Origin of the sequence: Clostridium aquiflavi (genome assembly GCF_031344075.1) — a bacterium.
Taxonomy (GTDB): Bacteria; Bacillota; Clostridia; order Clostridiales; family Clostridiaceae; genus Clostridium; species Clostridium aquiflavi.
In genome coordinates this window covers 1-57,671 of record NZ_JAVJAN010000018.1, presented here as the reverse complement: position 1 = coordinate 57,671, position 57,671 = coordinate 1, and the positions used below count along the sequence as shown (strand labels likewise).

General features: G+C 26.2%; 62 protein-coding genes, 1 tRNA gene and 4 pseudogenes. 58 read left to right on the top strand and 9 right to left on the bottom strand.

Going from position 1 to position 57,671, the window contains the following annotated elements; all coding sequences use genetic code 11:
- Nucleotides 1-373 precede the first annotated feature (373 nt).
- Nucleotides 374-1,882: a DUF1846 domain-containing protein gene (locus RGC78_RS08180; protein WP_309556414.1), complete on the top strand. Its 1,509-nt coding sequence runs from the start codon at nt 374-376 to the stop codon at nt 1,880-1,882.
- 331 nt (nt 1,883-2,213) lie between these two features.
- Here RGC78_RS08180 and RGC78_RS08175 read toward each other — a convergent pair whose 3' ends face one another.
- Nucleotides 2,214-2,972, bottom strand: a complete 759-nt coding sequence (locus RGC78_RS08175; protein WP_309556413.1) for a hypothetical protein — start codon at nt 2,970-2,972, stop codon at nt 2,214-2,216.
- A gap of 432 nt (nt 2,973-3,404) precedes the next feature.
- On the opposite strand from RGC78_RS08175, the gene RGC78_RS08170 reads away from it, so the two are divergent.
- On the top strand, nt 3,405-3,599 hold the full coding sequence (locus tag RGC78_RS08170; RefSeq protein WP_252213637.1) for a hypothetical protein: 195 nt from the start codon (nt 3,405-3,407) through the stop codon (nt 3,597-3,599).
- 105 nt (nt 3,600-3,704) lie between these two features.
- Here the strand turns inward: RGC78_RS08170 and RGC78_RS08165 are convergent.
- Nucleotides 3,705-3,791, bottom strand: a tRNA-Leu gene (locus RGC78_RS08165).
- A 247-nt stretch (nt 3,792-4,038) separates the two neighbouring features.
- Here RGC78_RS08165 and RGC78_RS08160 point away from each other — a divergent pair.
- The 19 genes and pseudogenes from RGC78_RS08160 to RGC78_RS08070 all read left to right on the top strand — a co-directional run bounded on the left by RGC78_RS08160 (nt 4,039) and on the right by RGC78_RS08070 (nt 17,251).
- Entirely contained in the window at nt 4,039-4,731 is a 693-nt protein-coding gene (locus tag RGC78_RS08160; protein WP_017826199.1) for an iron-sulfur cluster assembly scaffold protein, read from the top strand.
- Between the two features lie 25 nt (nt 4,732-4,756).
- A complete protein-coding gene (locus tag RGC78_RS08155) occupies nt 4,757-5,758 on the top strand; it encodes a GGGtGRT protein (RefSeq protein ID WP_252213635.1) in 1,002 nt (333 codons plus the stop codon).
- 76 nt (nt 5,759-5,834) lie between these two features.
- Complete coding sequence (locus RGC78_RS08150) at nt 5,835-5,993, top strand: hypothetical protein (protein WP_309556410.1); 159 nt, start codon at nt 5,835-5,837, stop codon at nt 5,991-5,993.
- A complete protein-coding gene (locus RGC78_RS08145) occupies nt 5,971-6,222 on the top strand; it encodes a hypothetical protein (RefSeq protein WP_252213631.1) in 252 nt (83 codons plus the stop codon). The genes RGC78_RS08150 and RGC78_RS08145 overlap by 23 nt, the downstream gene beginning before the upstream one ends.
- Nucleotides 6,223-6,549: 327 nt before the next feature.
- The gene (locus RGC78_RS08140) at nt 6,550-6,771 is read left to right on the top strand and encodes a hypothetical protein (protein ID WP_252226851.1); all 222 of its coding nucleotides are present in this window, start codon (nt 6,550-6,552) and stop codon (nt 6,769-6,771) included.
- A 314-nt stretch (nt 6,772-7,085) separates the two neighbouring features.
- Entirely contained in the window at nt 7,086-7,397 is a 312-nt protein-coding gene (locus RGC78_RS08135; protein WP_309556429.1) for a DnaD domain protein, read from the top strand.
- Nucleotides 7,398-7,451: 54 nt separating this feature from the next.
- A complete protein-coding gene (locus RGC78_RS08130; RefSeq protein WP_309556408.1) occupies nt 7,452-8,246 on the top strand; it encodes a dimethylarginine dimethylaminohydrolase family protein in 795 nt (264 codons plus the stop codon).
- A gap of 347 nt (nt 8,247-8,593) precedes the next feature.
- On the top strand, nt 8,594-9,412 hold the full coding sequence (locus RGC78_RS08125; protein WP_252213625.1) for an MBL fold metallo-hydrolase: 819 nt from the start codon (nt 8,594-8,596) through the stop codon (nt 9,410-9,412).
- Nucleotides 9,413-9,608: 196 nt separating this feature from the next.
- Nucleotides 9,609-10,406, top strand: coding sequence for a DUF4097 family beta strand repeat-containing protein (locus RGC78_RS08120; RefSeq protein ID WP_309556407.1), 798 nt, complete (start codon nt 9,609-9,611; stop codon nt 10,404-10,406).
- 275 nt (nt 10,407-10,681) lie between these two features.
- On the top strand, nt 10,682-11,161 hold the full coding sequence (locus RGC78_RS08115) for a hypothetical protein (protein WP_309556406.1): 480 nt from the start codon (nt 10,682-10,684) through the stop codon (nt 11,159-11,161).
- Between the two features lie 232 nt (nt 11,162-11,393).
- Nucleotides 11,394-11,500 (top strand): annotated as a pseudogene (locus RGC78_RS08110) (manganese catalase family protein); the annotation flags it as partial.
- Between the two features lie 122 nt (nt 11,501-11,622).
- Nucleotides 11,623-11,808 (top strand): hypothetical protein, encoded by a 186-nt coding sequence (locus tag RGC78_RS08105; RefSeq protein WP_012424239.1) that lies wholly within the window; start codon nt 11,623-11,625, stop codon nt 11,806-11,808.
- 12 nt (nt 11,809-11,820) lie between these two features.
- Nucleotides 11,821-12,069, top strand: coding sequence for a spore coat protein (locus RGC78_RS08100; RefSeq protein ID WP_252213619.1), 249 nt, complete (start codon nt 11,821-11,823; stop codon nt 12,067-12,069).
- Between the two features lie 677 nt (nt 12,070-12,746).
- A complete protein-coding gene (locus tag RGC78_RS08095) occupies nt 12,747-13,493 on the top strand; it encodes an alpha/beta fold hydrolase (RefSeq protein ID WP_252213617.1) in 747 nt (248 codons plus the stop codon).
- 465 nt (nt 13,494-13,958) lie between these two features.
- The gene (locus tag RGC78_RS08090) at nt 13,959-14,261 is read left to right on the top strand and encodes a hypothetical protein (protein ID WP_252213615.1); all 303 of its coding nucleotides are present in this window, start codon (nt 13,959-13,961) and stop codon (nt 14,259-14,261) included.
- Between the two features lie 132 nt (nt 14,262-14,393).
- Entirely contained in the window at nt 14,394-14,804 is a 411-nt protein-coding gene (locus tag RGC78_RS08085; protein WP_309556404.1) for a peptide deformylase, read from the top strand.
- A 67-nt stretch (nt 14,805-14,871) separates the two neighbouring features.
- On the top strand, nt 14,872-15,507 hold the full coding sequence (locus RGC78_RS08080) for a hypothetical protein (RefSeq protein ID WP_309556403.1): 636 nt from the start codon (nt 14,872-14,874) through the stop codon (nt 15,505-15,507).
- Between the two features lie 241 nt (nt 15,508-15,748).
- Nucleotides 15,749-16,642, top strand: coding sequence for a DUF1266 domain-containing protein (locus tag RGC78_RS08075; protein WP_309556402.1), 894 nt, complete (start codon nt 15,749-15,751; stop codon nt 16,640-16,642).
- A 240-nt stretch (nt 16,643-16,882) separates the two neighbouring features.
- Complete coding sequence (locus RGC78_RS08070) at nt 16,883-17,251, top strand: hypothetical protein (protein WP_309556400.1); 369 nt, start codon at nt 16,883-16,885, stop codon at nt 17,249-17,251.
- Nucleotides 17,252-17,519: 268 nt separating this feature from the next.
- On the opposite strand, the gene RGC78_RS08065 is transcribed toward RGC78_RS08070, so the two are convergent.
- Both RGC78_RS08065 and RGC78_RS08060 read right to left on the bottom strand, forming a co-directional pair.
- Nucleotides 17,520-18,194 (bottom strand): hypothetical protein, encoded by a 675-nt coding sequence (locus RGC78_RS08065; RefSeq protein ID WP_309556399.1) that lies wholly within the window; start codon nt 18,192-18,194, stop codon nt 17,520-17,522.
- A gap of 236 nt (nt 18,195-18,430) precedes the next feature.
- Nucleotides 18,431-19,657, bottom strand: a complete 1,227-nt coding sequence (locus RGC78_RS08060) for a glycoside hydrolase family protein (RefSeq protein WP_309556398.1) — start codon at nt 19,655-19,657, stop codon at nt 18,431-18,433.
- Between the two features lie 157 nt (nt 19,658-19,814).
- Between RGC78_RS08060 and RGC78_RS08055 the strand changes: the two genes are divergently transcribed.
- Together RGC78_RS08055 and RGC78_RS08050 are read left to right on the top strand one after the other, a co-directional pair.
- Nucleotides 19,815-20,333: a DUF6652 family protein gene (locus tag RGC78_RS08055; protein ID WP_309556397.1), complete on the top strand. Its 519-nt coding sequence runs from the start codon at nt 19,815-19,817 to the stop codon at nt 20,331-20,333.
- A gap of 103 nt (nt 20,334-20,436) precedes the next feature.
- Entirely contained in the window at nt 20,437-20,559 is a 123-nt protein-coding gene (locus tag RGC78_RS08050; protein WP_309556428.1) for a helix-turn-helix domain-containing protein, read from the top strand.
- A gap of 261 nt (nt 20,560-20,820) precedes the next feature.
- On the opposite strand, the gene RGC78_RS08045 is transcribed toward RGC78_RS08050, so the two are convergent.
- A complete protein-coding gene (locus RGC78_RS08045; RefSeq protein WP_309556396.1) occupies nt 20,821-21,624 on the bottom strand; it encodes a CAP domain-containing protein in 804 nt (267 codons plus the stop codon).
- Nucleotides 21,625-21,824: 200 nt separating this feature from the next.
- Here RGC78_RS08045 and RGC78_RS08040 point away from each other — a divergent pair, with 200 nt between their 5' ends.
- The 15 genes and pseudogenes from RGC78_RS08040 (at nt 21,825) to RGC78_RS07970 (ending at nt 34,131) form a co-directional block, all read left to right on the top strand.
- On the top strand, nt 21,825-22,685 hold the full coding sequence (locus tag RGC78_RS08040; protein WP_309556395.1) for a DUF4272 domain-containing protein: 861 nt from the start codon (nt 21,825-21,827) through the stop codon (nt 22,683-22,685).
- Between the two features lie 104 nt (nt 22,686-22,789).
- Nucleotides 22,790-22,912: pseudogene (locus RGC78_RS08035) on the top strand (T6SS immunity protein Tdi1 domain-containing protein); the annotation flags it as partial.
- A gap of 34 nt (nt 22,913-22,946) precedes the next feature.
- Entirely contained in the window at nt 22,947-23,195 is a 249-nt protein-coding gene (locus tag RGC78_RS08030) for a hypothetical protein (protein WP_252213589.1), read from the top strand.
- A gap of 130 nt (nt 23,196-23,325) precedes the next feature.
- A complete protein-coding gene (locus RGC78_RS08025) occupies nt 23,326-23,850 on the top strand; it encodes a hypothetical protein (RefSeq protein ID WP_309556394.1) in 525 nt (174 codons plus the stop codon).
- Nucleotides 23,851-23,908: 58 nt separating this feature from the next.
- Entirely contained in the window at nt 23,909-24,262 is a 354-nt protein-coding gene (locus RGC78_RS08020) for a DUF6547 family protein (protein ID WP_252226875.1), read from the top strand.
- Between the two features lie 103 nt (nt 24,263-24,365).
- A complete protein-coding gene (locus RGC78_RS08015) occupies nt 24,366-24,878 on the top strand; it encodes an adenylate kinase (protein WP_252226877.1) in 513 nt (170 codons plus the stop codon).
- A gap of 208 nt (nt 24,879-25,086) precedes the next feature.
- Nucleotides 25,087-26,646 (top strand): AAA family ATPase, encoded by a 1,560-nt coding sequence (locus RGC78_RS08010; RefSeq protein WP_434062232.1) that lies wholly within the window; start codon nt 25,087-25,089, stop codon nt 26,644-26,646.
- A gap of 442 nt (nt 26,647-27,088) precedes the next feature.
- Nucleotides 27,089-27,787 carry a class I SAM-dependent methyltransferase gene (locus RGC78_RS08005; RefSeq protein ID WP_434062231.1) on the top strand — a complete coding sequence of 233 codons (699 nt, stop codon included), beginning with the start codon at nt 27,089-27,091 and terminating at the stop codon, nt 27,785-27,787.
- A 26-nt stretch (nt 27,788-27,813) separates the two neighbouring features.
- Nucleotides 27,814-27,981 (top strand): annotated as a pseudogene (locus RGC78_RS08000) (GrpB family protein); the annotation flags it as partial.
- A 38-nt stretch (nt 27,982-28,019) separates the two neighbouring features.
- Nucleotides 28,020-28,250 (top strand): type VII toxin-antitoxin system HepT family RNase toxin, encoded by a 231-nt coding sequence (gene hepT / locus RGC78_RS07995; protein ID WP_252213580.1) that lies wholly within the window; start codon nt 28,020-28,022, stop codon nt 28,248-28,250.
- A gap of 315 nt (nt 28,251-28,565) precedes the next feature.
- A complete protein-coding gene (locus RGC78_RS07990; RefSeq protein WP_252213578.1) occupies nt 28,566-29,090 on the top strand; it encodes an RNA polymerase sigma factor in 525 nt (174 codons plus the stop codon).
- A gap of 11 nt (nt 29,091-29,101) precedes the next feature.
- Nucleotides 29,102-29,527, top strand: coding sequence for a PadR family transcriptional regulator (locus RGC78_RS07985; RefSeq protein WP_252213576.1), 426 nt, complete (start codon nt 29,102-29,104; stop codon nt 29,525-29,527).
- Nucleotides 29,528-29,626: 99 nt separating this feature from the next.
- A complete protein-coding gene (locus RGC78_RS07980) occupies nt 29,627-30,922 on the top strand; it encodes an FtsW/RodA/SpoVE family cell cycle protein (protein WP_252213574.1) in 1,296 nt (431 codons plus the stop codon).
- Between the two features lie 254 nt (nt 30,923-31,176).
- The gene (locus tag RGC78_RS07975) at nt 31,177-31,806 is read left to right on the top strand and encodes a PilZ domain-containing protein (RefSeq protein ID WP_252230768.1); all 630 of its coding nucleotides are present in this window, start codon (nt 31,177-31,179) and stop codon (nt 31,804-31,806) included.
- Nucleotides 31,807-32,082: 276 nt separating this feature from the next.
- On the top strand, nt 32,083-34,131 hold the full coding sequence (locus tag RGC78_RS07970; protein WP_252226881.1) for an N-acetylmuramoyl-L-alanine amidase: 2,049 nt from the start codon (nt 32,083-32,085) through the stop codon (nt 34,129-34,131).
- A 50-nt stretch (nt 34,132-34,181) separates the two neighbouring features.
- Here RGC78_RS07970 and RGC78_RS07965 read toward each other — a convergent pair whose 3' ends face one another.
- A complete protein-coding gene (locus RGC78_RS07965; RefSeq protein WP_252213568.1) occupies nt 34,182-35,420 on the bottom strand; it encodes a S41 family peptidase in 1,239 nt (412 codons plus the stop codon).
- A gap of 267 nt (nt 35,421-35,687) precedes the next feature.
- Between RGC78_RS07965 and RGC78_RS07960 the strand changes: the two are divergent.
- Together RGC78_RS07960 and RGC78_RS07955 are read left to right on the top strand one after the other, a co-directional pair.
- Nucleotides 35,688-35,870: pseudogene (locus tag RGC78_RS07960) on the top strand (DNA alkylation repair protein); the annotation flags it as partial.
- A gap of 14 nt (nt 35,871-35,884) precedes the next feature.
- On the top strand, nt 35,885-36,769 hold the full coding sequence (locus RGC78_RS07955; protein ID WP_252213566.1) for a potassium channel family protein: 885 nt from the start codon (nt 35,885-35,887) through the stop codon (nt 36,767-36,769).
- 147 nt (nt 36,770-36,916) lie between these two features.
- On the opposite strand, the gene RGC78_RS07950 is transcribed toward RGC78_RS07955, so the two are convergent.
- From RGC78_RS07950 to RGC78_RS07940, 3 genes are all read right to left on the bottom strand, one after another.
- On the bottom strand, nt 36,917-37,822 hold the full coding sequence (locus RGC78_RS07950) for a carbohydrate ABC transporter permease (protein ID WP_252213564.1): 906 nt from the start codon (nt 37,820-37,822) through the stop codon (nt 36,917-36,919).
- Nucleotides 37,822-38,688 carry a carbohydrate ABC transporter permease gene (locus tag RGC78_RS07945; protein ID WP_252213562.1) on the bottom strand — a complete coding sequence of 289 codons (867 nt, stop codon included), beginning with the start codon at nt 38,686-38,688 and terminating at the stop codon, nt 37,822-37,824. The genes RGC78_RS07950 and RGC78_RS07945 overlap by 1 nt, the downstream gene beginning before the upstream one ends.
- A gap of 229 nt (nt 38,689-38,917) precedes the next feature.
- Nucleotides 38,918-40,210, bottom strand: coding sequence for an ABC transporter substrate-binding protein (locus RGC78_RS07940; protein WP_252213560.1), 1,293 nt, complete (start codon nt 40,208-40,210; stop codon nt 38,918-38,920).
- Nucleotides 40,211-40,687: 477 nt separating this feature from the next.
- On the opposite strand from RGC78_RS07940, the gene RGC78_RS07935 reads away from it, so the two are divergent.
- The 18 genes from RGC78_RS07935 to RGC78_RS07850 all read left to right on the top strand — a co-directional run bounded on the left by RGC78_RS07935 (nt 40,688) and on the right by RGC78_RS07850 (nt 57,537).
- The gene (locus tag RGC78_RS07935; protein WP_309556392.1) at nt 40,688-42,457 is read left to right on the top strand and encodes a methyl-accepting chemotaxis protein; all 1,770 of its coding nucleotides are present in this window, start codon (nt 40,688-40,690) and stop codon (nt 42,455-42,457) included.
- A gap of 155 nt (nt 42,458-42,612) precedes the next feature.
- Nucleotides 42,613-44,169 (top strand): GxxExxY protein, encoded by a 1,557-nt coding sequence (locus RGC78_RS07930; RefSeq protein ID WP_252213556.1) that lies wholly within the window; start codon nt 42,613-42,615, stop codon nt 44,167-44,169.
- 87 nt (nt 44,170-44,256) lie between these two features.
- Nucleotides 44,257-45,132 carry a LysR family transcriptional regulator gene (locus RGC78_RS07925; RefSeq protein ID WP_252213554.1) on the top strand — a complete coding sequence of 292 codons (876 nt, stop codon included), beginning with the start codon at nt 44,257-44,259 and terminating at the stop codon, nt 45,130-45,132.
- A 125-nt stretch (nt 45,133-45,257) separates the two neighbouring features.
- Nucleotides 45,258-46,268: a YeiH family protein gene (locus tag RGC78_RS07920; RefSeq protein WP_309556389.1), complete on the top strand. Its 1,011-nt coding sequence runs from the start codon at nt 45,258-45,260 to the stop codon at nt 46,266-46,268.
- 382 nt (nt 46,269-46,650) lie between these two features.
- Nucleotides 46,651-47,859 carry an NADP-dependent isocitrate dehydrogenase gene (locus tag RGC78_RS07915; RefSeq protein WP_309556388.1) on the top strand — a complete coding sequence of 403 codons (1,209 nt, stop codon included), beginning with the start codon at nt 46,651-46,653 and terminating at the stop codon, nt 47,857-47,859.
- Between the two features lie 393 nt (nt 47,860-48,252).
- Complete coding sequence (locus tag RGC78_RS07910) at nt 48,253-48,705, top strand: hypothetical protein (protein ID WP_309556386.1); 453 nt, start codon at nt 48,253-48,255, stop codon at nt 48,703-48,705.
- A 16-nt stretch (nt 48,706-48,721) separates the two neighbouring features.
- A complete protein-coding gene (locus tag RGC78_RS07905; protein ID WP_309556385.1) occupies nt 48,722-50,131 on the top strand; it encodes a contractile injection system protein, VgrG/Pvc8 family in 1,410 nt (469 codons plus the stop codon).
- Between the two features lie 28 nt (nt 50,132-50,159).
- A complete protein-coding gene (locus RGC78_RS07900) occupies nt 50,160-50,771 on the top strand; it encodes a hypothetical protein (RefSeq protein ID WP_309556384.1) in 612 nt (203 codons plus the stop codon).
- A gap of 14 nt (nt 50,772-50,785) precedes the next feature.
- Entirely contained in the window at nt 50,786-51,316 is a 531-nt protein-coding gene (locus tag RGC78_RS07895) for an imm11 family protein (RefSeq protein ID WP_309556383.1), read from the top strand.
- A 17-nt stretch (nt 51,317-51,333) separates the two neighbouring features.
- Entirely contained in the window at nt 51,334-51,720 is a 387-nt protein-coding gene (locus tag RGC78_RS07890) for a DUF4280 domain-containing protein (protein ID WP_252226898.1), read from the top strand.
- Nucleotides 51,721-51,745: 25 nt separating this feature from the next.
- Complete coding sequence (locus tag RGC78_RS07885) at nt 51,746-53,434, top strand: late control protein D (RefSeq protein ID WP_309556382.1); 1,689 nt, start codon at nt 51,746-51,748, stop codon at nt 53,432-53,434.
- 28 nt (nt 53,435-53,462) lie between these two features.
- Entirely contained in the window at nt 53,463-54,239 is a 777-nt protein-coding gene (locus RGC78_RS07880; protein WP_309556380.1) for a hypothetical protein, read from the top strand.
- 15 nt (nt 54,240-54,254) lie between these two features.
- The gene (locus tag RGC78_RS07875) at nt 54,255-54,848 is read left to right on the top strand and encodes a pentapeptide repeat-containing protein (protein WP_252232156.1); all 594 of its coding nucleotides are present in this window, start codon (nt 54,255-54,257) and stop codon (nt 54,846-54,848) included.
- 307 nt (nt 54,849-55,155) lie between these two features.
- Nucleotides 55,156-55,377, top strand: a complete 222-nt coding sequence (locus RGC78_RS07870; RefSeq protein ID WP_309556379.1) for a hypothetical protein — start codon at nt 55,156-55,158, stop codon at nt 55,375-55,377.
- A gap of 20 nt (nt 55,378-55,397) precedes the next feature.
- Complete coding sequence (locus RGC78_RS07865) at nt 55,398-55,814, top strand: hypothetical protein (protein ID WP_252232152.1); 417 nt, start codon at nt 55,398-55,400, stop codon at nt 55,812-55,814.
- 44 nt (nt 55,815-55,858) lie between these two features.
- Nucleotides 55,859-56,530 (top strand): hypothetical protein, encoded by a 672-nt coding sequence (locus tag RGC78_RS07860; protein ID WP_309556377.1) that lies wholly within the window; start codon nt 55,859-55,861, stop codon nt 56,528-56,530.
- Nucleotides 56,531-56,785: 255 nt separating this feature from the next.
- Entirely contained in the window at nt 56,786-57,313 is a 528-nt protein-coding gene (dcd, locus tag RGC78_RS07855) for a dCTP deaminase (protein WP_309556376.1), read from the top strand.
- Between the two features lie 86 nt (nt 57,314-57,399).
- A complete protein-coding gene (locus RGC78_RS07850; protein ID WP_252216782.1) occupies nt 57,400-57,537 on the top strand; it encodes a clostri-philic family protein in 138 nt (45 codons plus the stop codon).
- Nucleotides 57,538-57,671: the final 134 nt, after the last annotated feature.

The following is a 57,671-nucleotide window of genomic DNA, read 5'->3' as shown; positions in this document are numbered from 1 at the left end:
ATTTATACATATCAACATAATCAATGTACTTATATTTATTAAACCAATTATATGTTGTTTTTAATATTAAATATATTTTTTGTTTTTATAAATTATGTGAACAATTACAGGGAAATATAAAATTATGAATATAAAAAATTTAAAAGCTGTATATAAAAAATAATTTATCAAGAATTAAATTAAAAGATTTATTACTTTTGTTTGATGTAGTATGACTTTAGCGTTGATGGGAATTTATGGTGATATGATACAAGCAAGATTAAGCTAATTTAAAATTTCATAAAGTGGAAAAAATTAAATTTACAATGACCTTATTTTATGAAATAATGTAATAATGAATTTTTAGTAAGCAAGAAGTGAGTGAGGTAACATAATGAAAATAGGATTTGATCATGAAAAATATTTAGAGGAACAATCAAAGTATATCTTAGAGAGAGTTGATAGCTATGATAAGCTATATTTAGAATTTGGTGGCAAACTTTTTAATGATAGACATGCAATGAGAGTTCTTCCAGGATTTGATGAAAATGCAAAGATTAAATTACTGCACAAGTTAAAAGAAAAAGTTGAAGTAGTAATATGTGTTTATGCAGGAGATATAGAAAGAAACAAAATAAGAGGCGATTTTGGTATTACATATGATATGGATGTCTTAAGACTTATTGATGACTTAAGAACTTATGAATTAGAAGTTAATAGTGTAGTTATTACAAGATATAATGGTCAACCAGCGACTACAGTATTTATAAATAAGCTTGAAAGAAGAGGCATCAAAGTTTATAAGCATAAATCAACAAAAGGATATCCAACAGATGTTGATACAATAGTTAGTGAAGAAGGTTACGGACAAAATCCATATATTGAAACTACAAAACCAATAGTAGTTGTAACAGCACCAGGTCCTGGTAGTGGAAAACTTGCTACTTGTCTTAGTCAATTATACCATGAATCAAAAAGGGGAAATGCTGCGGGATATTCTAAGTTTGAAACATTCCCAGTATGGAATGTTCCATTAAAACACCCATTAAACATTGCATATGAAGCTGCAACAGTTGATTTAAAGGACGTTAATATGCTTGATTCATTCCATATGGATGCATACAATAAGGTTACTGTAAATTACAACAGAGATATTGAAAGCTTTCCAGTATTAAAGAGAATAATAGAAAAGATTACAGGTAAAGAATCTATTTATAAATCACCAACTGATATGGGCGTTAATAGAGTTGGATTTGGAATAGTTGATGATGATGCAGTTAAAGAAGCATCAAAGCAAGAAATAATAAGAAGATATTTTAAAACTGGTTGTGATTATAAAAAAGGATATGCAGATAAAGAAACTTTCGACAGATCTAAATTAATAATGGAAGAAGTAGACTTAAAAGAAACTGATAGAAAAGTTGTTCTTCCAGCTAGAGAAAAATCTGCGAAATTAAAGATGGCTACAGATGAAAATGAAATTTGTCCAGTAGTAGCATTAGAATTAAATGATGGAACAATTTTAACAGGAAAGAGCTCAGATTTAATGGATGGGGCTGCAGCTGTAACAATTAATGCTATAAAATATTTAGCTAATATTTCAGATGATATATACTTAATTTCACCTGTTATATTAGAACCAATAATGAACTTAAAGTCTAAGACTTTTAATGAAAAGAATATATCATTAAATTGTGAAGAAGTTCTTACAGCGTTAAGTATTTCAGCAGCAACAAATCCAACAGCACAAGTTGCTATGGAAAAATTACCTTTATTAAGAGGTTGTCAAGCTCACGCTACAACTATATTATTAAGAGCAGATGATACAACTTTAGGAAAATTAGGAATAGATGTTACATGTGATCCTAATTATCCATCAGAAAGTCTTTATTATAATAACTAAATTGTTTATTTAAAACAGAGCTTTAGTTAAAAATTAAAATATCAAAAGACTGTAATGAGATTTGTATAGAAATAAATCTTATTACAGTCTTTTATTTTTATATTAATTATATGTGAAAATGCAAAAGAAATGGCAAGAGTTAAAAAGTAGAATGAAGAGCGTGATTTAGTTTGTAAGAAAGAGATTCCGTATTATATTTTTCTCCAATTCATTAAAAATAGTAGTAATTGTATTAAATTCTAAAAATCTAAAATTCTTAAGAAGAAAAGAAGTTTAGATTTTTAGAATAAATAAATTTTAGAATTTAAGAATTTGCTTATGTGATGCGTGTTTAATCACCACATTCTTCTTTATATAGACTTTCTAAATAGTAATGATCTGTTAGTTTTTTTGTTAAGTTATCCCATGAATAAATTCTTCTTTGAAGCTCTATTCCAAACTCACGTTTCATTTTAATTTTAGATTCATTTAAATGAGGTTCATTTTCAAATTCCTCAAAACTTTTTAATTTTTGTGTTTCATAATCTGTAAGAAAGGAAATAATGTATCTTCCATGTTCTTGTGATTGCTCTTCTAAGTCAAATTTTATGGTATTAATAAGGCCACATATTACAAAGTGTTCTTCATAAAGTCCTTTGGCTCCATATGATCGTAACTGTTTATAAAATTCATCTTTTAACTCTATTAAATACGGAGTATTGTTAATAACACCTTCTTTTGGAGCGTATTTTTTCATTAACCTAAATCCTCGTGCAATTCCTCCAATGCTTCTTATAGCAGTATTGGTTAAGTCAATAGCATCTGAAATATATTCACCAGTATTAATTTCAGCTATAAATTCATCAAATGCTTTAATGAAATTCTCTATAAGTATCCCTTCCATTAATGAATCATCTTGTCTTGCATCTTCTCTTAATGTTTCTCTAGTTATAAAGAAATCACATAGTTCTTCTAACTCACAATCAGACATATTATCATCATTTATGTTTAAAATAAGCTCATTAACTTTTCTTGTTAAAGTTGGCTTTAGATCTTCAATATTGGTACTATCTAATTTATTTAATAAATCTTTTATTTCTTTATAAAACATATTTTCCTCCTAAAAATTTTTACTCATAGATTTATGTGTGTAAGGTATATAATAGGAAATTACTCGGTTTTGAAGTTATTTATATATTAATTGATTTTATATAAAATGTATCTTTTTATTTATATAAAGTTCATTAATATGACTTTAGTGTATTTTTTTTATTTGCTTTGAAATGTATCTCTATAATAAATTGATTATAACATATTTTGTAAATGTAAAGGTGCTTAGAATTTCTAAGGGGGTAAAATAGAACTTTAGATGTTGTTTTGGGGAGAGGAATATGTTGCTTAGCGAGGAATGAGATTAGCAACATAGCCCGCATTTCCATAGGAAATACGTTCCTCAGAAATTCTCGTAGTTATAGGTAACTTGTTTGAATATTTAAATGATAAATATGATGATGATAAAAAGCTTAATGAGGAGGTATTAAAGATGACTAAAACTTTATATGATCCTGAAGTTGAAAAAAGGGGAATAGAAAAAGGAATAGAAAAAGGTGAAGAAATAAAAGCAAAGAAATCAGCAGAAAATCTTTTAAAGCTTGGAGTAAGTGAAGAAATAGTGGCACAAGGAGTAGGACTTACAATAGAAGAAGTAAGAGAAATAAAAAAATTACTTGTTCATTAATAGTAACTTTTAGAAATATTCAATAAATAAAAATTAGTAAACAAAGAAAAATGGCTGTACTACAAGGTATTTAAACCAAGTAATACAGCCATTCTTATAAATAAATGGTGCCGCTAGCCGGATTCGAACCGGCACGATATCACTACCAGAGGATTTTGAGTCCACCACGTCTGCCAATTCCATCATAGCGGCATATTCATATTGTTGAACAAGTGATATTTTACCATAGTATAAAATATAATTCAAGTTAAATCTTTTAAGTTTTTTTTATCAAAATTTTTAAATAAAGGTTGTTACATAATAAATCATTTGCTAGAATAGGAATAGGGCATTGATATCCCGGTGGGATGTTTTTAAGCCCAGTACTATATTAAAAAAGATAAATTTTAAGTTTTTATTATAGTACTTATCTATTAATTAGGGAGAGGAGCAAATTTATATGATGTATTCAAAAGAAGTTGAAGAAATGTGTGTAGTTGCTAAGGGTCCTAATCACGGACCAGCACCAATTCCTGCAGAAGGAAAATGGGTACAATCTAAAGAAGTAACTGATATATCAGGATTAACTCATGGAATAGGTTGGTGTGCACCACAACAAGGAGCTTGTAAATTAACTCTAAATGTTAAGGACGGTATAATCGAAGAAGCTTTAGTAGAAACAATAGGATGTTCAGGAATGACTCATTCAGCTGCAATGGCTTCAGAAATATTACCAGGAAAGACTATATTAGAAGCATTAAACACAGATTTAGTTTGTGACGCTATAAACACAGCTATGAGAGAATTATTCTTACAAATAGTTTATGGAAGAACTCAAACTGCGTTCTCAGAAGGTGGATTACCAGTAGGAGCAGGTCTTGAAGATTTAGGAAAAGGTCTAAGATCTCAAGTTGGTACTATGTACGGAACTCTTGCTAAAGGACCTAGATACTTAGAAATGGCTGAAGGATACGTTACTGACGTAGCTTTAGATGAAGACAAAGAAATTATCGGATATAAATTCGTTAATTTAGGAAAAATGATGGAAAACATAGGCAAGGGTATGGATGCTAATAAAGCATTAGAAGAAGCTAGAGGTCAATACGGAAGAGTTGCTGACGCTGCTGAATTAATGGACCCAAGACATAAATAATTATTTGTAAAGGAGGATTTTTATTATGGCAATATTTGAAAGTTATGAAAGAAGAATTAATCAAATCACTCCAGTACTAGAAAAGTACGGAATGAAAACTCTAGAAGATGCGCAAGCAGTTTGTGAATCAATAGGAATTGATCCATGTACAATAGCTAAAGAAACTCAACCAATAGCGTTTGAAAATGCTGGATGGGCTTATACTTTAGGTGCTGCTATAGCTATAAAGAAAGGTTGCAAAAAAGCTGCTGAAGCTGCTGAAGCAATCGGAGAAGGATTACAAGCATTCTGTATCCCTGGATCAGTTGCTGATGATAGAAAAGTTGGTTTAGGACACGGAAACTTAGGAGCTATGCTTTTAAGAGAAGAAACTAAATGCTTCGCATTCTTAGCAGGACACGAAAGTTTCGCTGCTGCTGAAGGTGCTATCAAAATAGCTGAAAAAGCTAACAGAGTAAGAAAAGAACCATTAAGAGTTATATTAAACGGTCTTGGAAAAGATGCTGCATTCATAATCTCAAGAATTAATGGATTCACTTATGTTCAAACTAAATTTGACTACTATACTGGAGAAGTTAAAGTAGTTAAAGAAAAAGCATACTCAAACGGAGAAAGAGCTAAAGTAAGATGTTACGGTTCTGACGATGTTAGAGAAGGTGTTGCTATCATGCATATGGAAGGCGTTGACGTATCAATCACTGGTAACTCAACTAACCCAACAAGATTCCAACATCCAGTTGCAGGAACATACAAAAAAGAATGTATGGAACAAGGTAAGAAATACTTCTCAGTAGCATCAGGTGGTGGTACTGGAAGAACTCTTCACCCAGATAACATGGGGGCAGGTCCAGCTTCTTACGGTATGACTGATACTATGGGAAGAATGCATTCAGATGCACAATTCGCAGGATCATCATCAGTTCCAGCTCACGTTGAAATGATGGGTCTTATCGGAATGGGTAACAACCCAATGGTAGGATGTACTGTTGCAGTAGCTGTTGCTGTTGAAGAAGGAATGAACAAATAGTCTTTTGACTAATTGTTAAAGCTGAGTAATTAGCTTATATGAATACTCACATTTATAGATTTTAGGATCTGTGAATGTGGGTATTTTTTGTATAAATTTATGTTTGGTAACAATTAGTGTTATGATAAAGAATTTAGAGTTTAATAATGAGGTATTTGATAAAATAGATTTAAAGAAGTCTAAAGATAAACTAGATTTTAGGAGATATGAATATGATGAACAAATATTCATATAAAGGACAAGATATAACTTTAGATATTATAATGAAGATTGAAAAAATTATTAGCATTATATGTGAAAAAACAGGGGAAACATTTGAAAAAGTCCTTAAAAAATTTTATGAATCTAACACATATAAAGCACTTGAAAACACAGAATCTGTTTTATGGGCTGAAAGTTCTCAATACATTGTTGATGAATTATTTAGAGAATGGGAGAAAAAATATAATATTAGCTCACATTGAAATGATGGGTCTTATCGGAATGGGTAACAACTTAGATGGTAGGATGCACTGTTGCAGTAGCTGTTGCTGTTGAAGAAGAAATGAACAAATAGTCTTTTGTTGTTACAACAAAATATTAATTTGTCAACGGATTGTCAACGGATTTATATATGCATTAATAACTCATGTTGATATAGATGAAAAGAGTAACTTTTTAGTTGCTCTTTTTATAGAATGGTACCTATAGAGTGGACACTTAGAAAAAAGTATCTCCTCTATAGGTATTTTTTGTGTTCTTTACATGGAATGTTAATAATATCAATATCAATTATATTGGTATTATTGATATTGATAGCATTAAAACATAATTCTAAAAATTGTGAATTTAATCTTGAACTTAACATAAAGGGTTTTAAATTATTTTGGAATACGGGAGTTTATGTTGATGAATTTAATACATCTTTAGATGTTGTATTAGGTGGAGATTTAGCACTTATTATGGATTGGATAAGGCTTGGTATTTTATTACTAATAAGCATTTTATCTGGTATAAATATATTTAAGAAATAGTTGATAAATAAAAGTTAATTCTAGGGAGGCATTTGAAAATCCAAGAAGATAATCATTTATTGAAAGAATAAAGATAGTCTAGAAATAAGATTATTTTTTGCTTATATAATAAACGTTTTGAAGAAGATAAAACTTTAGATGAATTACGTGAAGTGGGAAATAAAGATAATAATTCATGTAGAATTGAAAATAATTATAAAAATAATAATGAGTCACATGTAATAGAAAATGGGGGAAATACTATTAGCAATGTGGTAAGTAATATAGACAGTCTTTAAGTTAATGCAGGAGAGTTACTTAAGTATTATGAAAGTATCACAGGAGTAAGTGGTGGACTTAACTTATGTTTTCTTAAGCTAGCTATTTCTAGTCATGGATATGATAATGTTAAGATGGCAATTAATAAGGCATTAGAGTTTACTAAGGAAAATATGAATTACATTAATGGCATACTAAAAAATTGGAGAAAAAAATGGTATCCAAGTAAATATGACAAGTTTAAAGGCAAGGATAAAAGAAGAGTTCATGATAAATTAAAAAGAAAAGGCACTAATTTGAAATTTGATAATTTTGAACCTAGGGAGTATGACTATGATGATTTGGAAAAGAAGCTATTAGGGTGGTAATGTAATTAATACCTGATGTTTTGGGTGTTAAGTATATAGAAGGAGAAATAAAATATGAATATAAACTTGAAAAATAGATATAACAAGCTACAAGAAGTAATATTGTGTTATCCAGTAAATTATAAGGTAGAAAAAAAGGAAATAAATAAAGAAATAATGTTTAAGCAGTACAATAACTTCATAAATATACTATCACAAGAGGGTATTGTAACTTATTTTTTAGATCCTAAGTATGGAATATCTCAAGTTTATACAAGGGATATAGCATTTGCTATAGATGAGATTTTATTTATAGGAAAAATGAAGGCTAAAAGTAGGACTGAAGAATATAAAGCCTTAGAAGAATTCTTTAAGGGGAATAATATAAAAGTAAAAAAGATAAATAATTTTATAGAAGGAGGAGATGTGGTGTTGCATGATAGCACAGTATTTGTAGGACAAAGCAATGCAACATCAATAGAAGGGATAAATGAACTTGAGAAAATTTTAAAGGAAGAAAATAAAGATTATAAGGTTGTACCTATAAGATTTAATAAGGAGGAAATGCTGCATTTGGATTGTGTATTTAATGTAATATCACAAGATAGTTGTGTAATTAGTGATTATATATATGATATGGATATTATAGAAAAGAGTTTCAAGAAGTGTTATTATATAGAAAAAGAAGAAGCAAAGAATTTAGCAGCAAACTTTATAACAATAGGAAATAATACTGTAATTTCATCTAGCAAAAAACTATGTGAAATCCTTGCTAAAGATGGAATAAATGTGATTTATATAGATTACTCAGAAATAATAAAGGGAGGTGGAGCATTGACTTGCACAACACTTCCAATATCATCTAAATAAAACATGACGTTTGGACTATGAGAAAAGAAATTCAGTTGGAATTATATAAAAAATATTATAGTATTTAATTATACGTGACACTATTATTATATAAATAATTTAATGAAAGTAAAGGAAAGAAAATAATGAAAATATATTTAAAAATGCATCCAAAGAATCGAATTAACTCTGTGCACATAAAATGATGGGCGTTGTACAGAGAGAAAGATTCATCAAAAATAATGATATTGTAAATAAAGGAATATTTATTTTTAAACTTTTTTAAGTGCAGTATTGTTATTTTAATATAAAACTTTGTACATCGTTTTAGCAAATAATATAATACGATTATCAAAGGAGAATTTTATATGTTAAGATTAGAAAAACCAATAATTACAATGGAAACAATAAAAGGAATGGAGGATATGTCTTATTTTACTCATTCACTTATATTTGACGATTTGCTTATTATTGCACAAAAAGAAACAAACTGTTTTGTTTTAAAAACTACTGAAGGATTAATTATTATAGATGCTATATGGCCATGTGAAGAGGCATTTGATGCAATTGTTTTTGCAATTAAAGATGTTGGTTGGAATCCAGAAGATATAAAAAAGTTGGTGTTAACTCATGGACATGTAGATCATACAGGCTGTGGAAAGTGGATTGTAAATGCATCTAATGCTAAAACATATCTATCAAAAATAGATGATATATTTTGGGAAGAAAAGCCAGCAAAAAAGAATAGACCTGAGACATGGAAGGACTATAAAATTGATGTTTATGTTAAGGATGGAGATAAAATTATTCTTGGAGATAAAATAATTTATGTTTATGATACTCCAGGACATACACCAGGTGGCCTTAGTTTTATATTTAATGTAACAGAAAATAATAAGACGTATCAAGCAGCTTTATGGGGAGGATCTAATCCACCTCAAAATATAGAAGGCATTGTGATTTACATGAAGTCATTAGATTACTTTATGGAACAAGCTGAAGATAAAAATGTAGAGATAGCACTTAGTAATCATACAGGACTAGATAATGGATTGGAACGTATTGCATATTCACAAAAAAGAATGAGTTATATGTCAAACATTTATTTAATCGGACAAAGTGGATTTCGTAAATACTGTCAGTTGTTTCGTAACTTATGCTATGAAAGATTGGAAATGATGAAATAGATTTTAGAAATAAAAGATAATTAACATATTTATTTTAAATATTACTGAAAAGAAAAATTTCAGTAATATTTTTTTATATTCTAAAACCCAAATATACAATTATTGAGCATTAAATTAAGTAAAAATTAATTATTATGGAAAAAATTATATAATATAATTAAGTAATAGGTAAATAAGTTTTTAAGGGGTAATAATAATGAAAAAAATATTGATTTTAGCTATTCTAGGAATAGTATTAATTTCATCTGTAGGATGTAATACTAAAACTCAAACTACCATATCTAATAAAGAAAGCGAAGTTTCAAATGAAAATAAACTTATAGATGAAAAAATAAAGCTTGATAATGCAACTGATATTAACGTAGAAATTTATGCAGCTCAGGTATCTATTAAGAGTTACGATGGGGAAGAAGTAAAGGTGACAGGTAAACTTTCTCAAAAAAGTGATGGTTTTGGCGTAAAAAGAACTGGTCATGAAATTCAAATAATTGAAAAAGAATATAAATCAAGTAGGTTGGATATGAATGGTGAAAAGAATATATCTAGATTAGATATTATGGTTCCTTCAAAATTTAAAGGGAATTTTAAATTCGATCAAGGAGCAGGAATATTAGATATAGAAGGAATAAAAGCTAAAAACATTGATATTAGCGGTGGCTCAGTAAAATCAAAATGTAAAGATATTAAATTTGATAAGTTAAATTTAGAGTCAGGAGCTAGTGAATTTGATTTAAATTTAAAAGAAAAATGTGGAGATATTAAAATCAATGGAGGCGTGGGAAAACTAAAACTTAAAATGGCAGAAGTAGGTGGAAATCTTGAATATGAAGGGGGCGTTGGTGATATTGATATTATAATACCTAAAAATTCTCCAGTTAATATAGTAACAGAAAAAGGGGATGGACATTATAATGTTAACGCTCAAACATCAGGTGAGGAAAAGTATACTTTTGATTTATCAGTTGGAATAGGTTCAATAAATGTGGGAAATTAGATTTTGATAATGAAAAAATGAAATATTATTAGTTATTTTCAAAAGTTATTAGATGATTTTGGAGATAATAATATAAAATCCATGTACAAAGTAAAATGGAACCTATAGAATAGACACTTTTAAAAGACTATTTTGGTAGATTCTTTTTTATTGTACATTTAATGTAGTTAAGTTTAAAAAAATTAATATTTGATATAATATAGACAAGATTAATGATAAATTGAAGTGAGTAATCAATAATTTAATAAACATTCAAAAATGGAGAAGGAGATTTTATGATAGACAAGTATATATTAATGTATAAAGATGTTCCTGCTGGGGATCTTATTTATGATACAAATACTAAAAAATTTAGTTTTGAAAAATATGATGAAATTATAAATAGACAGTATCTACCATTAGGCATGTATAGTTATAAAAACTGGAATATATCTTATAAACCTTCTCATGATGATATTGTATTTTGGCTTGAAGATAGGGTTGTTCCAAAAGAAAGAGCAAATATAGATGAGATATTAGAGGTTATGGGATTAATAGATTATGACTTTTGGGAATTATGTAGAAGAACTAGGGCAATGTGTATGGAGGACTACTTTTGGTTAAGCAAAGGTGAAAAATATGAAGATGTTCATATAAGGTATTTAGCTGAAAATAATAGAATAGAGGAAACTCCAATACCTTTTAAAGTAGAGGAATATCCTGCTGAGTATAAAGTTATAGGAAATAAAATAATTAAGAATAAAGATTATTTATAAAGTCTTTATAGGAAAATATACTCTATTTAAAGAGTATGAAAAAATTCTCATAGAATAAAGTTATTTATGGCCATCAGAATTTTTTAGAAACACTTAGGATTTAGTTATCTTAGGTGTTTTTTTACGTAATTCTTATTAAGTGTACAATTTGTAAATATTACGAACTTGTTAAGAAAAACTGATCTTTGAAAATTGAATAATATGGTATTGAATATTAGCAAGAAAAATATAAATTTTTGAACACAAAAAACAGTTGTTGTATGAAGTGAAAGTTGAAAGACCTAATCCTAAATATGCGAACAGTTAGGTGATGGAAATGGAGAGCTTAAAGCAGCTATGTAATATATTTCTCAAAGTTTAGAGTAAAAGATTCAGAAATAAAAAATTTATTAAAAAATGAATAAACATATTCTATATTGAAAATATTAAGTAGTGAAGTTATTAAATTGGAGGTGCAAATAATGGCAAATTTAAATCAGCTTGAACTACAAAATCTACGTCATTTAATTGGAGCTCATTGTACTATTGAGAAAAAGTTAGAATACTATTCACAACAATGTACTGATCCAACATTAAAAGAAATGTTAAAAAAAGATTCTGAAGATGCAAAAGCAAGTAAAGCAAAATTAATGGAATTTTTAAATTAGGAGGTGTAAAATATGCAAGAAAAAGAAATGATAAGTGATTATCTTGCTGGATTAAATGCAAGTTTAGCAGGATATGGTGGTATAATTTCTCAATGTGAAAATCAACAATTACGTGAAACAATTCAGCAAATGAGAAATCAAGATGAATATCGTCAATATAATCTTTTTACTAAAGCTAAAGAAAAAGGATATTATATACCAGCACAACCAGCAACTCCAGAAGAAATTGCAGTTGTTAAACAAGAAATGTCCCAAGGATAGTAACTTATATAGCTTTGTAAATTTAATTTTATAAAATTACAAAACTAAATTTATGTAAATACCGTATTATTCAAAATGAATGTGCGGTATTTTTTAGTTCGCAATTCTAATACAATATGAAGAATGGCAAATAGTAGATATGTTAAATAAGAGTATTAGATATATAAAGAGTTGTAATGATTTTTAATTGTTATGGCGCTTTATTTTTATATTATAATTGCTACGGGCATGTGGATTTGATGAAACAAAACATGAAGATTTTCCTTAAAAATTGAATAATGTGCCATATGAAAAAAGCAGATTGAAATATAGAATTATTCAGAAATGAAAGTGTCATATTTTTTATTGCTCAATTCTAAAATATTATAAACAATAGCAAGACATTATAAACTAAATTGTTTAACATTTAAACAATTTTAAATTTGTAAAATATGTTATAATTTTCTTGCAAGAGTTATTAATATAATAAGAATATGTAGGTATTAAACATGAAGAATTTTCCTGAATTTATGAAAAATGAAGAAAATCATATCAGTAGCAGTTAACTAATATAATTAAGGAGTGAAAAGTATGGGAATTTTTAATAGACTTTAATAGTCTATATGTAAGAGTAATTACTAATTCTCCCGTGTAGACTATGTAGAAAAATTATTATGTTTATTACGTGGAGGTAAAAAATGTCTTATTTTAAATACAAAAATTTTAATATTTATTACAAAGTATATGGTGAAGGAAAACCATTAGTTATCATACATGGGGATACAGCTTCCTCAAAAATGTTTATACCAGAATTAAAATTCTATTCTAAAAACTTTAAAGTAATTTTGTTAGATTTAGTAGGTCAGGGAAAATCTCAAAGAGTAAATGAATTACCATTAAACTATTGGCATTTTAATGCTATGTTAGTTATTGAATTGTGTAAACATATAGGTATTAGCAATGTTAATTTATTAGGTACAAGCGGTGGAGCTATTATTGCTTTAAGTGCTGTATTAGAAGAACCAGCTTTATTCAATAAAATAATTGTGGATAGTTTTATGGGAGAAAATTTATCTTATGAGTTTGCTAAAAAAATTTTATATGATAGAAAAATAGCAAAAAGTAAGTTAAGTTCAAAGTTATTTTGGTTTATTATGCATGGCTTTGATTGGAAAAATGTTATTGATCAAAATACAAATTTAATTATAAACTTTTCAAGAAATAAAGGTAATTTTTTTGATTGTAATCTTAGTAATATAAAAAATGATATTTTGATTACAGGAAGCTTGAAAGATGATTTAATACCTAATATTGAAAGTATATTAAAAAGCATTAATTTAAAAATAGAAAATTCTAAATTAATTATTTTTAAGAATGGAAATCATCCTGCTATGTTTAGCAATAAAAAAGAGTTTAGAAATTTAATATTAAATTTTTTAAACTAAATTATCATAGAATTCGTTAATAACTGGAGAATAGCCTGTTTACTTTTTAAGGAGAGAGAAATTATAATGATTTCATATGATACCAAAACATATTTTGAAATATTTGGAGTGTTATACTTTATTATTCAAGTTTTCACAATTTGTCTTATAACTATAAATAAAAAAAATAATAACAAGAAAATAGCCCAAATATTAAATACATCATCCATTATTATTGCAATATTTTTGCTTTTGAAGCTATAGACGGTTTTAATAGAAAGTTAAAATTAATATCAATGCATCAAAATATTCTCTTCTATAGCCTTTAATAATCAAGGATAATAAATAAGCATACTTAATATTGGAAAGGGATATTTATATACTTAAGTATTGATATTACTAGGCTAAATCTATTCTTATAAGTAAAAATACGGTATAATAAATAAAAATAGTAATATAAAAAATAATTAATAGTGGAGTGTAAAAATGGAAACTTTAGAGAAGAAACTTCAAGAGGAAGTTATAAAAAAATGTGAAATAGCAGAAAAAGAACATGATTGTAAAATGACAAAATTTCTAGAAACAATAGAGAGATTTGGAATAGTTAGAACTGCGCAAGAAATTTTAAGAAAAGGTAGAACATCTGATTGTTTTACTAAATTAGTAGAAGAAGGATGCATTAAATTAACAATGGAGGCGACTATTGTAGAACCTAAATATGCAAAATTATTTACTGATGAAGAAGTAAACAGTTGCTATGAACTGTTATGTGAAAATGGATATTATTAAAATTATTATTTATCATATACAACATGAAAAAGTGGACTGATAACTATGGCAAAAAATTAAATAACAATATGTTGAATAAATTTTAAATCAGATAATTTTAAAGCAGATAATGAAAGAAGAGGAAGATAAATTATGGTAAAACCAATTGTAAAAGATGTATTATTTTTAGGGGAGAAATCAGAAGAGGCAACAAAAAGAGATAAGGTTGTTATTGATGATTTAATAGATACTTTAAAAGTAAACATAGAACATTGTGTTGGCTTGGCTGGAAATATGATTGGAGTTAAAAAGCGTATATTAGTATTTGTAGCAGGAAAAGTTATTATACCTATGGTGAATCCAATTATATTAAAAAAAGAAAAGATTTATGAAACAGAAGAGAGCTGCTTATCTTTAACAGGATTTAGAAAAACAAAGAGATATGAGATAGTAGAAGTTCAGTATCTTGATAAAAATTTCAAGAAAAAGAAGCAGGTGTTTACTGGATTTGTAGCACAAATTATTCAACATGAAATAGATCATTTTGATGGAATTATAATTTAGTTGTAGACATGAAAATAGGACTTAGCATAATAAGGTAGTTAATTGCAAAATGAAAGTAGGTATGATTATGTTTCAAATTAAGATAGATGATAATAATAACTTATATTGTAATAATAGTATCGATTTAGGTTTTTTGGGGACTTACAATTCAGATATGATTAGTATTAAAGAAGAAGTATGTTTTTCTGAAATAGAAAAGACAGTGTCAAAGAGAGAAGAAGAAATGAAAATTTTAACAGAAAAATATAATACATTTATTTCTAATGTTAATGAAAATATTGATAAGATAAAAAATCAATTTATAATGTGGCTTTTTGAAGATTTAACGGATACTTATTTTGAATTTTGGGAATGTTCAAATGCTGAATTTCCTTCATTTATTATTAAAGATAAAATTCCAGAAATAATAAATGAAGAAACACTTTATGATAAAATTAGTGGCAAAAATTATGAAGAGGCTTGTAATGAAGTCTTTAATAAACCAGTAGATACTATATCTGGAATAGATGTGTTTAATAAATATTTACCAATGATTGATGTAGAAAAGCTTTTAAGTACTATTATGCCATCATTTATGGAATTATCAGAGTATGGTTTAGAATTTGAGATAAACAGTAATGAATGTGATGGTTATTTATTATTGGCTACAGTTGGCAGAATTGATAATGAATTTAATTTGGAAGTTTATGATAATAGGGGTTAAATATATTATTTTCATATAAACATAGTCATTTAAGTGGAAAATAACTATGTTTATAATAATAATTATTATTCATAGTTGGATGTGTACTTTTTCTCTTTGCCATTAAGTTCTATATGAATGTCCCAAACCTTAGTAGTGAGCTTATTACATTAGTTACATATTTTAACTTGGTTATTATATATAATTATGTATAATAAATATAGAAACATAAAAATATTAATATGGAAGGAGATTTTTTAATATGTATGGGGGGACATTAAAAAAGCATATAGGGACAACATTGCTCTCGATTATTATTGTGGTTATTTTATTTTATTTCAAGGAATTAATATCAGTTTATATGGGTGATAAAATAGGTAAGCTTTTAATAGGCGTTTTTTTAGCCGCTGTTATTGTAAATATTATTAAATGGTTAGCTGTTTTTGTCGTAAGATTTATTTGGAAAACAAGTGTTATTTCATTTGAAAAGGCTATTAATAAAACTATTCATTTTAAATGCACAGATGAAGCATCTCAATTTTTAGTTAAAATAGGAGCATTATTTTCAATTACTGAAGCTACTTTAGATAAACATAATAAAGGTGAAAAAAATAAAAAGGGATTTATTAATTGTTTAGAAGTACGAGATTATAAAAGTAAAGATGAGAAAGAAATGATTCTTGCTTCACTTGGTGCTAGTTGGAACATTGAGAATAAAAATCAGCTTTATGCAAATTTGGAACAATTAATGGATAAAAATAATTTCTCAGATATAAACTTTGATATAAACAAGAATAAGTGGTTTGAAAAAATATTGAAAAAACATAATTTACAATTTGAAAATATTAAAAACAAAAAAAGTTCAAAACATATAGCTGCTTTTAATATTCAAAGAGCTGTCTTATTATTAAGAGAATCATTAACATGTGATTTAATAAATTTAGAAGAATTTGAAGAATTCAAACCAAAAGTACATAATCTAATTAATGAAGAATTTGCTTCAATGGAAGATTTTATAATAGACTATTTAATTGGTGTATGCTATTTCTATGAAGAGAAGATAGTCTTTGGACCTGTAATGATAAATGAGAGAGTTAACGGGGTAAAAACTTTAATTGAAAATGACTATTTTAATAAAGATTTAAACATTCTATAAACATAAATAGGACTTTATTTTATTTATTTAAATACAATTATTTACTTGAATTTGAAGGTGTGGAAACAATAATTTAATATTATTTTCACACCTTTAATATAATCAGCATAAAATATTATTACTTAGTACACATATTTTTAATTTAATATATATGTTATAATATAGGAAAAATATTAATAATCAACTAATGAACAATATACATTAGAATCTAATCACGTTATAAAGAATATAGATGCTGAAATGTCATTAGATTCAGCCCTTATCAGTAAGTTCATAGTAAAAAAAGAAAACGACAAATACATAACACCTGAAATCATAGGAGCAAATGGTAGTATAAGTGTATTTACCAAGGAAGATGGAAGCGGTTGGACATTAAACAAAGGTGAAGAATTAATAATTAATTTTAATAAATATAAATCTAAAATAGTAAAAGACCAAAACATAATAATTGGATATGTACTAAATGGAAAAATGATAAAAGGAAAAACATTCAGCGATTTATCAGGAAGTTATAAATTAACAGCAGATGAATCAGGTGAATATTATATATATATGGTGAATTCTAGTTCCGAATATGTTGCTTTTAAGGAAGGTAGTATTGAAAAATAGTAAAATTTTTAATATGTAATAGTACAAAGCTTTTACTTAATATTTTAATAGAAAATATTAAGTAATTTAAAAAAAGAGATAAACTTAAAAATTTAAGATTATCCTTTAAAATATATAAATAGTATAAATCTTGTTTTATATTAGGAAAGAGTCCATATTAACATAAATATGGACTCTTAAATATTTTTTATAAATTAAGTTTTATCATAGCTTTTTTAGTTATTAACTATAATAGACATTGAATTATGTTTATTTAATTTGTTTTTCATTATGCTTTTCTAAGTTCAAAAAAAGTACCTCCACCATAAAGTATTAATGTGTCGTTATCTTTTATAAAAAAAGTACATGTTGGAAGATTTTTTAAATTATTTACCTCAATTTCTGTTACAGTATCGCTATTTATACTCAAAGTGCTTAAAGGTACAAGCCAAGTACTTAAAAATTCATCAGATGTAATAACTGATTTTTTGTAAGTAGGATTTTTAACTGTGTCATTTAGGTAGCTTGCATCATCTCCAAAGCAACTTGATTGCTCTTTTGAAAAACTTAGTTTTTTTCCTACTATTTTTTTTATATCTTCATCACTATAAGTTCCTACCTTACCAAATCCTACTACATTTTCTATAACCCATTGTCCATAAAATGATTCTTCATTTTGAACTTTTGTAGGGTTATTTTCAGAGTTTTTATTTATAGCAGTATTGTTATTACTATTATTTTTATTAGAATTTACTTTATTAGTAGTGCTTTCTTTTTTAGTATTATTATTTGTAATTTTTTCACTACTATTAGTATTGTTATTTGTAGTGTTATCTTCAGTATCAGTAGCTTCAGTAGAAATATCATTATTTGTTTGGATATGATTATTTTGTGATTTTTCAGTCCCACAACCAGTTAGGATTACTAGTAGTGCTACTAATATAAAAATTCTTAAAAACTTCAATTTTAAATCTCCTTCTAATCATTTTATTTGCATACATTACTTCATTTACATTTTAATTAATAACAATATTAGCATTATTTGTGTTTTTTGTAAATATATTATTTATAATTCATTTAATGAAAAAATATCGCTAATCACAAAAGTAATTAGCGATATCAAATATTCTGATTTTTTCACTATTATTTGATAGAGAGTAGTTTAATTTTAGTATAACAATAATTTATATAGTAAATATTTTAATGAGTTGAATCATATATTCCATAATTAAATATATTGCTTTCAGCAATTCTTCTTTTATTCAATCCGTCCATAACTGTTAATACACCGTTTACCATACCTTTGTTATACATACAAAAATATCTTTTAATTGTATCTGCATCTCTTCCACCAGAAACTATATAATTGTATAGTGAACTTTTAAAAAGAGTAGGGTAACCAATATTATATGCAAAAGATACAAGGGAATCAAATTGATTTTGAGTTAATGAAATTCCTTTCGAATCCAAATTTGCTTTGACAGGTTTAGCATACTTAGCGTTTATCAAATTATTTAATCTATCACTTGCCTGTTGTTCCGTAATTGTGTCTCCCCAATCAGCAATTTCATCTTTAATACAGCCATAACCTTGAGTAATTGTTCCTGTACCATCATCATATTTGTGAGCATGGAATTGTTCATATCCTTTAACAAAATTAATACAATTAGTAGAAACTAACCCATCTCCAGATACAGCAGAATTATTTGCAACACCATTTGAATCTATTGACCATCCATCAATTGTAGTATTGCAAGCCATTTTACCATCTGAATATAAGTAATACCATTTTTCATTTAATTTTATCCAACCAGTAGCCATTTCACCTGTATAATGAGTATTACCATCCTTTTCAGTCTTCTTTGTGTATAAGTAATACCATTTAGAATTAATCTCAGTCCAATCAGTAGCCATCTCCCCTTGAGGATGAGTAACCCCATATTTTTCAGTTTTATTAGGGTATAAAAAATACCATCTAGAATCAATTTCAATCCAACCAGTAGCCATTTCACCTTTAGGATAAGTGATACCATCTTTTTCAGTTCTCTTAGAATAGAAGTAGTACCATCTAGAATCAATTTCAGCCCAACCGGCAGCCATTTCACCTTTAGGATGAGTAATCCCATCCTTTTCAGTTCTCTTAGAATATAAGTAATACCATTTAGAATCAATTTCAATCCAACCAGTAGCCATTTCGCCTGTATAATGAGTATTACCATCTTTTTCAGTTTTTTTAGGATAGAAATAGTACCAGATTGAATCAATTTCAACCCAGTCAATATCCATTTTGCCATTACGTTCATTTAAATGAAACCATCTTCCATTTTCATCTTCTACCCAGCCTTTAACTAAAGTTCCAGCTTTGTAGCAAAACCATTCTCCATTTTTTTCTTTCCAATCTAACATTTGTACATCATTTCCTTTCATATTTGAATTGCTAATCATATACTAAAAGGAGTTTTTTCTTAATTTTGTAAACTTTAATTTTAAAATAATATGTAAATTAAATATCTTAAGTGTGAATTTTTGACTTTTATATATAAATTAACTATTATTTATATATAAATGAAAAAGGAGTTAATTAATGAAAAAACGTATTTTACCAATAATGTTGATAATATCGACTTATTTAGTGATATTGATCACTTTTAAGGGGAATTATAAAGGGGTTTTAGCAAATCTTAATTTAATTTTTTTAGTTCTTTCAATTATATTTTTTATATCTAATATGATTTATCCATTTATACTAGCAAAGCATGGAGAGAACAGTACTACATTATTATTTTGGGACATGCTTCTTAAATTATGTAATATACCAATTTATATTGTAGTTTTTATGTTCGGAAGTATTATGATGATTTGGCCATTGGGATTTGGAGTAGTTATAGCACTCTTTTTGGCTATTTTTGATTTTATTATGTTACTTCCATCTTCTATGTATGGTATTAACGGAATAGTTCAAGCCTATAGAGAAAAGAAAATCACCAAATTAACAGCTGTAGTAAACTGTATTTTACATTTTCTTTTTTGTTTGGATGTTATAAGTGCTATCGTTATGTTTTGCATAGTAAAATCTAAAAGTAAATTTAATAAAAAATTTTAAAAGAAATCTAGTGAAAAATATACATAGAAGAGTGCAAAAAGTTAAAAATGATATTTCAGTGGAGGTGGAATTTAGAACTTTACTATAAAGAGATAGAGAAAAAATTGAAGAAGGAATTATTTTAACCCAAAAAGTATTAAAGCTTTCAATGCAAGGATATTCAATATATGAAATAGCTAAAGAGTATAATATATCAGAAGATCAAGTAAAAAAGATATGGGAATAGTATTAGAATATTTAATAAGTGATAGAGTTACAGCACTTAGATATTGAAATCAAAGATAAATTTTAAAATAGAATTATATATCCCCCATGTATAAGAGTTAACCTTATACATGGGGGGCTTTATTGTACTACTAGAGAATCTTTAGAAATTTTTTAAAAACTAAAAGAAGAATGATTAATAAATAAAAATCAATATAATAGTGTATTAAACTGTGTTTGTATGGATTTAACAAAATACAGTAAATACATCTAGAATTATATATTAATTGTTATTTGGGTTTGGTACATAAATATATTCTTGTCCATTTTTGTCTATGTACATATGCATATTATGTTCATTTCCGATTCTATTTCCAACCTTAAACATCTGTGTTGCAAAGAACACATTAGATCCATTATAAACACCTTTTTCTACAGAAAAACCATATTCACTAAAATCTGAATTTAACATATTAGCATTATGTCCAGATGATTCCTTCCACCCATCAAATAATTTTTGTGCTAATTCTTTTGCGCTTCTTTTTGTGTATTTATTATTAAAACACTTGTATTCAATATTTTCCGCATTTATTTGAGAATTAAATAATTGACGAGAATCTTGTCCATTATAATAATGAGAAAAATATCCATAGTTAGACATATGTTTTGATTTTTCTTTAGCTGAATTTCTAAGTTGATTTGTTTCAATTAATACAAAAACACCATTGCTTTTTCTATGTTTATTTATTAAATTAAGCATTTGGCTATCTACATTATTACAAAATTCTTCATAGCTTATTTCAGAGTCATCTATCCATTCACCATCTGAATCTATATAGTATCCGTCAATTGTTGTATCATGTGCCATATAACCATTATTGTAAAAATAATACCATTTATCATCAATAGTATTCCATCCTTTTGCATATGATCTATCAGACTCAAACCACCATCCAATATTGTCATTTTTCCATTGGCCATAAACAGCCTCTTCTGCATTAACTTTTTGATTTGGTAAAAATAATATAATTCCTGTAAGTATAGCTACTGTTCCTAATTTAATTGCTTTTTTAAAATATGTATTCATAGTCCTCCTCCTGAAAATAGAGATTTTCTTTTAATTTATTATCAATATACATTAATGTAATAAATTAGTCAATTAACTCTTTTTATATATTTTACAAAAGGGGGGAATTTTTCTTGGAATTGAACGAAATTAAATATATACAGCTAAAAGCAAATTAATAAAAAAGACTTACTAAGTAGCAATTTGAGAGGACGATAATAATGAGATTGTTTTCAAAAACATTACCTGAACTTAAAGGAATTCTATTATTATGTGATGAAGAAGATGGGTTGTACTGTGAAAGCGATAGAGGTATTGAGCTTATTTTATCTGAAAGTGGAAAAAGTACTCTATTTAATTATTTACCTAAACAAGAATTCACTATTACACCAAAAGATGGACAAATAACAGAAGAACAAATTAATCGTAGATTAAAAAGTCGTAAAATTATAGAAGATAAATTTATTTATGTTCCTGCATGGTATCCAGTAATTGAAACAGCAGAAAAATCTAAATGTAGATCGAAAGAAGAGATTGCAAAAAGAGCTATTGCACTTATGATTGTTTCATTATATTCAGAATGTTTAATTAGTGAAGACATGAAAGTCAGTGAAGCATATGAATTTGTAAATGAAATTATAGAAAGATTTGATGCAAAAAAATTCTTTTCACCAAGAGAAAAGGAATATTTGCAAAATCCAAATCCTACAAAAGAAGAACAGATTGCATATTCATGGCAGTATGAAAATTTATTTGTTATGGAATGGGCTTTAGGCTTCATAGATGAATTAGATTTTCCAGATCATATATGTGATGTACCACTAACAGTTCGTCTATTAAGAGATTATTGTTCTATTGAAGAAATTTTAGAGAACTCAAAACCTAAATCAAAAGAAGCATTATTAGATGAATGTGATTTGATTTTTTGCCTAGATTGGGCCTGTGTAGATACAAGAATTCATAATCTGCCTGCACCAGCTAAAATGGACAAGGGTGTTGTATTGGAACGACATAAATCATTAAACTGGCTAGTAGGATACAATGAAAGTGCAGAATGGGATAAAGTTGGAACAGATACTTAAAAGATATAAATCTATATGTACAAATAAATTTTATTTAAAGGAGAGATAACATGGGATTATTTGATAAATTCAATTAATAAGCATATGCTGTTAAAGGGAGTTTAGAACTAAATCAGATATATTTCTTTACACCAGCACTCATTTTAGGTGGTAAAGAATTAGTAGAATCAATTGATAGAGGAGATGCAAATAAGCATCAAAATATATTACTTCAATTAGGAAAATAATTGTATAACATACTAGCAAATTAGGAGGAATATTATGGGGAAATTAAAAGTCTATTTATATAAATTATTTTGGTTAGATAAATTTGAAGGGAAAAGTAAAATTCTTAACTTTGGAGCAAAATTTTTTATGTATTGTTATATTATATTAATTCCTTTAAATTTATTATTAAACATTATATCTTTGGATTTAGAAAATATAATATTTGGGTGTTTCTTGTTTATAATATATCCTATTATGTACCGTATTGTAATGGGATTTCAAAGATTAATTCATGGAATATAAAATTTTTATTATTGTGTACATAAAAATAAGTAAGATAAAATAGTGAACTATTATTTATAATTAAACATTTTAATTTTATTTTACTAAGCAAAGGCAAGAATATAAATATAATAAAACAGGAGAAAGAAATATGGATATTAGGGAATTTAGTTTATTAGAACATAATAATGTATCAGTAAATTGGGAAAAAGTAGAGGCGGAACTTGGGTTTGTAATATGTCAGGATGTAAAAGATTTTTTTTCAAGAATAGCTGGAGGTTATATAAAGGAAATAGTAGATTTTAAAGAAAATTATTTTTTTAACACAACGGGAAATTATGAGTATGATCACTGGATTTCATTTAATGAGTGTGAAGGAGAAATTGAACTATTTTTAATCACTCCAAAAAGTGAAGATAATATTCAGAATTTTATAATAAATGCTTTTAGAGAGTGGACTGGTGGCAATGATTTTGGACATAGAGTTTTGCTGGGGGATTTTGAATTTAACATTGGTGGAGTACTAATTTTGCTTAATAACGATAGTGGTGAAGTTGAATGGATGGACTGTGAATATGGATATTTTGATATTTATGAAGAAAATCCTAATGGTGTTGTTGCAAATAGTTTACAAGAATTTTTAGATAAATGTGTAGATAAGAGGTTAGATGATTAATAGATAAATAGTAACTATAATTTAAAAATATTTATATTGTTTTTGAGGAAGGTATGAAATGAATAGAGGATTATTATTATACAAAAAATTTATTGATGGTTTGATTAAATATAAAGAATCAATAGAGGCAAAATGGGTAAGAAACAATGGATATCCAAACACAAAAGAAAATAAAAAAATAAATATATTATTAAATTCATTAACATATGAGCAAAAGGAAATCATTGCAGGGATGATACAAAAAGCACGAACAGGTGGAATTCATGACACTTTAGCATATATGGATGAAATGGCAGATTTAAAAAGTTTCACTTTGAATCAGTATGGAGAAATTTATCCAATTGATATTTTTGAAAGTATGCATTTTGACTTCATATGTAGATGCGAAGGTGATTCTTGGCTAGACGAATAACTTTTTATTTAGATAGTATTTATACTTATAGATTTAGATAAGTATGAATTCGAAGTATAGGTTATTTATATAACCTATATTAGTATTAGGGGGTGAATTTTTAATGATAATTCTAATTGCCGGTAGTTCACATACAGGAAAAACACTTTTAGCACAGAAGTTACTTAAAAAATACAGTTATCCATATCTATCTATAGACCATTTGAAGATGGGTTTAATTCGCAGTGGACAGACTAACCTTACGCCAGAAAAGGATGACCTATTAACAAATTACTTATGGCCTATTGTAAGGGAAATGGCAAAAACCGCAATAGAAAACAATCAAAATTTGGTTGTTGAAGGGTGCTATATTCCTTTCGACTGGAAGGATGATTTCAGCGATGAATATCTTGAGCACATTCAGTATTATTGTCTTGTAATGACAAAAAAATATATTGATAATCACTTTTCAGATATTAAAAGATATGCAAATGTAATAGAGGGTCGCATTGATGATTTATTTTTAAGTCCAGAAATGATGATAAAAGAAAATGATTTCAATTTAGAAATGTGTAAAAAATATAGATGTGATTATATTCTGATTGATGACGAATACAAGGTAGATGTTGAACTATAATTTCCGTTTACCATAGAGATTATGAGAATAACCTCAGCCAGACAAATTCTAAATTTGTGGAGCTAGCTGAAGCACATTTGTGGAAATTTAAAATTAAAAAGCAAGTTTAAAAGAATGAAATTAAGCCAATGATATTAACGTGTCATTGGCTTATGTTATAATAATGATAAGTATAATGAAGTGAAAAAATATGAAGGGAGATGATATTTTGAATTTGTATTTAAACACTGATAAACCTTTAAAAAATTATAATGAGCTCTTTAATGAGGAGTATTTTGTAGATAAATCATTGATTATAAAACTATTAAATAAAAAAATAAATACAAAGAGTAAATATGTGTGTGTTACGAGACCGAGAAGATTCGGAAAATCTAGTGTTGCAGATATGCTTGGAGCGTATTATTCTAAAGCAGTAGATTCTAAGAATATTTTTGATAAACTTAAAATAAGCAAGACTTATGGATATGAAGAGAATTTAAATAAATATAATGTAATAAATATAAGTTTTAATACAATACCAGATAAAAACAAAACATATGAGGAATATATTAGAGTAATTCAAGAGGGTATAGTATATGATATAAAAACAATGTATCCTAATCTTGAAATTAAAAGTTTTTATAATATTAGCAATATGTTTAATGCAACAAATGATAAATTTATCTTTATATTTGATGAATGGGATTATATTTTTAATAATAATTTATTTGAAGAAAATCAAAATGACTTTTTAGAATTTTTAAGAAATCTTCTAAAGGATCAACCATATGTTGCGCTTTGCTATATGACTGGAGTTTTACCAATTAAAAAATATTCAAGTGGTTCTGCACTTAATATGTTTGATGAGTTTACATTTTTAAGAGATAGAAAACTTGGAGAATATTTTGGATTTACAGAAGATGAAGTTATAGCATTATGTAATAAAAATGGTGAAATAAATTTTAGAGAATTGGAGAATTGGTATAACGGATATACTACAGCTAGTGGAATTAAAATTTATAATCCACGTTCTGTTATTAAGTCATTAGAAAATAATTATTGTGAAAGTTATTGGACTAATACAGGGGCTATGGATGAAGTGTGTGAGTATTTGAAATATAACATTTTAGAAATTCGTGACGATGTTATAAAAATGGTTTCAGGTGAAGAAATTGATATAATAATAAATGAAGAATTTAGAGCAGGGCAAGGGGTTCCAAGAAATAAAGAAGAAATTTATTCAGCTATGATAGTCCTTGGATTTTTATCTTATTATGATGGATACTTAAAAATTCCTAATAAGGAACTTATGCAAGAATTTGAGAAAGCTTTAAGAGATGAATCTTTTGGATATGTATCTGAAATAATTGAAAATTCTAAGAGCATGTTAAAAGCCACTGTAAATTGGGATATAAAAGTTGTGGAAGAAATTTTACATGATATTCACAACTCGGAGATTCCAATACTTCAATATAATGATGAAAATAGCCTTTCATGTGTTCTAACTTTAGCGTATCTTTCAGCTAGGGACACATATAGAGTTGAAAGAGAGGAAAAGACGGGAAAAGGATATGCTGATTTTACATTTCATCCAAGAAGAAAGAATGATATTCCTTTTATAGTTGAACTTAAGAAAGATGAATTGCCAGAAGTAGCAATAAATCAAATTAAACAAAAAGAATATATAGAAAAGTTTAGAAATGAAAATAAGAGAAAAAAAGTGTTGGCAGTAGCTATATGTTATGATTCTAAGAATAAAGAACATAAATGTAAAATTGAAGAAATCTAAAATTAGAGATAGGCTAAAAAGTCTATCTTATTTTTTGTGTAGAAATTTTATCTATAAGTAATGATAAGGTTTATTTATTTAAGATAAGTATAAATTTAAGCTTATAAATTCCAAGTTGTAGATCAGTTTAGCTTTATAAAATTTTATGTTTATTTTATATAAAAATTTGATATAATATAAATAAAAAATACAGATAATAAAAAAGTAGAGTGTTGGAACACTCTACTAGATATAATTCTAGTTGCTTATGCAACTGGTATGACTAAATTTTTAGTTTGTAAAAATAGTAGCTTCCAATTGCGAGTCTGGGCTACTATTTTTTTGATATTTTATCTATAAGTAACACTATAAATGTTAATAGTGCTAATAAAAATAATCTACCAGTAAATAAATAGTAATTCATAAGTTAGTTAAATAGTAATTTGAATGGGGGGAACCATTTGTGAGTAAACATTCAGTTGAAGACAGTTTAAAAGCTTGGGAATTTAATGCCCAGTTTTGGGATAACTGCATGGGTGATGAGTCAAATCAATTTCATAGAGAAGTTGTAAAACCAAGAGTAAGTGAATTGCTTGATATTAAAGAAAATGATTTTATACTTGATATTGCCTGTGGAAATGGAAATTACTCTGCCTATATTGCAGAAAAAGGAGCAGATGTTGTTGCTTTTGATTACAGCTCAAAAATGATAACATTGGCAGAGAAAAGACAGTATAAGTACAATAATAAAATTGAGTTTCATGTTATAGATGCAACAAATAGAGATGAACTTCTCTCGCTTAAAAAGGATAAACCATATAGTAAAGTGGTATCTAATATGGCTATTATGGATATTTCAGATATATCTATTTTATTTCAATGTGTAAATTGCCTTCTTAAAGAAGATGGTATATTCGTATTTTCCACACAACATCCTTGTTTTGTGACTCTAACAGAGAAATATTTGTCTGCTAATAGTTATACTGGTGAGGCTATTTCAGGTCAGCCAGTATTACAATGTTATTATCATCGTTCATTACAAGACATATTTAATCTATGTTTTCAAAGTGGTTTTGTAATTGATGGTTTTTATGAAGAAAGCTTTGGAGTTAAAGAAAAACCAGATGTAATAATTGTTCGTGCAAGGAAATGCAATAGATAAATTCCAATTTGGAAGGGAGATTTTTGATGATAACTAAACACGTAATAGTAGAAGATTATAATCCAAAATGGAAAGAGAGTCTTGAAAGTATAAAAGATGAATTATTAGCAGTTTTATCTGGAAAAATTATTTCAATTGAACATGTAGGAAGCACATCTGTTGAAGGATTATCAGCAAAGCCAATTATTGATATATAAGTGAGCATAGATGCAATGCTAGTATAGCTAGTCATTTGATTTCTAGGAACAGATGGGGAAGACCAAAGGATAATAAGGAACACTTTGAAATATTATTTGATAATGGGATAATAGCTGAAGAAGATGTATTAATATATTTTAATATGGCTAAATTCAGGAATAGAATAGTGCATATGTATTTTGATATTAGTGATGAGATGATATATGATATTGTTCAAAATGATTTTGAGCGATTTGTTGGTAATATTGTAAAGAATGTTATATAAAATGATTTATATATGGATTCTATAAAGAGCTAAACTGATTTTTAATGAAATGGAACCTAGATGATGGACATACATAAAAAGTGTCTATTCCTATAGGTTCTTTTTTATACAGAGAGTTAATTCCTAATTTACACAAAATTATTTATTGTCCCTAATTATATAATTTTTTTATCCATTTCATTCTCCTTTAATGTTTGTTTGAGTTTTTAAATTTATAAAATAATTTTATTATATATTATAAATTATAAAAAAATTATTTTTATTGAAACAAAATTTAATATATAGGTATCATTATTAGTGTAAGGAGTGTGAAATGTGCAAGAAACAAATATTGAAAAATTAATTACTGACATATACAACAATACTTATGATGATGTATTAAGATATGTAGTATCAAAATGTAGAAGTAGTGATGATATAGCAGATATAATGCAAAATATATATTTGAATTTTTATAAAGCTTTAAAAAATAAAAGAGAAATAAAAGAATATAAAAAGTATTTAATAAGAATTGCAAGAAATGAAGTATATAAGCATTATGGGTTATTAAAAATGTTTCAAAATCATATTCCAATATTTTCACTAAATGATGAGAAACAATTTAAAAACATTCAGGAGAATTTAAATATTGAATATAACTATGAAGAAGAAGCATTATGTGAGGAAATATGGGGGTATATAAAGAAAAAGGATATGCTTACTTTTAAGATATTTGTTTTATATTTTCAAAGTGATTTGAAAATAAAAGATATAAGTAAGAGCCTTAATGTAAGCGAGTCCACTGTTAAAAATAGACTGTATCGAACAATGAATAAAATAAATGAAGAATTTGAAATATAGGAGGGTGTATTTTGAATAAAGAGGATATAGTTAAAAAAGCAATTCACAAAGGATTAGAATCTAAAGAAGAAATATTACAGAATATTTTAAATGTAGTGAGAGAAGAGGAAAAAATAGAAAATAAAAAAATTGATTTAGAAATATTAATACTAGAATTAATTCAAAGAAAGGATATGTATGGATATGCAATAATTAAAGAATTAGGAATTAAGTCTAAGGATACATTTCTAATGCAAGAAGGTGAAATATATCCAATTTTACATTACTTAGAAAGAAATGCTTTATTAGAATCATACTGGATTCGTGAAAGTGATAATATAGATAAAAAATATTATAGATTAACTAGAAAAGGAAGAGGATATTTAAAATTTAGGGCTGAGGATACTAAAAACATTAAAATGTTAGAAAATATGGGAAAATTACAAAAGATAACATAAGTATATTTTAAAATAAGATACTTAAATAATAAAAAGTAGTTAAAGTGTTAATGTTTAATAAGTTAAAAATGAATGATAATCTGGTGAGGTGATGGAAAGATGAATATAAAAGATAGTGATGATATAAAAAAATATATTAATGATGTGTGTTCACAAGTAAAGAATAAAAGAATGCATAATGAAATAAGAGATGAACTAAGTGCACATTTAGAGGAAAAGACAAATGAATATATAAAATCAGGAGAAAAAAAAGAGAAGGCTTTAAAGAAAGCAATTAACGAAATGGGCTCTTCTAAACATGTAGGAAGTGAACTTAATATGCTACATAAGTCTAAGCCAGAATGGAGCATAATAGCGTTAAGTATTGGATTGGTATTATTTAGTGCTGTAATAATAAGGTTTTTTGAGTGGAATGTAGAACTTGAAAATAATCATATATCAAAGAATAATATTATATTTAGCATACTGGCCATATTTGTATTTATAATGTCATGCTTCATTGATTATAGGCAAATTAAAAAGTATTCAAAATATATTTATGCTATTGGTTTATTCTCTTTAGCTTATACTGTATTTTCAGGAATTCAAGGTTTTAATGGAGTAAGACAATGGTTACCAATAGGTGGATTAACTATAAATATTGGATATTTTGCACCAATAATAATAGTAATTGCTTTAGCAGGAATATATGATAAGTATGATTGGACTAATAAAAGAAAAATTATAATAGCTTTATTTTTAGGCTTATTACCATTGGTATTACTTGTCAGAACAAATTCACTATTTAGTTTTATTATTTATGGAATTTCATTGATTATATTAGTATATTTATCAAAATCAAGCAAAAAGATATTAGGATTATTTATTAGTATTGAAACATTAATTATGATTTTAAGCAAAATAGGTTTTGATACTATTTCAAATTTCATTGATAGAAGTAATAATATTAATGGATATGGATATATTTATAATCAACTTAAAATAATTAGAGATTCGTCAGTATTAATTGGAAGAGCTACTAACTTTGATAAAAATATTATTCCAGAGTTTTATATTGATTATATTCTTTCATATATAATATATAATTTTGGTTGGATAGTTGGAATTGTAATTATTACTTTAATTGGAGTATTAATAATAAGAATGATTAAAGTAGCAGTATGTGTAAAAAATACTTATGCTAAATCTTTAGTTTTAGGAGTTGTATCCATAATAACAATTCAATTTATTTGCAATGTATTAATGACTTTTGGAATTACTATAAGTGTGCATTCCCCTATGCCACTACCTTTTATAAGTTATGGAGGAACAAGTACCATTATAAACATGTTTATAGTTGGAATTATAATCAATGTATACAAAGGGAAAAATATATCTAAAATTGAAAAAATATAATGTTAGAATATGGAGTGAAAAGTAAAGAGACATTTAAGTTTAATGTGAAAAAATTTTAATAATATTATTTTTAAATAGCTTATTTAATATATATTTGATATTTTAATGTTATATTTTTATAAATTTTATAATTTATAAAATTTACTATTAATATTAGCAAATTTTAGCACGAGTATATATATGGAAATATTAATATTATATAGAAAATTATATTTATAATATTAACTATATATATTAGAAGGAGTTTAATAAGTTTGGTAATAAAAAATAGTATTGAATATTCTTTAGCAAAATTAACTTCTATTGATGAAAAAATAATAACTATGGGAATAGTTCAAAAATTCCAGAAAGATACTTTAATTATATGTGCTAATGAAAAAACGAAGTTAAAAGTTGGAGAAGAAGTTTTTATAAATATTTTTAATAATAATCAAGGTATCTCCATATACAATGGTATCATAAATAATATATTAAAAAATACTATAGTGGTTAAAAATATAAAGTTTTTACTAGATAAAGAAAGAAGAAATAACAATAGAATTATTGTAAATATACCTTTAAAAGTAGCTAAGATACGTAACATATGTGAAAACGTAATGCAGCTATCTAAACCTATTTTTATGACAAGTAAAAATTTAAGTATTAGAGGAATACTATTAGAGTGTGTTTTAGACATTCCAGAAGATATTAACTTTTTCATTGAATTACCTATAGAAGATAAAAAAATATATATAGAAACTATTACTAAAAGAAAATATGAAAAGGATAATTTATATTATTATGGATGTGAATTCATACTAAAAAATGCATCAGAAAATTATTTGTTAGAAAATTTTATACTTAAAAATTATAATACCAAATTTTTCAAATATTATCCAAAATAATTTTGAAATATATATAAGTAAAATAAAATTTTATTATGAAATTTAGGACTATAAATCAAATATTTATGGTCTTTTTTTGTGAATTTTTTGTATAAGTAAATAAATTTCAAATTAAGAATTCTTAAAGCCAAATTATAATACCACTTAATCTATTGCATATATCCACGCATATTTAAAACGTAGTCTTAATAAAAAATTAATATATTACAAGGGAATATTATGTAGTTAAAACATGTATTTAGTGTTAAAATATAACATAAAAGGGGATGAATAATATTGAATATTAAGAAGAAACTTACTATTGTTATATTTGCTGTTGCAATAATGTTTATTGGTATTCCAACAATGAATGTACAAGCTGCAAGTAATGATAATAAAATAATATCAGATAATGATGTAACAGTAAAAGAAGCTAAAAATTGGGCTAAATCTAAAGGTGCAACTAAGACCTTTATTGGTTTAGCAGATTTGTATTGGGAATATGCAGAGGATTGTGGTGATGTAAATCCAGCAATAGCATATGTACAATCAGCTAAAGAAACTGGATATGGTAATTTTACTGGTGTTTTAGATGAAAGTTATAATAATCCGTGTGGGCTTAAGACAGCAGCAGGTGGAGATGACAATGATAAAAATGCCCATGAAAAATTTGATAATTGGGATGAAGGAGTACAAGCTCACATGGATCACTTAGCATTATATGCAGGTGCCAAGGGATATCCTAAAAGTGACAGCTATGATCCAAGAAATTTTAGAACTATAAAAGGAAAAGCAAAAACAGTTAAAGAATTAAGTGGTGTTTGGGCTCCAAGTTCTACATATGGTAAAGAAGTAAATGCTCTTTATAATGATTTATTAAGATATTCTGGAGCGAAAGTAGAAGATAGTGATGATAAAGGTAATTCATCAAATGTATTACCTAATCCAGCAATTCCAGAGAATAAGCCTAGTTTACCCAATATAAATGAAGTTACTAATAATCAAAATAGTGATAATGTTAATATTTCATCTAATATTGGTTGGAAATATGCAAATGGATATTGGTTATATTATAAATCAGATAATACAAAGGCTAATGGATGGATAAATCCAGATGGAAATTGGTATTATTTAGATCAAAATGGATATATGAAAAATGGTTGGATAAACTTAAATAACACTTGGTATTACTTAAAAAGCTCAGGAGCTATGGCAAAAGGATGGCTTAACATTAATGGTACATGGTACTATTTAAAAGATAGTGGGGCTATGGTGAATGGACTTAATAAGATAAACAATAAAATATATTATTTTGATAATAGTGGTTCAATGAAAGTTGGTTGGGAAAAAGTCAATAATTATTGGTATTACTTCAGTTTAAGTGGAGATATGCAAATAGGTTGGTTAAATATTAATGGAACAAGTTATTATTTATATGACACTGGAGCCATGGCAAAAGGCTGGATTAATGTTGATAACAATTGGTATTTCTTAAATGATGATGGATCATTAGCAAAAGGTTGGATTTTAAGCAATGGAGATAATTATTATTTAGATGGAAATACAGGAAAAATGATAGTAGATAGTGTGATAGGTGGATATGTTATTGGTTTAGATGGTAAGAGATTGGGTTTATCTTCTGATAAAGAATCAAATAAGTATAATGATAAAAATAAAGACAAAGATATGAAGAAGGATAATGATAAAAATTCAGAAGAGAAAACAATAGTTATAGATGCAGGTCATGATTATGGAAAAGATTATGGATCTGAAAATAAAATCGATGGAACAACCTATAGTGAAACAGATTTAAATATACAAGTTGCATCTAAACTTAAAAGTGAATTAGAAGATAGAGGATTTAATGTAATAATGACAAGAAAAGCTAAAGAAAGACCATCTTATGGATCTTTAACAGCAAGTCTTTCTCATAAAACAGATACTGCTAATGATGAAAATGCCGATTTCTTTATAAGCATCCATCATAATTCAGCAGTAGAAACTGCTAAAGGGGTTGAGACTTATTATAGCACTGCACCTAAAGATGATAAGTATGGTGGGAATTTAGATTATAATAGACTTGAAAAAAGCAAAAAAATGGCTAAAGTTATAAATGATAGTATTGTAAAAGTCATAGATACTAAAAATCGTGGAGCTAAGAGTGATTCTGAACGTACATTATTTGTACTTAGAAATACTAATATGCCAGCAGTCTTAGTTGAAGTTGGATTTATAACCAATACTGAAGAAGCAGAGAGATGTGCAGATTCATATTATCAAAAGAAAGTTGCAAAGGCAATTGCAGAAGCAATTGATGAAAATTTTAATATAATATCAAATAAATAATATAACCTCATAAATAGTTTTAATCACAATAACTATTTATGAGGTTTTAATTAATTTATAAGTTCTATAGCTTTTTGAATCGAGTTATCATCTTTTAAATCTAAAGTTTTTGTAGCATCAATGATTATGTCTGGATCTGTTCTACATTCAAAATTGCAACTGCCATCAGCAGCTAATCCCATTTCTTTAGGAAACCTAAAGATATAACCACTATTAGGAAGAACTGCTATTGCAGGGTCAGAACCAATGCCATCTCCACCAGTTTTTTCACCTATTAATGTAGCAAACTTAGTATTTTTTGCAAAGCTTGCAAATGCTTCTGATGAAGAAAAAACATATTTATCTACTAGTAAATATATTTTACCTTTAAAATCAATAGGGTTTTTTGGTGAAATATTTATAGTGTCAGCAGAGTAATATTTAAAATCTTCTTTTAATTCTTTAGGAGGATTTGTTAGTTTTTCTTTATCTATATCAGAAATAGAATTAAAATTTTTATAGCCACCATTCCATCTACATTGAACAAATTCCTCAGTTAAATTTCCGCCTCTGTAAACTGTGTAATTTGAACTACTCAAAGGCTCATTTATTAAAGCAGGGACAAGATTGTCAGTCCAATAACGTGTATCTCCACCACCATTACCTCTTATATCTATAATTAATCCTTTATAGTCTTTTATTTCTTTTAAAAATGGAAGTATAATTTTAAAATCATTTTCTATATTAAAACTATTAAGTGATTTTATAGACAGATAAGCAGCTTTACCTTCTTCAAATATTTTAGTATTTATATTATCTTTTGTTATCTTATCTTTATTAGATGAAGATAAATCAGAATTTTTATCATTTGAATTAAAGGCATATCTTTGAAGCACTTTATGTTCATTTAATTTTTTTACCCATGCTTTATTAGATTTGCGATCTTGCTCATATAAAGCTTTAAGGCGAGAAAATCTTTCTTTGGAAATCATATCAGTATGTCCATTGTTAAGATCAGATAAAACTTTTTCTAATGTATTAAAAAAGTCTATATCATCAGTAGTATTTTTTATCATAGAAATATAATCATCCTTTTTGGATAACCAATCTAAATTATTCATTCTTTTGTTAACTTCAAAATAAGGATAGTTTTCTTCTAGAATTTTATACATATATTCAAAATCCTCTAATTTTTCTTCAGTACTTAATGGTTTTAAATTTTCAGTATTACTTAAAGTAGGAGTACTGGGACTACATCCTATTAAAAATAACATTAAGGTAGATAGAAGAATTGTAAATAGTCTTTTCATAAATTATTATCCTTTCAATAACTAAAATTAATATTTAAATAATATATAAATATTATACCTCTAAATTAAAATAATGTAAAAAATGGAATAAAATATAATATGTTGTCAATTTAAATGAATATGTTGACATTATCAATGTATATAAGCATTTAACAAAAATACAGTCTAAAATAAAGGAATATTTTCCTGTATAATATAATGTAGATAATTAAGGAAAAAATTTAGAAAGGAAATTTATATATTATGGATAAACAGTATATAAAAGAAAAAATATTTGAAGCTTGGGCTATTTCAATATGTTATATTAAATATCCTGAAAAAACTATGAAATATTTAAAGAGTAATGAATTAGATGATTTTACTTATAATAAAACTCTACAAAAAATTATAGAATCATATAGAGTTGATAAAGATGAAAAAAATATAATTAGAAATATGAAAAGAAGATAGAGTAGGAGAGTTTAATGATGGGTAGAATCTTTATGATACTAACTACAATAATAGCAATAATTATTATATTTTTAAGAAATCTTAATAGAAATGTTAGTATATATAAAAAAATCAAAAAAGTATTAAAGGAGACCAATAGAACGTACAGAAATTTATTTAAAGAAAAATCTTTATTACTTAGAAATGGTCAAATTATTATGTTAATAGGGGCAGAATTTTTTATAAGTATAACAGTATCAGTAGGTATAATTAAAAATTTTGACTTATTTTTAGCACATAGATTGGATTTATTAGTTAAATTGGTACTTATATTAGGAATAATAACTGTAATACATTATTCTGTTGGATATGTATTATTAATTATAAGTAGAATACATGCTATATTTCATAGAGTTGAAGACAAAACTACTAAGATAGACTTGCTTTTATCTTATTTTATATTAAGTTCATATTTTACTATATTAATATTGTTACCTGATGAATTTAAAAAGAATTACATAATAGGATTGTTAGGAGTTGTCATATGCTACATATTAAATTTAAAGGTACTTGTTAATGTTATAAGAAATCCAGCAACTCTTAAAATAAAGGAAGAAAATAGTTTTAATAGTATACTAGTGTCAGCTATATTAATAATTATACTTATAATAATAAATTTATTTTTAGGTGTTTGCTTTATAAATAGTATTTCACCAGATTCTTATACAAATGTAAGTGGTAATATTGATCTATTTTATTATACAATAATGACATTTACTACAATCGGTTATGGGGATATAGTGCCAGTTACAGTAGAAGCTAAACTTATGGCTGTGGTTATAGCTATAACGAGTGTAATATGTATAGGTATATTTTTAAGTACAATATTATCTTATACTAATAATAAAGGTGAGAATTGAGAGTGGAAAGTGGAGAGTAAATAAAAAAATTTTTTATTGGAATTTTAAAATATAATTTTTAAAGAAGATATTTAGGACTTTCAACCTGTAAATTCTCAACTCTCAACTAAAAAAAGGGCATAACGCCCTTTTTTTATACACATAATTTTATTTGATAGAGCCTTGAACGATTCCTTGAATAATTTGTCTTTGTACAAAGAAGTAAAAGATAATTATTGGGATAATAGCTAATATTAAAGCAGCCATTGCAAGTTCCCATTGTTTTGAGAAAGCACCAAAGAAATTATTCATAGCAAGTGGAATAGTGTTTATCTTACCATTGACAGTTAAGAATGGTAGCAAGAAGTCGTTCCATACCCATATTCCATTTAATACAGCTACAGTTACAGTAGTAGGTTTTAAAAGTGGAAGAATTACTTTAGTGAAAACTTTCCATTTACTACAACCATCTATGATAGCAGCCTCTTCAATTTCTTTAGGAATTCCTTTTATTACACCGTGGTACAAGAATATGCTCATACTTGATCCAAATCCAATATACATAAAGATTAATCCATAATGTGTACCTAACATGCTAAAATTAATGGAATCGATGCCTAAAATGCCCATCCATTTAACAAGTGGTAACATTACAGCTTGGAAAGGAACTACCATAGCAGCAACAAATAAGTAAAATATAATTTTACTGGCCTTAGATTCATTACGAACTAAAACCCAAGATGCCATTGAAGAAAATAAAATTATTAAAGCAACACTTATAACAGTTATTATGATAGAGTTGATGAAAGCACTAGTCATATGCATTCTATCAATAGCGTCTAAGTAATTGATAAAGTTCCATGTAGATGGTAAACCAGTTGTATTTACAAAGATTTCTCTTCTAGTTTTAAAAGAGTTTATAAACATTAAGTAAAAAGGAGTTAGATAAATTATTAATGCAATCCATGTTAGTATTTCTAATACGCCTAATTTACGGCTATATCCATTTAATGTTGATAATTTTTTGGCTTTTTTAGGTGAACTACTAGTGTTTTCTACAACATTTGTTTTCATTATGCTTCTACCTCCTTCTTTTTATTAAAGTACACTTGTGTTAATGAGACAGCAGTTACAAATATAAAGAAAATAATAGCCTTTGCTTGTCCTACGCCCATGTTGTTTACTAAAAAAGCTTCCCTATATATATTTAAAGATAACATTTCAGTTGTCTTTGCAGATGTTAAAGAGAAATTTAAATCAAACATTTTAAATGAATTAGCTAATGTTAAGAATAAACATACTGTAATTGCAGGTCTTACCATAGGAATTGTAATATGTTTGAAGGTTTGCAAGCCATTAGCTCCATCAATATGACTAGCCTCTAATAAATCAGTAGGTACATTTTCAAGGGAAGCAACATAAATAACCATTATATATCCAGCATATTGCCATGAAGCAACTATTAACATTGCAAACATTGCTGTACCAGGATTTTGTAATAGTGAAGTTCCTAAGAATGATGAACCTATGTTTTGGCCAATTGAAGTAAATACAGAGTTGAATAAAAATTGCCATATAAATCCTAAAATTAATCCACCTATTAAGTTTGGCATGAAGAAACCAGTTCTTAAAATATTCTTAGTTTTTAAATTTCTAGTAACTATATATGCTAGTCCAAACCCAATTAAATTAATAGTAATTACGCTTGCAATAGTATATAGAATTGTTATTTTAAATGAATAAAGAAATTGAGTATCTTTCCAAATACTTAAATAATTTTCAAATCCAACGAAACCATATTTTGGATTAGCACCATTCCAGTCTGTAAATGTGTAATAAATACCCATAAAGAAAGGGATTATTACTACCATGATAAGAGAGAACAAACATGGACCTATAAAAAGCCAAAAGTCTCTTTGTTCTTTACTATTCTTTTTCATATTTTCACTCCTTTGTAATAAAAATCACTATATATACAAATACAACTTATGTGTAATTAATGCTATATGTAATGATAAACATCCATAAGGTAAAGTAATCTCCTTATGAAGTTAATTTTTAGCTCTGTTTTAAATGTGTGTTAATATATGCAATAAGTTCAATTACTAAGTTCACTTTGCTTATGCATATATCAACACTCTGCTAAAACAGAGCTAAATTTAAAAAACATTATTTAGTAGCATCTTGTAATTGTTGAAGCATTTGATTTTTATCAATTTCTCCTCTGGCAAATTTAGAGAATACAGGTCCAATATTATTCATTGTGAATCCATCAGGAAGATTTGTGAATGCCCAAGGAATAGTCTTACCAGCTTTGTTGAATTCAACTATAGATTTAGCTAATTCATCTTCAGGTTCAACTGTGAAGTTTGTGAATGCAGGAATCATCTTCATATCTTTTACTAGAGAATTTTGTCCAGCTTCACTAGTTACCATCCAATTTAAGAAATCTTTAGCTTCTTTATTAACAGCTGAATCTTTATTAACAACCCAGTACATAGGTACTCCAACAGGAATACTTCCACTTATTTTTGGATCATTGTTAATTGCTAATGGAATAAAACCTTTAGGAAAGTTTGCGTCTAAGCCAGCTAAATCTTTACTAGTCCAGTTACCTTGATGTAAGAAAGCAGTTTTGTGTGATGCTCCAAAGTTACCAACTTGAGTAGTATAATCTATTGTATCTAGAGTAGCACCCCCGCCATATTTAACAAGTAATTCAACTAAGTTCATCCAATCTTTAAAATATTGATTATTAACAAAGTCAGCTTTTCCATCAATATAATCTTTAACAAATTGAGTAGGATTATCTTGTACTGCTAAAGGAATATTGAAAGTATGGTTACCAGTAACCCAAGTTTCTTTAGTTGTATAAGATACTACATTGTCTATTCCTAATTCAGCTTTCATAGAATCTAATTTTTCAAATGTAGCTTTTAATTTATCAAAAGTATCTATAGAAGCAGGATCTATTTCAGCTTTATCTAAGATATCTTTATTATACATTAATCCATAGCCTTCAGTTGCAGCAGGCATACCATAAACCTTACCATCAACTGTAACTGTATCTAATGTACCATGAACTGCATCTTTTACCCAAGGTTCAGTAGTTAATTCATCAATTTTATGTTGCCATACACCGTAATCTCCAGCACCTTGAATCATGAATATATCAGGTTCAGTACCTTTTTGGAATTCAGCTTTTAGTGCAGCACCATAATCAGCACCACCACCAACAGAAGTTATATCTACCTTAACACCTGTTTCATCTTCATATTTTTTAGCAAGTTCTTTTAATTGATCATTGATTTCAACTTTTAATTGAAACACTCTAACTGTTTTTCCTTTTCCATCCTTTTTAGCACTATTTCCAGCATTAGATGATGAACAACCAGCTACTGTACCTAATAGAAGTGAAGCTGCTAATACTGTTGATAATGTTTTTTTCATTCTTAATTTCATTTTGTACCCCTCCTATAAAATAGTTGACTATATAACCATATATGGAAACGATTCCGAAATACATGTTACTAAATTATATACGAATAATATTAAATATATGCCTATCTTTTTTACCTTTAATTTATATTTAACATTTGAATTCGTTTACTGTGATTAGAAAAATAAAAATATTAATAAAATATATCGGAAACGATTCCTAAAAACGATATAAGCTTGTACAAAAAACAATATAAATCGTTTTCTTGAATTAAGTATATCATCACATATTTTAATTTTCAAGTATTATACAAGGGAAAAATTTATTTTATTATAAATAAATTGAATAATTAAGATAAAATTCACAATTTAGAAAATATTGAAAAATATTAATTGAAAAAGTGGAATTACAATGATAATATAATAATTGGAAACGGTTCTAATTATTATATTATTTAAAATTTGATAAATTATACTTAAATAATTAGAAGGGAATATTACATGAGGAAAAATATATTTTATACAAAGAGTAAAAAAGAGAATTATAAAAAGAATATTGGGTTTTTAAAAAGTTTAAGTGTGAAAGTTAAATTAAGAGCTTCATATATAATATTATCTTTATTAATATTTTTAATAGCATTAATCTCTATTAAAAGCATAGATACTGTGAGTAGAAACTCTAGTAAAATCTACAATATAAATTTTAAAGTTATACAAACTATAGATAATATTAATTCAAATATAAAAGAACTTGATTCATATTTTATGAATATATTTATGAGTTCTGACACTAATGAGAGTTATAAATATTCTAATAAAATTAAAATATTATTACAACAAACAAATACATTTCTAGAAAATTACGAAAATATAAATACTTCAGAAATTGAAATAAATAAATTTGTACAATTAAAAGATGACATAAATAATCTGGAAAAGTATTCTTTAGATATATTAAATTTAATAGATTCTGGAAAAATAAATGAAGCAAATGAAATATATAATAAAGATATGCTTAGAATGAAAAATAACGTTTATGATTTATTAAAAACACTCATTAATTTATCTGAAAGTAATGCTGAAAAATGTGATGTAGAAAATAATAAAATATTTAAATCAGTTTCAATAATGACTATAATAATAGCTTTAATAGGATTAGCTACTTCATTTATATTAATATTTCTAATAGGCAGACTTATAATAAATCCTTTAAAGAAAATAGAAAATTTAGCAGAGAGAATGTCTAAGTATGATATTTCAGAAAATATAGATTTAAATAGTGAAGATGAATTTGGAAGAACTGGAAAATTATTAAATAGATCTCAAGAAAATATTAGAGCTTTGATATCATTAATAATTAGAGAATCATATGATTTAAGTTCATTAAGTGAAGAATTATCTGCTACTGTACAAGAAGTAAATTCAAAAGTAGAATTGGTAAATACATCTACAGAGGATATAAATAATTCAATGAAACAAACTAGTAAAACTTATAGTGAAATAAATAATTCTATTAGCAATGTTAATAATAATATGGAAAAATTATATCATAAAGCAGAAGATGGTAATATTAATTCAAATAAGATTAAAAGTAAAGCAATTACAATAAAAAAAGATAGTGAAAAAGCACTAAATAATATATCCGATATATATTCAAATAAAAAAGCAGAAATTTTAAGTGCAATTGAAGATGTAAAAGTAGTAAATGAAATTAAAAAAATGGCTGATATAATAGATAATATTTCAGAGCAAACTAATCTTTTAGCATTAAATGCTTCAATTGAAGCTGCAAGAGCAGGAGAAGCTGGAAAAGGATTTAGTGTTGTTGCAAATGAAGTAAAAAGATTAGCTGAAGAATCATCAAATGCAGTAAGTACGATTAAAAATACTATAAATAAAGTTGAATTATCAGTTAATAATTTATTAGAAAGTAGCAATGATATATTGAGTTTTATAGGAAGAGATATAAATAAGAATTTAAATGACTATTCAGAAATAAGTAGTAAATATATTGAGGATGGTAATTTCATGAGTGATATGTCAAATGAATTAGCAATATTATCAAAAGAAGTAGATTCAAATATGGGAGAAGTAGGCAAGTCTATATATAACATAGGAATAGATAGTGATAAATCAGCTAAAAATATTGATAATATTAAAAATAGTATAAATGATACATCACTTGCAATGAAACAAGTTTTAATGGCAGCAGAAGAACAAGCTAATATAGCATTAAAAATTGATGAGCTTATTAAAAATTTTGTGGTTTAAATAAATAAAAATAAGTAGTTGATGTTGTGTTTTAGAGTGATGATGAAAGTATTTTATTAGTATAAGAGTAAATAAAAAAATAAGAGCAGTAATTAAATTGTAATGTTATAATAATATTATAAATTCAATATTTAATTAAGATAGGAGGTAAGTATATGGAAGAATATTTAGAATTTTTTGATGAATATGAGTCTGATAAAAAAAATTTTAATACAGCAGGATTATGTATAGAAACCAAGCATTATATGGTTAATGTAGATAATAAAATTAAGAATATTATTAAATTAATTCAAAATGATTCTTATTTTGTAATAAATAGACCTAGACAGTATGGAAAAACAACAATACTTAGTAGACTTGAAAAAATATTAAAAACTAGATATAAGGTTGTTAGTTTAGATTTTGAAGGATTAGGAAATGTATTTGAATCAGAGCAAAGTTTTTGTAGATATTTTATAAATCATATAAATTCTTCTCTTGAATTGGACTTACCTATAGTTTTTGAATTTTTAGATTTAATTAATATTATAAAGGAAATTACAAATGATACAGATATTATATTAATTATTGATGAGGTGGATAAAGCTTCAAATAATAAGTTATTTTTAGATTTTTTAGGAATGCTTCGATCATTATACTTATCAAGAGCTAAAGGAGATAGTAATACATTTAAATCTGTAATATTAGCTGGAGTTCATGATATTAAGAATCTTAAAATAAAATTTAGAGATGCTACAGATATAAAGTATAATTCACCTTGGAATATTGCAGTAAAATTTGATGTGGATATGAGCTTTAATGAATATGAAATAGGAACTATGTTAAGTGAATATTCAGATGAAAATAAGCTAAATTTTCATATAGAAAATTTAAGTAAGGAAATATATAAATTCACAAGTGGATATCCATTTTTAGTAAGTAGAATCTGTCAAATAATTGATGAAAATATATTAATAAATAGAGATACTACCTGGAATAAAATTCATATTCAAAAAGCTATAAAAATATTATTACAAGAAAATAATACATTGTTTGATGACTTAATAAAGAATATGGAAAATAACAATAATCTATATGAATACCTGTATAATTTACTTATTTTAAATGTAACATCTATTTTTAATATAGACAACCCAATTATAAATTTAGGGGTTATGTTTGGATATTTAAGTAAGGATGAAAATAATAATACTATTGTATCAAATAAGATAATAAGAGAAAGGATTTATAATTATTTAGTATCTAAAACTGATAGTAAGATAATGTCTAAGTACAATTTTAAAGATAACTTTATAACTGAAAATAATGGACTTCACATGGAAAAAATACTTTTAAGATTTCAACAGTTTATGAAAGAAAATTATAGCACAAGAGATACTGAATTTTTAGAAAGACAAGGAGTTTTACTATTTTTATCATTTATAAAACCAATAATAAATGGTGTGGGTTTTGACTATAAGGAAGTACAGATATCAGAAGAGAGAAGGCTAGATATAGTAATTCAATATAATCATAATAAATATGTTATAGAAACAAAAATATGGCATGGAGACATAGCACATCAAAAGGGATTAAAACAGCTTAAAAATTATTTAGATATAGAAGGTTTAGATAAAGGATATCTTTTAATATTTAATTTTAATAAAAATAAGGAATATATAAATGAAAAATATAGTATAGATAAAAAAGAAATATTTGAAGTTATAGTATAGAGATAGACTTGTTGAAGTCTATCTCTATTTTTTATAATATAAGGTTATAATAATAAAAAGAATATCAATTTAAATGGGGTGACAGTGATGAATTTTAGAAAATTAAAGATATTTTATGAGACAGCAACTGAATTAAATATGACCAGTGTAGCTAAGAAATTGTATATAAGTCAGCCATCTATAAGTCAAGCGATACATGAGATAGAAGATGAATTAGAAGTTAAATTATTTGATAGAATAGGTAAAAAACTTTATTTAACACATGAGGGAGAAATTTATTTAAACTATACAAGAAGAATACTTAATTTATATGATGAATCTATAAGAACTATTAATGACATAAATACAAATGAAAAGGGTAAGATAAAAATAGGTGCTAGTACAACTATTGGAATATATATATTACCGGATATAATAAAAGGATTTCTTAAAGAGCATAGTGGAATAGAAATTTCTCTAGCAATAGATAATACTTCCAATATAGAAAAAATGATATTAGAAAATAAAGTTGATTTTGCTTATATTGAAGGAACAACTAATTTAGATGAAATAGTTCAATCGAAAATATGGGAAGATGAACTTATATTTATATCTAGTTTAAATCATCCTTGGACTAAAAAAGAAATGTTAAGTAAAAAAGATATAATAAAAGAAAAACTTATAATGAGAGAACAAGGAAGTGGCACAAGAGAAATAATAGAATCATATTTAAAAAACAATAAGATAGATTATAGGATTTTTATGGAACTTGGTAATACTGAAGCAATTAAAAAAAGTGTGGAAGCTAACTTAGGAGTTAGTTGTTTATCTTCTAGAAGTGTAGACGAAAAAATCAAAAGTGGATGTTTAAAAGGGTATAGGTTAAAAGAAGGAAAAATAAAGAGAGATTTAAGACTTATACATCATCGTGATAAATTCCTAAGTAAAAATATGAAGAATTTTATAAGTTATTCATTAAAATAATATATAAGTAAAAGACTATTAATATCATATTATAATAAGTATTTCATTTTCAATCTCAAATTTATTATAATTAACTCGAGCAAAAGAAAGCTGTTGAAAAAACAGTGATTTAGAGGTGATTGTTAATGAAAGAAAAAATAATAGATATTATCCCAGGACTTTTAATATGCATAATTATAGCAATACTCGGAAAAATATTAGGTAGTTTTTTTCCTTCTATTGGCGGAGCGAGTTTTTCAATAATTTTAGGAATTATTTTAGGAAATACTATATTTAATAAACCTAAATATAATAAAGGTTCTCAGTTTTCAGAAAAAGACCTTTTATCATATTCAATAGTACTTATGGGATCAACAATAAGCTTTATGGAAATAAAATCACTTGGATTTAGAGGAGTTTTATTTATAGCAATCCAAATGACTTTTACAATATTACTTACATATTTTGTTGGAAAAAAATTAGGATTTTCTAAAAAATACTCATTACTTATGGCATCTGGAAATGCGGTATGTGGATCATCTGCAATAGCAGCAGTAGCACCAACAATTAATGCAGATTCTAAAGATAAGGCAATTTCAGTAACTATTGTAAACTTAACTGGTACAATATTAATGTTTGTAATTCCACTAATTACAATGGCAATATATAAAAATAGTTTAATACAAACATCAGCAATGATTGGAGGAATTTTACAATCAGTTGGTCAAGTAATAGCGTCAGCTAAATTTATAAACGAAGATATTGTTACGTTAGCAACCATATTTAAAATAATAAGAATAATATTTTTAGTTGTTGTAGTTATTGCATTCTCTAGAATTAAAGTTGATGAAAATGAAGATATATCAGAAAAAGCTGTAATTGAAAGAGAAAAAAAAGCTAAAATTAGTGTTCCTTGGTATATAATAGGATTCTTTATATTCTGTGTAATAAATAGCTTAGGATTTGTACCTGACTCAATTCAAAAGTTATTTAAATTAATAAGTAGTAATTTTGAAATTATTGCACTAGCTGCAATTGGTATGCGAGTTAAGTTTGATGATTTAATTAAAGAAGGACCAAAATCAATGATGTATGGATTAATAGTTGGAAGTTTTCAAATAATATTTGCTCTTACATTAATAAGATTTGTACTTTAAAAATAATACATATGTGAATTTAATCAGTAAAAACAAATTAAGATATTTTATTAAAAATATAAAGCAAAAAAACTAATAATTTTTATTTAAAGTTATTAGCTATTTTACATTAATATGATAGACGACTTAAGAGAATGATATAAATTAAAATATATCAGAACTATATAAAGTTGTATATATAATATAAGTAATGTATAATATTTATAAAATTTATTTAGATAAAAGATTAAAAATCATAGTGCTTTTAATCTTAGTATTCCTAAGTTCAATTACTTAGTTCACTTTGCTTATTCATATATCAACACTTTTCTAAAGTAGAGTTTAATTAAAAAAAATGGTGTAAACAGCTTTACACTATCATCTAAAACAAGGGGGCAATTAAATGGAAAAAATAAAAATGTCTAATCCATTAGTTGAAATTGATGGAGATGAAATGACAAGAATAGTTTGGGGAATGATAAAGGATGAGTTATTAAATCCATTTATCGAATTAAATACAGAATATTATGATTTAGGTTTAGAAAATAGAAATGCAACAGATGATAATGTTACAGTACAAGCAGCAGAAGCAATAAAAAAACACAGAGTAGGAGTAAAATGTGCAACTATAACTCCAAATAGCGCAAGAGTGAAAGAATATAATCTTAAAGAAATGTGGAAAAGTCCAAATGGAACTATTAGAGCTATTTTAGATGGAACAGTATTTAGAGCACCTATTATAGTTGATGTAGTTAAACCTTACGTTAGAACTTGGAGTAAACCAATAACAATAGCTAGACATGCTTATGGTGATATATACAAAGCATCTGAAATGAAAATAGAAGGTAAAGGCAAATGCGAACTTGTATTTACAGCTGAAGATGGTGAGGAAAAGAGAGAGCTAATACATAACTTTAATGATAATGGTATCGTTATGGGGATGCATAATATAAATAAATCAATTGAGAGCTTTGCAAGAAGCTGTTTTAATTATTCAATAGATTTAAAACAAGATTTATGGTTTGGAGCTAAAGATACAATCTCAAAAAAATATGACCATACTTTTAAAGATCTATTTGAAGAGATTTATGAAAATGAATATAAAGAAAAGTTTGAAGCACTAGGTATAAAATATACTTATATGCTTATAGATTCAGCAGTGGCAAATGTAATAAAATCACATGGTGGAATGATTTGGGCTTGCAAAAATTATGATGGTGATGTTATGAGTGATATGATTGCAGCAGCATTTGGATCAATAGCTATGATGACATCAATACTAGTTTCACCAGATGGAAATTATGAATATGAAGCGGCTCATGGAACAGTTCAAGATCAGTATTATGATCACTTGAATGGGAAAGAAACTTCAACTAATTCTATAGCAACAATATTTGCATGGAGTGGTGCACTTAGAAAAAGAGGAGAGCTAGATAATAATAAAGCATTAATTGATTTTGCAAGTAAGCTTGAAGCTGCATCTTTAAAAACAATAGAGAACGGAATAATGACAGGTGATTTAGCAGCAATTGCAATTCATGATAATATAAAAAAGGTTAATACCTTTGAATTTATAAAAGAAATAAGAAAGAACTTAGAAATAAGTTTATAATAATGTGGGGATACATACCTTATAGAGGAATGTATCCCTTTATAGTTATATAAATAATATCTAAGGTGGTAAAACAGCACCTTAGATATTATTTTTTTATTATTTAGGAATTTATATTATTAAAAAATTTGTGGATAACTTTTAAAATAATGTCTTTTAAAGGCAAATAGTATTCTTTTATTTAATAAAATTATGGAAATATTACAAAAAAATAAAGTTATGGAATAAAAATCGAAAATGATAAAGAATTCTTTTTTTATTATACAGAATAGAATTGGGGGAAAGAAATATGGATGAAAGAGTAGATGAAAAGATATCACAGAAGGATTAGTTAAGATAAATAATAAATTTTATGAGTTTGAAGAAACAGAATTCTTTGATGGAGCTTTAAAAATGTATATACCAAATACATTTGAAGATATGCCTATGGAAGCAAGAAAATTTAAATATCCATCAGAAAGCAGACCTGAAATAATAAAATGCAATGAAGATGGAAGTATTGCAATAACATTAAAGTTCATAGACAGTCCTTTAGATGATGATCATATAGAGGAACTAAAGGGCATCATGAAATTAATAACTCAAAGATTAAATCCAGCAAACATATATTTTGATGAAGATATTATAGATGTAGATAAAAAGAAAATTGGATATTTTGATTACAAAAGTTCTGCCATAGACGATTTCTTATATAATATTATGTTCTTTTTAGAACTTAAAGGAAAAACTTTAATGGGGACATTTAGTTGCAGTTATAGTGAACATGAACATTGGAAGGACGATATTGTATTTCAAATACTTAAAACAATAAAAATAAATAAAGAAGTATGCTCAGAAAATAATTAAAGGGAAGTGAGAATAAATGAGTATGGAATATGTATATACACAGGGAGATATATTAATAGAACCTTATACATTTTTAAAAATTCTAGAGTTAAAAATAGTTAAAGAAATAAATGAGCATGGAAAGTTTTATATAAAGGGAATTATATCAGAGGAAATATCCGATGAATATGTAGAGAAAACAGGAAGTTATAACATAATAAAGGCATCATTAAAGGATGATAAAGAAAATATAACGGAAATTTTTAAAGGGATAGTTACAAATATATCAATAGATACTTTTAATAATGTAAGAATTTTAGAAATAGAAGCACAAAGCCAAACATTTCTAATGGATTTAGAAAAGAAAAGTAGAAGTTTTCAAGGTGAATGTTTAACATATTCAGAAATTTTTAATGATATAAACAAAATTCATAATGCTCAAATGATAGATTATGTAACAAATAGCAAAACCATTGATAATATGGTTGTTCAATATAATGAAACAGATTGGGAATTTTTAAAGAGGTTAGCATCTCATTTTAATACTGTGTTAATACCAGAATGCAGATTAGATGGAACTAAATATTATATAGGAGATGATGGACCGAGCACAGTATATGAATTAGATGAATTTAATTATTCTGTAAATAAAGGCATAAAGGAGTACAAGCTAAAATCAAGGGAAGGTAGCTATGAATTAAATGATATGAATTTTATTAGTTATGAAGTAGTTACTAATAGAATTTTAAATTCACTTACTTCAGTTGCTTTTAAAGGAAGAAAGTTATTGATATGTAAAAGTGAATTTACCTTAGTTAAGGGATTACTATTCAATAAATATATATTAAAAGATAAAGATGGGGCAAAGGTTAAAAAATTATTTAATGAAAATATATCAGGCGTATCTTTAGAAGGCTATATACTTGATGTTACTAAAGATTTGGTTAAAGTTTCACTTAAAATTGATGCTTATTCAAATACAAAAGAAACAACAATTTGGTTGCCATACTCAACAGTATTTTCATCACCAGATGGAACAGGATGGTACTGTATGCCTGAAATTGGAGATGCAATAAGATTATATTTCCCAGATAACATTGAAAGCAATGCCTATACTATAAGTTCAGTTAATCTACAATCAAGTAATTCATCTAAACGTAGTGATCCGTCTATAAAAAGTATTGGAACGAAATATGGAAAAGAAATAATAATGAGACCAGGAGCTATAGACGTTATTTCAGGAAACAATTCAATGTGCTTAAGCGATAATGGTGGAATATCTATAAATAGCAACAAATCTATATCAATGTCTGGATCTAGTGTAAACATAAGTGGCGGCTATGTATCTATCTCTGGTGGCGGTGGTGTTACAATATCTCAAAATGGAGCAAAACTAAAGATAAAAGATGACATAGTTATGAGTGGAGGTAAGATTAACACACAATAAAATCTTACTGCATAGGAGAGAAATATTAATGATAATTCCAGTAGATAAAGAAAAAGTATTACAAGAGTTTAATGAAAAATATGTTAAAGAAAGATTTAATGAAGAACACTCAAAGATATATGAAAAATTTAATAATAACAAAGAATCTATAAAAAAAGAACTCATAAGTAATTTTAATCATGTTTGTAAAATTGCAAATAATCTACAAAATAAAAATTTAAAAGGAAAAATACAATATATTTATATATCATATCTAAGAACAAATCTAATGCAAAATAGTGGAATTTATAGAATTGATATGTATGATGATAAATGGTTTTTAGATAAAGAAGAATGTAGTGGAAATCTTAAATTATCTTTTATATATGAGCCACTTTTTAAGCATAGCAATGAATTATTAGAAAAAAGAAAAGAATATGGACGTACCATAACAGAAATGGATATTGAAAAGATAAAAATTAGTGAAGGAAATAAATATAATGGTATAGCCATTGATATTTTAGAAAGTATTGTATGTGATTTTTTGAATTGTGAATCATACAAAGAAATGAAAAAGAGTGAAGAAATAATGATATTTGTTGGTGAATATAGAGATGAAGTCAGGATTATATATGAAAATTCACCATCAAAAGAGGACTAAGAAAGGAAATATATATGGATTATTTTTTATTAAAACAAGATAAAAGATACTCTAATACTCCACAAATTTTAAATTTATTTAAGAATTTTAATACTAAAAATTTGAATTTAGTAAGAGCAGATAATATTGAAGATAATAACCTTCTTTATGTTAAATCAGCACAAGGAATTGAGTATTTGGATATTCTTTATACCCCAATGTTTTTAGTTTCAGAAGACTTGCAAAAGATATTATCAAAATATAATTCTAATATAATTTTTAAAATGATTGCATTAACTGATTATAAAAATTTAGAGCAACATATTTATTATTTGCCTATATTTGAAGAAGTAGAAGCTTTGAGCGAAGAATCAGAATTCAATTTAAATAAAAGTGTAGTTAAAAAAATAGTGTTAGATGAAAATAAAATTAAAAATAAGAAAATATTTAAAGTTAAAGAAAGTGAGCAAACTTTAATCGTTGTTAGATTAGATGTAGCAGAGAGCATATTAAGACGTAATTTTAATGGAATTTTATTAGAAAAATTAGAAGTGAAAAATAAATAATTGATGGAGGGGAGAGCATGGCGGTTTACTATGTAGTAAGAGGAGCAAAAATGAAGTGCAATAAAGGAAGTAATGAAAGAAAGATAAACATTCCTGTAAGTCATGGAAGTTATGCAAATGGTAATCCAATATTAAATAAAAAGGACAATACAGAACAAAACATAAGTTATTTTGGAGTATGCGAAGAAAAGGGATGCTTTGTGGAAAAAACTGAGATAACAGTAATAGATAAAGATGGAAATATAAAAACTGGGATAAAGTGTGTACCACAAATAGTTCATGATTGGATAAAAACTAAAGGTGATACTATAGTGGAAGGCGAACCAGCACTTACAACAGATTCAGTAATATATTGCTGTCGTGGTGGCAATATAACTTTTGTAACTAGTGGACAAGAAGGTTAATAGCAAGGAGGTGACTTGAGTTATTATGGAAGCAATAAAAAAACTAAAAGTAGAATGTCCATATGAAATACTTAAAATAGAAGATATTAAAATTTTATGCAAACCTAATGAACATGGAAAAGTATATTTAAAATGCTTAATAGATGATAGCGTAAATTTTAAGTATTCTATAGAAGCTTCCACAAATGATAAAATATGTGTTTATGAAGAAATAGAAAACACAGACTTAAATAATAATGAAAATACATCAAATGAAGAAAAAAGAACAATAATATTTAATGGAATAATAGAGAATATTAAAACAACTAATATTAATGGAATATATTATTTAGAGTTAGAAGGTTCATCTAGTAGCTCATTACTTGATATTGAAAAAAGGACAAGATCTTTTCAAGATATAAATATGAGTTATGATGAATTAATAAATGAAATCCTAAAAAATTATGAGAGATATGGATTTACTCAATGCATGAGCCAACCTATGAGTATTGAAAAGCCACTGTTTCAATATAAAGAAACAGATTATGAATTTTTAAAAAGAATAGGAAGTTATCTAGGTTTAGAACTAATCTGCGATGTAGTAAATACAAATAATATAATTTATTTTGGAAAGCCTAGCTTAAAATTTTATACTTTAAATAATGAAATTAATTATAAGGCAAGTAAAGATTTAGAAAAATATTATAAAGTCTTAACTTTAGGAATTGATTTCCATGATACAGATTTCTTTTATTATGAAGTAATGCTTAGGGAAAAAATGAACATTGGAGATTTAATAAAATTTAAAGAAAGAGATTTTTATGTAAATCAATATTATGGACAAATGCATAATAGGGAATTAATATATAAATATAGGTTTTGTAGAAAAAATGGAATTTGGCAAGAAAAAATATATAATGAAAAACTAAATGGTATATCCATAGAAGGAAAAGTACTTGCAGTAGATGGAGAAAAAGTAAAACTTCATTTAAATATAGATGAAACCCAAGATATAAGCAAAGCATCATGGTTTAAGTATGCTCCACCAACAGGAAACATAATGTATGCAATGCCAAACATAGGAGAAAGCGTAATGCTTTATTTTCCTAATAGATATGATGAACCTATTGTAACTGGATGTGTAAGAAAAAATGGAAGTAGCTGCTCTAAAATATCAAATACAAACAATAGATACTTTTCAACTGAAAGTGGAAATAATTTAGATATATTACCAGGAGCTATTAACTTCCATAGAGGTGGAATGAATGTAAACTTAAATGATGAAAATGGAATTAATATAAGTAGCTCAGGAAATTTAAGCTTAGGAGCATCAGGAGGAATAAGCTTAAGTGGAGGAAGTGTATCCATAAGTGGAAGTAATAAAGTATTAGTTCAAAAAAGCAAATCAAGCTATATTTCACTTGAAGGAGAATGCTATAATCAAAGTAATGCAGTATACGAAAATGGGAGCTGTAGAGAAACATATGAGAAATTTACAGATGATGAACCAACAGCTGGAGTTCAAGAAGCACTAGCAGAACTTGAATACAAAAATGAATTATTATCGTTAAGTATTCTTGGTAGCAATGTAATGTTAAATGTTGTTATGCAGAATGATATGTATAATGGTATACCCAAATCAGGAGTAGCATTAAAAAATAGAAGTGATATTGAAGTATTTGATTCAAAAAAAGTATATAAAGGGACACTAGTAAAGACTCAAGCAGGCATATGATGCATATAGCATAGATATAAATTTATTCATGGCAGTAAAAGGTATAGGCAACATATGTAAATCACCTGGGAATATATCTAACATGGGTGGTGGTTCATTACCAATATTAAATGGTACAAAAGGTACATTGGCAATATCTAGCTCTGTTGAAATAGCTGATATAGGTGTAGCAGTAAGAAATGGGATTGGTGGAGCAGAACTAGGGCTTGGAGTTTATAATTTTTCAAAAGGTTCAAATAACGGAAGTAGCAAAGAATCAGATAAAAATAATAATGCTGCTAATAAGAAAGATTATGAGAAAGAAAGTAGTTCAAATAATAAAGATATAGAAAATAAGGTTCAGGGGAATGAAAATAAGGAGACGGCTAAAGCTTACACAGGTGGAAGAACTCAAACAGAGTTAGATAATTTAGCAAGAGACCCTTCACATGCATTTAAAGTAGAAGAACAAGGATTAAAAGAAAGAGAAATAGGTCTTGCTTTAGAAGAAAGAGGAGATTTAGGAAAGATTGTTCGTGATACTCAAATAGATAAGGGCGCAGAATTTATTGATACAACAACTGGTTTAAAATGGGATGTAAAAAGCTTTGAATCGTATCCAATGGGACGAAACGGAATACCTATTACAAAGGTAAAGAAGGGTGCTTTTAGTGTTGATAAAGGCATGGAAAAGATATACGGAGAATTTGACAAGGGTAATAATGTAATTATCGATAAAAGACTATTAACCCCCGAACATATTGAACAACTAAAAGAAGCAATTAAAGAAGCAGGGATAGGAGATAGAATAATATGGTATCCTTAAGGAGGAGAATAAAAAATGATAAATAATATTGTTAGTCAGTTTGAATTGCACAAAAAATGGGTTGAGACAATTGGTAAAGAAGGCGAAAAGTTATGCTTGGAGGAAGTAGATTTCAGGAATTTTGATTTATCTGATAAATTGTTGGAACAAGCAAATCTAGTAGAGTGTATTTTTGATAATCTTAACTTGAAAAGTATAGATTTTCATGCATCACTTCTATGTTCGTCAACTTATAAAAATACTAATTTGGATGCTTGTGATTTTTATAAATCAGATTTATCATATACTGATTTTTCTAATGCAAGTTTAAAGAGAGTTAGATTTAGTAAAAGTGATTGTTGGGAAGCAATATTTAAAAGCGCTGATTTGATAGATTGCAATTTGTCAAATGTTGGTTTTTTATCAACTGACTTTAGAAATACAACATTAAATAATGTAGACATAAGCGCATCAAGATTCAAAAAGACTTTATTTAATGGAGCAATATTAAAAAATATAAAAGGAATTGATGAGGCATATTTTCATAGTATTAATATTGGTACACTTGAAGAACCAATTTTGTTGGAAGAAGAGCAGGCAAAGAAATGGATAATAGAAAATTGTTCATAAAAAATAATAAGAAACTAGATTAATAAAAAAATTGGTATTTGGTATATAGTAACTACAAAATTTAGATGATACTAGCTAAAAATAATAAATATATCCTAATACAATTCATAATATACCGAAATTAGTATATTTATGTTAAAATGAAATAATCTGTATGAATAATTGTAACAATGCAGTGAAAAATGAAATGAATCAGCTGAAATTTAAGTAGGCTGATTCATTATTTTTTTTAGCAGTTCTGAAGATATAAGTGTCTGATAAATAATGTTATTGTAAATCGACACTAGTACCTTTATGAGTTATTAAAATGCCTAAAACTTATAAGGGAATTCCAATATCAGGATCAGAGCTAGAAAAAAGAATGGATATAGCAACTTTTGATGCAACGAAGAAATATAAAGAAGGCACAATGGTAAAATTTAAATCATTAGATTCAACATTAGATTTAGTAATTGATGGATATAAATATGTAACAACAATAATGATATTTTCGCTGTTGGTTAATGCACCTAAACCATCAGGATTTTAAATAAATTAAGAGGTGATTACATGTATAAAGAGTTAGATAAATTATTATTAGAGGAAACAACAGTTGATTCATGGTATGATGATGGATTCTCTATTGCACAAGATATTTTAAAACAATTTTCTAGCGATGATTGGAATAAATTATATAATGAAGTATTGAATAAAGATTTAGATTGGCAAAAAAAACTAGTATATTGTCTTGATAATCAAGTTATTGAGGAAGAGTTCAATATAATATATAAATTAATTCTTATAGATAATGAAGAGTTATTTGAAATGTGTATAGATGCGTTAAGAGCATTTGACAATGAACTTGGACATTCATTTATTAAAAAGAATCCACAAATTATAATAGAAGTAGAAAAACGAATGAATACCGCAGGAAATGTAGCAAAAAAAGTATTAGAAGGTTTTCTAAAAAAATTCACAACAATATAACAAAAGGTTCAAATAAAGTAAGTAGTAAATGAAGGATTAGAAATATGGAGATAGTTTTAAGTGGTGACATGTATGATGAAAAAATTAGTGTTAAATACGATGATATGATAATTTACAATGGCTATGTAGATAACTTAGTAACATCCGAAGACGTAGATTCAGATGTAGAATTAAAATTAAATTATAGTAATCAATCCAATCAGAGTAATGTTATAGCTAGGCGTTTAGGAGAGGAGATATTGTGGATTCCTAATATAAAGTATTGCTTTAAAGAAAAATATAAGTATATAGCAATAATTTTTTCAGTAGCTGAATTTAAAAAATTATGGGACAGTATGAGATACAATTTTCAAGATGATATTAATAAAATAAAGGAAGTAACTAATGAAGAAGTTATGTTAACTTGGTATATTACAAGTAATATTAGAGAGAGTACAGATAGTATAGATGATTACGCAAAGATACTAAGTAGTAAGTTTATATGTACAGATATAGATGGTGAAAATATAAATAAACAAATTTTAAAGCTTTTCAATTATAATGAAATACTAGATAAAATTAATCTTGTTGGTATATGTGAAGGAAGTAATAATATAATTAATGCTAATATATATCTAGATGATAATATTGAATGGGATGCAATTAAAATTGTTGATGAAACTAATATTTATTTAAACTTATGTAATAAAAAGTATATACCTATGAATTTTAAGTAGGCTGATTCATTTTTTTTAGTAGATAATATATGCAATTAATTAATAAAATAGTTCCTAAAATCTAAGGTGGTAAAACAACACCTTAGATTTTTATAAAGATCAAATTTGATTTTTCAAATTTGGTTTATTATATTATAATAAATCAGAAATAAAATTTAACTTAGAAATTAATACATAGATAATAGTTTTAATCAAAAAATTATTAATGAGAAAATTAATTCAAAAAAATTAATTATGAAAGTGAGGATACTATAAATGATATTATCAGGAAAAGAGATATTAAAGCATATAGGAAAAGAGATTGTTATAGAACCATTTAATAAAGAAAGAATAAATCCCAATAGTTATAATTTAACTTTATTTAATGAATTATTAGTATATAAGAATGATACATTGGATATGAAAATTCCAAATGAAACTGAAAAACTTATAATACCTGAAGAAGGATTATTATTAGAACCAGGGAAGTTATACTTAGGGAGAACAAATGAATTTACTAAAACTAATAAATATGTTCCTATGTTAGAAGGGCGTTCTTCAACTGGAAGACTAGGATTATTTATACATGTTACTGCAGGATTTGGTGATATTGGTTTTGCAGGATATTGGACGTTAGAAATATTCTGTGTTCAACCTATAAAAATATATCCTAACATAGAGATATGTCAAATTTATTATCATAATATTGATGGAGAATATGATTTATATAACAGTGGAAAATATCAAAATAACCAAGGAATACAACCAAGTCTTATGTATAAAGATTTTGAAAATAAAATTTAATTTTAAAAATTTACATTCTTAACTAAATTTGATGGGGATTAAAATTCTCTATAGGCACAAAATATTTAGGAAAGGATGTGTTTTATATGGCAAATAAAGAAGGCGCAATTAATCCAATACAAAAGGGAACAAGAAGACAAAAATTACATGAAAATCAAAACAATGTTGGTGATCCTAAAAAACCATCATACTATGAGAATTTTAATGGTGAACCAATAGAATAAGAATGAAAAAGGCTCTATTTTAGTAGCGTGTTGATATATACATAAGTAAACTGGACTGAGTAATTGAACTTAGGAATGCTAAAATGAGTATAGTCCCATTTTAGCTTGTTCCCAATATAAAATTGTGACAAGCA

Bases quoted from the DNA above. Each gene is read 5' to 3' on its own strand.
- RGC78_RS08180 (WP_309556414.1), top strand. From the start codon at position 374: ATGAAAATAGGATTTGATCATGAAAAATATTTAGAGGAACAATCAAAG.
- RGC78_RS08175 (WP_309556413.1), bottom strand. From the start codon at position 2,972: ATGTTTTATAAAGAAATAAAAGATTTATTAAATAAATTAGATAGTACC.
- RGC78_RS08170 (WP_252213637.1), top strand. From the start codon at position 3,405: ATGACTAAAACTTTATATGATCCTGAAGTTGAAAAAAGGGGAATAGAA.
- RGC78_RS08160 (WP_017826199.1), top strand. From the start codon at position 4,039: ATGATGTATTCAAAAGAAGTTGAAGAAATGTGTGTAGTTGCTAAGGGT.
- RGC78_RS08155 (WP_252213635.1), top strand. From the start codon at position 4,757: ATGGCAATATTTGAAAGTTATGAAAGAAGAATTAATCAAATCACTCCA.
- RGC78_RS08145 (WP_252213631.1), top strand. From the start codon at position 5,971: ATGATGAACAAATATTCATATAAAGGACAAGATATAACTTTAGATATT.
- RGC78_RS08130 (WP_309556408.1), top strand. From the start codon at position 7,452: ATGAATATAAACTTGAAAAATAGATATAACAAGCTACAAGAAGTAATA.
- RGC78_RS08125 (WP_252213625.1), top strand. From the start codon at position 8,594: ATGTTAAGATTAGAAAAACCAATAATTACAATGGAAACAATAAAAGGA.
- RGC78_RS08120 (WP_309556407.1), top strand. From the start codon at position 9,609: ATGAAAAAAATATTGATTTTAGCTATTCTAGGAATAGTATTAATTTCA.
- RGC78_RS08115 (WP_309556406.1), top strand. From the start codon at position 10,682: ATGATAGACAAGTATATATTAATGTATAAAGATGTTCCTGCTGGGGAT.
- RGC78_RS08105 (WP_012424239.1), top strand. From the start codon at position 11,623: ATGGCAAATTTAAATCAGCTTGAACTACAAAATCTACGTCATTTAATT.
- RGC78_RS08100 (WP_252213619.1), top strand. From the start codon at position 11,821: ATGCAAGAAAAAGAAATGATAAGTGATTATCTTGCTGGATTAAATGCA.
- RGC78_RS08095 (WP_252213617.1), top strand. From the start codon at position 12,747: ATGTCTTATTTTAAATACAAAAATTTTAATATTTATTACAAAGTATAT.
- RGC78_RS08090 (WP_252213615.1), top strand. From the start codon at position 13,959: ATGGAAACTTTAGAGAAGAAACTTCAAGAGGAAGTTATAAAAAAATGT.
- RGC78_RS08085 (WP_309556404.1), top strand. From the start codon at position 14,394: ATGGTAAAACCAATTGTAAAAGATGTATTATTTTTAGGGGAGAAATCA.
- RGC78_RS08080 (WP_309556403.1), top strand. From the start codon at position 14,872: ATGTTTCAAATTAAGATAGATGATAATAATAACTTATATTGTAATAAT.
- RGC78_RS08075 (WP_309556402.1), top strand. From the start codon at position 15,749: ATGTATGGGGGGACATTAAAAAAGCATATAGGGACAACATTGCTCTCG.
- RGC78_RS08070 (WP_309556400.1), top strand. From the start codon at position 16,883: ATGTCATTAGATTCAGCCCTTATCAGTAAGTTCATAGTAAAAAAAGAA.
- RGC78_RS08060 (WP_309556398.1), bottom strand. From the start codon at position 19,657: ATGAAAGGAAATGATGTACAAATGTTAGATTGGAAAGAAAAAAATGGA.
- RGC78_RS08055 (WP_309556397.1), top strand. From the start codon at position 19,815: ATGAAAAAACGTATTTTACCAATAATGTTGATAATATCGACTTATTTA.
- RGC78_RS08045 (WP_309556396.1), bottom strand. From the start codon at position 21,624: ATGAATACATATTTTAAAAAAGCAATTAAATTAGGAACAGTAGCTATA.
- RGC78_RS08040 (WP_309556395.1), top strand. From the start codon at position 21,825: ATGAGATTGTTTTCAAAAACATTACCTGAACTTAAAGGAATTCTATTA.
- RGC78_RS08030 (WP_252213589.1), top strand. From the start codon at position 22,947: ATGGGGAAATTAAAAGTCTATTTATATAAATTATTTTGGTTAGATAAA.
- RGC78_RS08025 (WP_309556394.1), top strand. From the start codon at position 23,326: ATGGATATTAGGGAATTTAGTTTATTAGAACATAATAATGTATCAGTA.
- RGC78_RS08020 (WP_252226875.1), top strand. From the start codon at position 23,909: ATGAATAGAGGATTATTATTATACAAAAAATTTATTGATGGTTTGATT.
- RGC78_RS08015 (WP_252226877.1), top strand. From the start codon at position 24,366: ATGATAATTCTAATTGCCGGTAGTTCACATACAGGAAAAACACTTTTA.
- RGC78_RS07980 (WP_252213574.1), top strand. From the start codon at position 29,627: ATGAATATAAAAGATAGTGATGATATAAAAAAATATATTAATGATGTG.
- RGC78_RS07965 (WP_252213568.1), bottom strand. From the start codon at position 35,420: ATGAAAAGACTATTTACAATTCTTCTATCTACCTTAATGTTATTTTTA.
- RGC78_RS07955 (WP_252213566.1), top strand. From the start codon at position 35,885: ATGATGGGTAGAATCTTTATGATACTAACTACAATAATAGCAATAATT.
- RGC78_RS07950 (WP_252213564.1), bottom strand. From the start codon at position 37,822: ATGAAAACAAATGTTGTAGAAAACACTAGTAGTTCACCTAAAAAAGCC.
- RGC78_RS07945 (WP_252213562.1), bottom strand. From the start codon at position 38,688: ATGAAAAAGAATAGTAAAGAACAAAGAGACTTTTGGCTTTTTATAGGT.
- RGC78_RS07940 (WP_252213560.1), bottom strand. From the start codon at position 40,210: ATGAAATTAAGAATGAAAAAAACATTATCAACAGTATTAGCAGCTTCA.
- RGC78_RS07935 (WP_309556392.1), top strand. From the start codon at position 40,688: ATGAGGAAAAATATATTTTATACAAAGAGTAAAAAAGAGAATTATAAA.
- RGC78_RS07930 (WP_252213556.1), top strand. From the start codon at position 42,613: ATGGAAGAATATTTAGAATTTTTTGATGAATATGAGTCTGATAAAAAA.
- RGC78_RS07925 (WP_252213554.1), top strand. From the start codon at position 44,257: ATGAATTTTAGAAAATTAAAGATATTTTATGAGACAGCAACTGAATTA.
- RGC78_RS07920 (WP_309556389.1), top strand. From the start codon at position 45,258: ATGAAAGAAAAAATAATAGATATTATCCCAGGACTTTTAATATGCATA.
- RGC78_RS07915 (WP_309556388.1), top strand. From the start codon at position 46,651: ATGGAAAAAATAAAAATGTCTAATCCATTAGTTGAAATTGATGGAGAT.
- RGC78_RS07910 (WP_309556386.1), top strand. From the start codon at position 48,253: ATGTATATACCAAATACATTTGAAGATATGCCTATGGAAGCAAGAAAA.
- RGC78_RS07905 (WP_309556385.1), top strand. From the start codon at position 48,722: ATGAGTATGGAATATGTATATACACAGGGAGATATATTAATAGAACCT.
- RGC78_RS07900 (WP_309556384.1), top strand. From the start codon at position 50,160: ATGATAATTCCAGTAGATAAAGAAAAAGTATTACAAGAGTTTAATGAA.
- RGC78_RS07895 (WP_309556383.1), top strand. From the start codon at position 50,786: ATGGATTATTTTTTATTAAAACAAGATAAAAGATACTCTAATACTCCA.
- RGC78_RS07890 (WP_252226898.1), top strand. From the start codon at position 51,334: ATGGCGGTTTACTATGTAGTAAGAGGAGCAAAAATGAAGTGCAATAAA.
- RGC78_RS07885 (WP_309556382.1), top strand. From the start codon at position 51,746: ATGGAAGCAATAAAAAAACTAAAAGTAGAATGTCCATATGAAATACTT.
- RGC78_RS07880 (WP_309556380.1), top strand. From the start codon at position 53,463: ATGGCAGTAAAAGGTATAGGCAACATATGTAAATCACCTGGGAATATA.
- RGC78_RS07875 (WP_252232156.1), top strand. From the start codon at position 54,255: ATGATAAATAATATTGTTAGTCAGTTTGAATTGCACAAAAAATGGGTT.
- RGC78_RS07870 (WP_309556379.1), top strand. From the start codon at position 55,156: ATGCCTAAAACTTATAAGGGAATTCCAATATCAGGATCAGAGCTAGAA.
- RGC78_RS07865 (WP_252232152.1), top strand. From the start codon at position 55,398: ATGTATAAAGAGTTAGATAAATTATTATTAGAGGAAACAACAGTTGAT.
- RGC78_RS07860 (WP_309556377.1), top strand. From the start codon at position 55,859: ATGGAGATAGTTTTAAGTGGTGACATGTATGATGAAAAAATTAGTGTT.
- dcd (WP_309556376.1), top strand. From the start codon at position 56,786: ATGATATTATCAGGAAAAGAGATATTAAAGCATATAGGAAAAGAGATT.
- RGC78_RS07850 (WP_252216782.1), top strand. From the start codon at position 57,400: ATGGCAAATAAAGAAGGCGCAATTAATCCAATACAAAAGGGAACAAGA.